We start from the raw sequence: 57671 nt of genomic DNA on the forward strand, positions 1-57671 counted from the left end.
TCGTTTTCGGTTTTCGAGGTGTTCCGAAGTGGGACGCTGGGGCCTTGGGCTGTGAGCGAAATGCGCCCTCACCCCAGCCCCTCGGGGTAGAGGGGTTGGGGGGAGGGCGCTCTCTGCGGCATTCGGTGACGGAAGCCAAGGACGTTCTCCGAGCGCATCCGCCCACAGACCTGCGCAAGCTCGGAAGCACGGCAGGACCGGAGCGCACGGATGCGCAATCAGGCCAAGCAGCAGGTCGCGCGTGCATTGCGACAGGACATGACCGATGCCGAGCGCCTGCTCTGGTATCACTTGCGCAACAGACTGCCGGCCGAGGTGGAATTCCGGCGGCAGGCACCCGTGGGTCCGTTCGTCGTGGATTTCCTCAGCGTCGACGCGCGCCTGGTCATCGAGATCGACGGCAGCCAGCACAGTGCGCAGCTCGACGCGGCCCGAACGCGCTTCCTGGAGCGCCGCGGCCTGCGCGTGTTGCGGGTCTGGAACCACGACGTACTGGTGCGAACGGAGCAGGTGCTGGAGGTGATCCACGCGGCGCTTCAGGACGGGCGCCCTCACCGCAGCCCCTCTACCCCGAGAGCGCCCGGTTCCGCCTGCGGGAGAGCGGCTTCCCAGGCCCCGCTGGATCTCTGACGAGGTGCGCGGCTCACGTCCTTCTCGCGCCTACGGGAGATGGGCTTGAGTGAGGGCGTTTTCCCAGTTTTCGACCGCCGGCGCCAGCGGTGAAGTGGTCGATGGTGGCGGACAGATCGCGCGCGGGCGCTTCCACACGGCACCTTGGTATTGCGGGAGCAGCCCACCGCTGCACCGCGCCCCGTTCTGGAATAATGCAGGCGCACGCCCGGTCGCCTGGCGTCGGATGTGCGCCCCCACCGCATCCTGCAAGGAACCGGCGACGCCGATGACCGATCCCACACGTTCCCTTCGCATCGCGCTCGCGCAGTTCGATTTCCCGGTCGGCGCGGTCGACTCGAACGCCGAGCGCATCGCCGCGATGATCGTCGAGGCGCGCGACGAATACGCCGCCGATATCGTCGTCTTCCCGGAACTGGCCATCAGTGGCTACCCGCCGGAGGACCTGTTGATGCGGCCGGCCTTCCTCATCGATTGTGAGACCGCGCTAATGCAGGTGGCCAAGGACGTGCGCGGCATCGTCGCGATCGTTGGCTGGCCGGAGTCCGCCGGCAGCGTGCTGTACAACTCGGCCAGCGTGCTGCGCGACGGCAAGGTCGAGCGCACCTACCGCAAGCGCGAGCTGCCGAACTACAACGTGTTCGACGAGCGCCGCTATTTCCATGTCGATCCCGACGGCGGCTCGTGCGTCTTCGACGTCAAGGGCGTGCCGGTCGGCCTGGTGATCTGCGAGGACCTGTGGTTTCCCGAGCCGCTGCACGACACCGCCCGGGAAGGCGCCGAGCTCGTCCTCGTGCCCAACGCGTCGCCCTACGAGCGCGGCAAGCACCGCCAGCGCGACGCGCTGCTGGCCGAGCGCACCCGCGAGAACAACGTCGCGCTGGCCTACGTCAACGTCGTCGGCGGGCAGGACGCGCTGGTGTTCGACGGCGCCTCGGTCGTCGCCGATGCCGACGGCACCGTGCACCCGGCCGCGGTCGCATTCGACGACCAGTGGCTGGTGGTCGACTACGACGTCGCGTCGCGCAGGTTCGCACCGCTGGTGTGGGTCGACGACGGCGACGAGAGCATGGACGCGCTGGCATGGCGGGCGGTCGTGCGCGGCGTACGCGACTACTGCCGCAAGAACGGCTTCAGCAAGACCTGGGTCGGCCTGTCGGGCGGTATCGACTCGTCCGTGGTACTGGCGATGGCGGTCGATGCGCTGGGCGCCGACAACGTCACCGCGGTGCGCATGCCTTCGCGCTACACCGCGGACCTCAGCAACGATCTCGCCGCCGTCCAGTGCGAATCCCTCGGGGTGCGCATGCTGACGATCCCGATCGAAGCGCCGTTCCAGGGCTTTCTCGACACGCTGGCCGAGGCCTTCGCGGGCACGGCGTCCGACACCGCCGAAGAGAACCTGCAGTCGCGCACCCGCGGCGCGATCATGATGGCGCTGTCGAACAAGCACGGTGGCCTGCTGCTGACGACCGGCAACAAGAGCGAGTACGCGGTCGGCTACGCGACGATCTACGGCGACATGTGCGGCGGCTACGCGCCGATCAAGGATCTCTACAAGACCGAGGTCTTCGGCCTGGCGAAGTGGCGCAACACCGTCGGCGGCGTGCCGCCGGGCGCCTCGGGCGGCGTGATCCCGCCGGCGGTCATCAGCCGACCGCCGTCGGCGGAACTGCGCGCGAACCAGCTCGACCAGGATTCGCTGCCGCCCTACGACGTGCTCGACGGCATCCTGCGGCGCTTCGTCGACCAGGAGGAATCGCGCGACGAGATCGTCGCGGCCGGATTCGATGCCCAGGTCGTCGACCGCATGCTGCGCCTGGTGCGGGTCAACGAATGGAAGCGCCACCAGGCCGCGCCCGGACCGAAGATCTCGCGGCGCGCGTTCGGTCGCGAACGGCGTTATCCGATCAGCAACCGCTATCCCGGCTGACGCCCCGGGACGCGTGGCGTCGCGGATCCGCGGCGCCCCGCGCCGACGCCGCGTTGGCTCGCCGCCGGCGCGACGGGTGTGCATGGCAGCCGCTTTCGGCATGATGGCCGCCGGTTGCTCACGAGATCAGGTACGACATGGCACGCAAAGCGAAATCTTCCCGGCAGCGCGCGGCCGCGGCTGCCGCCGGTCCACGCGACGGGCAGCCTGCGGCGCGTCGGGCGCCGCGCAGGCGCGGCCCGGCTGCACGCGTGCCCTTCGTGCTCGCGGTGCTCGGCATGCTGGTCACCGGCTATCTGACGCTGCTCGCGGGCACCCGCGGCGAAGCGGCGTTCTGCAGCGCGGGCAGCGGCTGCGACGTGGTCCAGGACAGCGCGTGGTCGCTGTTCCTCGGCGTACCGGTCGCGCTGTGGGGATTCGGCCTCTACGCGGTGCTGGCGTTCACCGCGTGGCGCAGCGGCACTGCGCTCGCGGGCTGGCGGCGGATGTGGCGCCTGTCGCTGCTCGGCGTGGCGGTCAGCGTCTATCTCACCCTGGCCGGCGCGCTGGCCCTGCAGGCGTGGTGCATCTGGTGCGTCGCGTCGCTGCTCATCATCAGTGCGCTGTTCGTGCTGCTGAGCCTGCGCCGGCCGACCAACGCGCCGGGCGTCGCGCGGCGGCCCTGGCACGTCGGCAACGCGCTGCTCGTCGTCGGCGTGGTCGCCGCGTTGCACGTCTCGGCCGCGGGCCTGCTGCAGCGGCCGGAGTCGCCGCGCGTCGTCGCTCTGGTCCAGCATCTCAACGACACCGGCGTGCAGTACTACGGCGCCTCGTGGTGCACCAACTGCCGGCGCCAGCTGCGTCTGTTCGGGCCGTCCGCCGACCGGCTGCCCTACATCGAATGCGCCCCGAACGGCCGCAACGGCGCGACCGCGTTCGAATGCTCCAGTGCCGGCATCAACGCGTATCCGACGTGGGTCATCAACGGCGAGCATTTCAGCGAGGTGCTGGAACCCGAGCGGATCGCCGAGCTCAGCGGGTTCGATTGGGACGCCACGGCGCGGTGAGGCGGACGCGGGTTGCCGATTCGACGCCGGAGAGATTGCGCACGCCGAAGATCCGCGACGCCACTGCGGGATGACGCGTCTCCCGCGCGAGAGTGTCGTTACCGCAACAGCTGTTCGAGACGCCCGGTCTTTTGCAACGAATGGCGGCGTGACGCACGGCGCTTTGAGATCCCCTGCAGGAGTGCGCTCGCGCGCGACCGCGGTGCCAGCGCACCACGGCCGTGTATCGCGGTAAGCCGGGCCGCAGCGAAGTTCCCGGAGGATTCTGGTGCGGGCCTGCGCGGCCCGTCGCGAGCGTGGCGCGCGCAGCGCCGGCTGTCGATTGCCTCTGGCCTATCTCGCCAGCATGGCGCGAGCGAGCACCGCGGCGGCGCTCGCTTCGCGTGTGCCGGGACGTCCTGTCGCGCGCGAGCGTGCTACTGCAAGGAAGTTTTTGCAGGCTGCCGGCGCGCAAGACGTGATCGCCTCCCACGTCGACGTTCTCCACGCACGATGCCGCAAACGAAAACGCCGCCCGGTGGGCGGCGTTTCCAGACGATCCGGGCCTGCGATCAGTCGGTATTGTCGATCGCGGTCCGCTCGGTCGCGAACGGGTTCAGGCGACGGACCATCCAGGGTTCGTTCGGCCAGTCGCCGGCGAGATACGGATGGTCGGGCTCGTTCTGCGCCAGCACCCGGCGGGCGTCGGTCGCGAGGGTCTCGTTGCCGAGCGCGGTATACGCCGAAGCGAGCAGGGCGACGGCGTCGTTCTGGTATTCGCTCTGCGGATACGTCTCCAGCAGGTAGGTCGCGCGCTCGGCGGCGGCGACGTAGGCCTCGCGCCGCAGGTAGTACAGGCCGGTCTCGATCTCGTGGCGCGCGAACATGTTGCGCAGCGCGACCATGCGCTGGCGCGCCTCGGCGGCGTAGCGGCTGTTCGGATAGCGGTCGGTCACGGTGCGGAAGTCGGAGTACGCCTGGTTCGGCGACGCCAGGTCGCGGCGGCTCGCGTCCAGGCTCCATACGCGCTGCAGGAACACCGTGTCGCGGCTGGAATTGGTCAGGCCGCGCAGGTAGTACATGTAGGGGATGTTGGCGTGGGTCGGATAGGTGCGGATGAAGCGGTCGATGCCGGAGATCGCTTCCTCGTTGTTGCCCATCTTGTAGTTGGCGTACGCGGTTTCGATCAGCGCCTGCTCGGTGTACGGACCGTACGGGTACTGGGCGACCAGGCGACGGAACGTGTTCGCAGCGTTGCTCCAGTTGCCCATCCGCATCGAGTCGTGGCCCTTGTCGTAGAGCTCGACGGCGGGCACGCCCTCGTTGGCGTCGTCCTTCGTCGCACCGCGCATGCGCGCACAACCGGAGGTCACCAGGGCGACCAGCAACAGCACGAGCAGGACGCGGCGCGGCAAGGAATGGCGATGGGTCATGGGGGCGGTGGGCGTTCTGGGCACGAAGGGCCGATAATACCAGTCCGGGCCAGCAACCCGCTTCCCACGCCTGAACCCGAGCCGTCCCGAATGACCCATGACCTGCCAGACCTCGCCGACAACCGCGTCGCGACCGTTCCGGACGCCTCCGCCGGGCGTCGTTTCGACGTCGTGCTGGCGGAACTCTTCCCCCAGTTCTCGCGCTCCAAGCTGACGTCCTGGATCAAATCCGGCGAGGTCCTGCTCGACGGGCGCCAGCCGCGTCCGCGCGATGCCGTGGTCGGTGGCGAGACCATCCAGCTCAACGTGGTGCTCGACACCCAGACCAGCGCCGAGCCACAGGACATCCCGCTGTCGGTGCTGTACGAGGACGAGGCGGTGTTCGTCATCGACAAGCCCGCCGGGCTGGTCGTGCATCCCGGCGCCGGCAATCCGGACGGCACCCTGGTCAATGCGCTGCTGTTCCGCGATCCCTCGCTGTCGACCCTGCCGCGCGCGGGCATCGTGCACCGGCTGGACAAGGACACGTCCGGCGTCATGGTCGTGGCCCGCACGCTCGAAGCGCACACCTCGCTGGTCGCGCAGCTGTCGGCGCGCGACGTGCATCGCCAGTACGTCGCGGTGGTGCTCGGCGCGCTGGTGTCCGGCGGTACCGCCGATGCGCCGATCGACCGCCATCCCCGTGACCGCCTGCGCATGACCGTGCGCGAGGATGGCCGCGACGCGGTCACCCATTACCGCCTGCGCGAGCGCTTCCGTGCGCACACCGCGCTGGAGTGCCGGCTCGAGACCGGCCGCACGCACCAGATCCGCGTGCACATGATGCATCTGCGGCATCCGATCCTCGGCGATCCGATGTACGGCGGTGCGCTGAAGCTGCCCAAGGGCGCATCGGACGAACTGATCGCGACGCTGCGTGGCTTCAAGCGCCAGGCGCTGCACGCCGAGACGCTCGAGTTCCGCCATCCGGTCACCGGTGAGCCGGTCCGCTGCACCGCCCCGCTGCCCGCCGACATGCAGGCGCTGCTCGGCACGCTGCGTCGCGACAGCGCCGAGCACGCGGACCACGCGCGCCGGTGAGCGCGCTGCTGCACGCCGACTGGCCCGCGCCGCCGGGCGTGCATGCGCTGACGACCCTGCGACACGGCGCCGGCGTGTCGCCGCCGCCGTTCGATCGTTTCAACTTCGGCAATACCGGTCCCGATGGCGATGCACCGGCGAACGTCGTGGCCAACCGGGCGGCGCTGGTCGAGATCGCCGCGCTGCCGGCGCCGGCGCACTGGCTCCGCCAGGTGCACGGCACCGGCGTACAGCGGTTCGCGGCGCCGGCACGGCCCGACGCCGTGCCGGTCGAAGCCGACGCGTCCGTGACCTCGGTGCCCGGCGTCGTGCTGGCGATCCTCACCGCGGACTGCCTGCCGGTCGTCTTCGCCGCGCGCGACGGGAGCGAGATCGCCGCCGCCCATGCAGGTTGGCGCGGCCTGGCCGCGGGCGTTCTGGAGCGCACGGTCGCGGGGATGACGGCGTCGAGCGATGCCCTGATCGCCTGGTTCGGTCCCGCGGCGGGGGCGCAGGCCTACGAGATCGGGCGCGAGGTCTTCGACGCGTGCACGGCCGACGATCCCGATGCCGTCGCGGCCTTCGCACCAACGCGGCCCGGCCATTGGCGGGTGGATCTCTACGCGCTGGCGCGACGCCGCCTGGCGGCGGCGGGCATGGACCCGACGGCGATCCACGGCGGCGAGCGCTGCACGATCCGCGAGCCCGAGGCGTTCTTCTCCCATCGTCGCGACGCGAGGACCGGCCGGCTCGCGACGCTGGCATGGATCGAGCGCTAGCCGGTACCGGTCAGCGCAACACCACCAGGATGGTCGCGGTCAGCGTCAGCACCTGGGCGATGCCGACCACCACGTCGCGCGGCAGATGCGCCACGCCGGGCCGCGCGGTTTCGAGGATCACGGCCGCCTCGTGGCCGGGGGCATCGCGCGCGGCGAGGCGCCACATCCAGAACGTGGTGAACAGGGCGGTGGCGGCGAACAGCACGCCGCCGACGATGCTGAAGTGGATGCCCAGACCGACGGTCTCGTAGAGCACGAACAGCAGCGCGCTCAGCCCGTGGCCGCAGGCCAGGCCGCGCAAAGCGGCCGAGGCGCCGAGGCGCGGCACCCACAGGCCCATCAGGAAGGTCGCGACCAGCGGCGAGGCCACGAACGCGAACACCTGCTGCAGATAGGCCCAGAGGCCGGAGAAGTGCTGGATCATCGGCGCCCACGCCGCGGCGAGCAGGGCGATGCAGACCGTGGCGACGCGCCCGGTCCAGGCCAGCTGTTGCGGCGTCCAGTGCGGGCGCGCGGGTTGCACGAAGTCGAGCGTCAGCAGCGTCGCCGAGGAATTGAGGGTCGAGGAGATCGTCGACATCAGCGCGGCGATCAGACCCGCGACGATCAGGCCGGCGAGGCCGATCGGCGCGAACGTGGTCACCATCGCCGGGAACGCCTGGTCGGGATGCGCCAGGTCCGGGAGCAGCACGGTCGCCATCGCGCCGGGAATCGTCATCAGGAAGATCGGCAGCAGCTTCAGCATGGCCGCGATCACCGCGCCGCGACTCGCGGCGTCGATGTCGCGCGCCGCCAGCACGCGCTGGATCACGTACTGGTTCATGGTCCAGTAGTAGAAACCGACGATCGGCACGCCGGTGATCAGGCCCAGCCACGGCAGGCCGGGATCGTCGAGCGGGCGGATCAGCGACAACTTGGCCGGATCGACCTGGGCGACGACATTGCCCCAGCTGTAGTCGAACTTGCCGAAGACGATGACCGTCAGCATCGCCGCGCCGGCGAGCAGCACGGCGGCCTGCAGCAGATCGGTGTAGACCGCGGCGCGCAGGCCGCCGCAGGCGGTGTAGAGCGCGGTGAACAGCGCGATGCCAAGGCACACCGACCACATTTCGAGGTCCGGCACGAAGGTCGTGACGATCAGGCCGCCGGCATAGAGCGTGCCCGCCGTGTCGAGCACCAGCGACAGGAACAGCGTGACGATCGACAGGTACTTGCGCATCCGCGAATCGAAGCGGCGCCCCATCAGTTCGGGCATCGTCGACACGCGCGTGCGCAGCAGCACGGGCAGCACGAAGATCGCGGTGAAGACCAGCACCAGGCCGGCCATCCATTCGTAGTTCGCCGCCGAAATGCCGGTGCTGTAGGCCGCGCCGGGCAGTCCGATCAGCGTATCGGACGAGATGTTGGACGCGAACAGCGACACGCCGATCGCGATCGGGCCGAGCGAGCGGCCGGCCAGGAACAGCTCGTCCGAACTCGCGCGGCGCCGGGTCGCGGAGAAGCCGATGATGGCCGTCAGCACGAAATACGCCGCGATGACGGCGTAATCGATCGTCGTGAGTTGCCCCATTGCCCCGCAGTGCGTGTTCCGGACGAAGCGCTACACGGAAACACAGGCATGCACGGCGATGCAAACGCGCGGCGCGGCGGCGGCGCTGCGATCGCCCGCTCGCGGCGCGCGCGTCCCGCACGGGAACGACGCTGCGGCTGCGATCCCGCCGCGCCGCATGCGCTCGTGTCCTGCAACGCCGGCGGCCGCATCGTTGTCGTGCGGTGCCGGCGTGCGCGCCGGATCAGAAGCGGTAACGCACCCGCGTGTAGTAGTACGCGCCGCTGCTGCCGATGCCCGACAGCACGTCGTAGGGCAGGTTGCCGTAGTAGTAGATGTCCTCGTTCGACAGGTCGGCGTATTCGTCGGTCAGGTTCAGTCCGCCGATCGCGAGCGACCACGCGGTACCCAGCTGCACTTCGGCTTCGGCGTCGAGCTGCCACTTCGCGCCATAGACCTGCTCGGGCTCGAAACCGCCGCCGAAGTTGAAGACACGCCTGGTGCTGCCGTGGCGGGTCACGCGGGCCAGCAGGTTCCAGCGGTCGTCGTTCCAGTTGCCGGTGAACGCGGAGCGCGTGCGCGGCGCAGCGTCGGTCAGGGTGTTGCTCTCCTCGACGCCGAACAGCACCGCGTCCGGCACCACCGCCGACAGCGCGGCCGGCGTCGCGACGACGCGCGTGATCTCGGTGTCGGCGTAGCTCCAGGTGCCGGTGAGCCGCAGCTCGCCGCCTGCCAGCGGATGGCGCCAGTTGGCGACGGCCTCGGCGCCGCGCGTGCGCGTGTCGGCGGCGTTGGTGAAGAAGCTGACGCTCTGCACGCCCGGCACGCCGAATTCGGCGTCGATGAAGTCGGTCAGCGCATCGCTGGTGATCGCTTCCGACAGCGCGACGCGGTCGTCGATGTCGATCTGGAACAGGTCCAGCGAGAAATCGAAGTTTTCGCCGACGCGGCTGGTGAAACCGAGGCTGGCGTTGATCGACTGTTCGGGCGTGAGGTCGGTCGCGCCGAGCGCGAGGGCGATCGGATTGTTGACCGACAGCAGGCGGCTCTGGATCAGCTGGCCGGCGGCGTTGTAGCCGGTGCCGGTGGATTCAAAGCCGATCTGGCCGAGCGACGGCGCGCGGAAATTCTTCGACAGCGCGCCGCGCAGCGCGAACGCCGGCACGAATTCGTAGCGCGCGGCGAGCTTGCCGGTGACTTCGCCGCCGAAGTCGTCGTAGTGCTCGTAGCGCACCGCGGCGTCGGTGCTGAGCTTCTCGCCGAAGCTGCTCGACACGCTGGCGTAGACGCTGGCGACATCGCGGTCGAGGTCGGCTTCGTCCTGCGGCGTCAGGCCACCGCCGGCCTGCGAACCGGTCGGGCGATCGGTGAACGGACCGGCCGCGTAGCTCGCCGGATCACCGGCGCCGGTCTCGTAGTGCTCGACGCGGAATTCCACGCCTGTGGCGAAGGTGTGCAGGTTGTCGCCACGCGCGAACAGGCGGCTGACGTCGACGTTGGCCAGCGTCTGGTCGAATGCGTAGTCGCCGGTCTTGAAGCGCGTCGGGCTGGACGGGCCGAGCGAGGCATTGATCGAATCGCGCAGGCGATAGGTGAATGCGTTGCGGCCGTGGTTGAGGCTCGCGTCGATATCCCAGTCGCCCCACTGCGTGCGCACACCGGCGACGCCGGCGACATCGAGGTTCTCGCCGATCGACACCGGACGGAACCCGTTCGGATACACCTCCAGCCAGTTCGCTTCCCCATCGGGATAGCGGAAGTAGTTCGCGCCTTCGGTGTCGCGCTGGTTGTACGTGCCCTGCCCCTGCAGTTCGAGATTGCGCGGGGTCTGGTCCCACGGCGGAATCCGGTCGAAGCCGGCGCGGTTGGTCGGCGACAGCGCCTTGTATTCCAGGCCGACGCGCAGGAAACCGTCGTCGCCGAGCGCGGTGCCGACCTTGGCTGCGAGCGACGCGCTCTGGCCGTCGGTGAGGGTGCGATCGATCGGCTCGAGTGTCGTGTGGTGCGCGCCGTAGCTCGCCTCGATCGCGCCGCCGTCGCCTTCGCTGTCGAGGATGATGTTGATGACGCCTGCCACCGCATCGGCGCCGTACTGCGCGCCCGCGCCGTCGCGCAGCACTTCGATGCGCTGGATCGCGCTGAGCGGGATCGCGTTGAAGTCGACCGGCGTCGTGCCGCGGCCGACCTTCGAGCCCGTGGTCACCAGCGACGACACGTGCCGGCGCTTGCCGTTGACCAGCACCAGCACCTGGTCCGGCGACAGGCCGCGCAGCTGCGCGGCACGGATGTGATCGGCGCCGCCGGAGTTCGACTGGCGCGGGAGATTGAACGAGGGCAGCAGCGCCTGCAGCGCACTGCCGAGTTCGCCGTTGACCGCGCCGGCCTTGCGCAGGTCGTCCTGGCTCAGCACGTCGATCGGCGACGTCGATTCGAGCACCGTGCGGTCGGTCGCGCGGGTCCCGGTGACGATCACCGCATCGAGACGGGTGGCGCCGTCGTCCGGCGCGGACTGCGCGAAGGCGGGCGCCCCCAGGGCGAGGGCGATGGCCGCGGCGAGCGGCGCGGTCGAATGGCGGAGTGCGGGCGGCATGGGGGTTCCTGTGCGGACGGAGAGTCGTCGCACGGCATCGGACTCCGCCGGCGGAACCGGGGGGAGGTGCGTGCGGAGTCCGATGCCGGCGACGCCCGGCCGCGCGGGCCGGCCGGCATTAGTCGCAGAACGTGATCGATGCGTCCATCCGCATAAAGCGATACAGTGTTGCGGCAGCGCAACAATTTCCGGCCCTGCGGCTCCCTACGATGGCGGGCCGATGTACTCCAGGAAGTCCCGATGGCCCTTCGTGTCGCCGATGTCCGCCTCCTGCCGCCGTTGCTGGCGACGCTGTGCCTGGCCGCGTGCGCGGGCACTCCGGTGGCGGGGGTGACGCCGACCGCGCCGGCCGCCACCGCCGCCTATCACGGCGATGCCGGACGCCCGGCCGAGGGCAAGGGCTGGGTGCGGACCGAGCTGTATTTCGCGACCGGCCAGTGGGACGCCTCGCCCGAAGACGCCGCCGCCGCCGAGCGACGCTGGCTCGACTTCCTCGACCGCGAGGTCACGCCGCGGTTTCCGGACGGCCTGAGCGTGCTCGATGTCTACGGCCAGTGGCTGCCGCCGGGCGCCACGGTGCCGTCACGGCTGCGCTCCAAGGAACTGGTGGTGCATCATCCCGATACGCCCGCGCAGGCCGCGGCGATCGAGGCGATCCGCGTCGCCTGGAAGCAGGAAACCGGGCATCTGTCGGTGCTGCGCTCGCAGTTGCACGCCGACGTGTCGTTCTGAACCAGCGCTCTTTCCCTTCTCCAGCCGTCGAGGGCCCGGCTGGATGCGGTCGAAGTCACCGCGCAGCGCCGGGTCGAGAACATCCAGGACGTGCCGGTGTCGATCACGGCGCTCGATGCCGAGAAGCTCGGCGTGCTCGGCAGCGGCGGCACCGACATCCGCTTCCTGTCGGCGCGCGTGCCCAGCCTCAACATCGAATCGAGCTACGGCCGCGCGTTCCCGCGGTTCTACATCCGCGGCCTCGGCAATACCGATTTCGATCTCAACGCCTCGCAGCCGGTGTCGCTGATCTATGACGACGTGGTGCTGGAGAACCCGCTGCTGAAGGGCTTCCCGGTGTTCGACATCGCCCGTGTCGAAGTGCTGCGCGGCCCGCAGGGCACGCTGTTCGGCCGCAATACGCCGGCGGGCGTGGTGAAGTTCGATTCGGTGCGCCCGAGCCAGGACTTCGAGGGCTACGGCCGGCTGGCCTACGGCAGCGACAACATGTGGAACTTCGAGGGCGCGGTCGGCGGCGCGCTCAGCGAACGCTGGTCGGCGCGCGTGTCGGCGCTGTACCAGCGTCGCGACGACTGGGTGCGCAACACCCTGGCCGATGCGCCCAACGACGGCTTCGAGGGCTACGACGAATCCGCCGCGCGCGTGCAGTTCCTCTACGAGGGCGACGCATTCGAAGGCCTGTTCAACCTGCACCGGCGCGACCTCAACGGCACCGCACGCCTGTTCCGCGCCAACATCGTCGAGCCGGGCAGCAACCGCTTCACGCCCGGGTTCGATCGCGACGCGGTGTCGCTCGACGGCGTCAACTTCTCCGACCTCGAAACCTGGGGCGGCAGCGCCCGCCTGCGCTGGGATTTCGGCGATCTCAGCCTGTACTCGATCACCGGCTACGAGACGCTGGAATCGTTGAACCGCGGCGACATCGACGGCGGCTACGGCGCGGTATTCCTGCCCGATTCCGGGCCGGGCCTGATCCCGTTCGCGTCCGAATCCGCCGACGGTATTCCCGAGCACAAGCAGATCACCCAGGAGCTGCGCCTGGAGTCGAACCTCGACGGCCCCTTCAACTGGCAGGCCGGCGCGTTCTGGTTCAAGGAAGACCTGACCGTCGACAGCCTCAACTACGACTCCCTCGCGCCCGGCAATCCGCAGACCGGCCACGCCGTGCAGCAGCAGCGCAACACCGCGTGGGCGGTGTTCGCCTCGGGCGAATACGACGTCGGTGATAGGCTCACGCTGCGCGGCGGCCTGCGCTACACCCAGGACGAGAAGGACTTCAGCGCCAGCGTGCTGCAGGCGGTGCCGTTCGGCACGCCGGTCGGCGGCCCGTTCTTCGAGACCACCGACGTCAACGACGTCAGCTGGGACGCGAGCGCGGTGTACGCGGTCAGCGACGACGTCAACGTCTACGGTCGCGTCGCCAAGGGCTTCCGCGCGCCGTCGATCCAGGGGCGCCTCGCCTTCGGCGGCATCTCGGTCGCGGATTCGGAAGAAGTGATTTCCTATGAGATCGGCGTCAAGGCCGACCTGTGGGACCGTCGCGCGCGCGTCGGCTTCAACGTGTTCCGCTACGACGTCGACGGCCAGCAGCTGATCGCCGTGGGCGGCGCGACCAACCAGGCGATCCTGCTCAATGCCGACGAATCCTTCGGCCAGGGCGCCGAGCTCGACCTGCAGGCCTGGGTCACGGATTCGCTGCTGGTGACGGTCGGTTCGAGCTACAACGACACCGAGATCCGCGATCCGAACCTCGCCGTCGCGATCTGCGGCGGCGGCTGCACGGTCACCGATCCGACGACGGTCATCAACGGCCAGACCTTCGCCCTGGTCGACGGCAATTCGCTGCCGCAGGCGCCGAAGTGGATCCACAACCTCACCGCGCGCTGGGGCGTGCCGGTCGGCGACGACGCCGAGTTCTACGTCTACACCGACTGGGCGTACCGCGGCCAGGTCAATTTCTTCCTGTACGAATCGCCTGAATTCCGCGGGCGCGCGTCGACCGAAGGCGGCCTGCGCATCGGCACCAACTGGAACCAGGGCAACTACGACCTCGCCGTGTTCGGCCGCAACATCACCGATTCCACGCGCATCGTCGGCGGCATCGACTTCAACAACCTGACCGGCTTCATCAACGAGCCGCGGACCTGGGGCGTGGAGTTCACCGCGAAGTTCTGAGGGGCATGCGCCGGTCGGCGTGATGGGGTCGCGGGAATGAGGCCGCGTCCTCCGCGCGGCGGCGCCCGCGGTCGCGGGGCCTTCGACACCAGGCCGTTCCGTTCCGGCGTAGACCGGAGGCAGGCGTCGACGGCACGGAGTGCCGGTCGTGCCGCGATGTCCGCACGCTCCCGCGGCGTGCCGTCGCATCGCGCTATCAGGGGCACCGGCGTCCGGCCTTGGCCGGCGTGACGGGCCAGGGTTCAACACGGTTCCAAGGATTCCGATGGCTTCGTCCCCGCAGCAGACCGTCAACGCCTCGCCCCGCTGGTTCGTCGCCGGCGACCTCAACGGCTTCTTCGGCCTCGTCGTCGACAACCTGTCGATTCTCGGCTTCATCGCCGCGGCGTTGATCGGCATCTTCGGTGTGCCGGCCGACATCGTCTTCGGGCGGATGTTCCCGGGCACCGCGTTCGGCGTGCTGCTCGGCAACCTCGCGTATACGGCGATGGCGCGGCGCCTGGCGCAGCGCACCGGCCGCGACGACGTCACCGCGATGCCGCTCGGCCTCGACGCGCCGACCAGCATCGGCATGGCGCTGCTGGTGCTGGGACCCGCGTTCGCGGGGTTCCGCCAGCAGGGCCTGGATCCGCAGGCGGCGGGCCTGGCGGTGTGGCAGCTGGGCATGGCCTCGCTGGTGGTCATGGGCCTGCTGAAGCTGGTGCTGTCCTTCGCCGGCGACTGGATCACGCGCGTGGTGCCGCGCGCGGCGCTGCTCGGCTCGATCGGCGGCGCGGCGCTGCTGCTGCTCGGCTTCCTGCCGCTGATCGAAACGCTGCGCTCGCCGGTCGTCGGCCTGGTGACGCTGGGCCTGCTGCTGTACGTGCTGGTCGCACGTGGCCGCGTGCCGTTCGGCCTGCCGGGCGTGCTGTTCGCGCTGCTGGTCGGCATCGCGCTGTATTACGGCCTCGGCCTGTCGGGCGCGCTGACCGGCTTCGCACTGCCGGTCGCCACGTGGCCGGCCCCGGCGTTCCCGTGGCCGACGCTGGGCTTCATCGACGGCCTGCCGGCCACGCTGCCGTACCTGTCGCTGCTGCTGCCGTTCGGCCTGTTGATGGTCGTGGGCGGCATCAACGTCAGCGAAAGCGCGCGCGCCGCGGGCGACGACTACCGCACGCGCGACGTGCTGCTGGTCGAGGCGGCATCGACGCTGGTGGCCGGCGTCTGCGGCGGCGTCGCCCAGACCACGCCCTATATCGGCCAGCCCGCGTACAAGCACATGGGCGCGCGCAGCGGTTACACGCTGCTGACGGGGGTGTTCATCGGCATCGGCGGCATGCTCGGCCTGGTCTCGGGGCTGGTGCAGTGGCTGCCGGTCGCGGTGCTGGCGCCGATCATCGTCTTCGTCGGTATCGACATCGCCGTACAGGCCTTCCACAGCACGAAGCGCGAGCATGCGATCGCGGTGGCGCTGGCGTTCCTGCCGGCGATCGCCTATCTGCTCAACATCAAGTTCGGCAATCCGGCGTGGATCGATCCGGCGCGTTTCGCGGCGCTCTACGCGCAGGTCGACGGCCGCGGCCTGCCGGAACTCGCGGCGATCGTCGTGCTCGGCAACGGCTTCATCATCACCGCGATGCTGTGGTCGACGGCGCTGGTCGCGCTGGTCGACCAGCAGCCGCGCAAGGCGGTGGCGACGCTGGTCATCGCCGCGGTGCTGACCCTGTTCGGCGTCATCCATTCGGTGCATCCGACCGGTGCGTTGCTCGTGCCCTGGCAGCTCGACGGATTGCGGCAGGCGATCGCGTTCCAGTTCGCCGGCGCCTACGCCGTGCTCGCGCTGGTGCTGGGCCTGCTGTCGCTGCAGCGCGACGCCTTCGGCGGACCGCCGTCGCACACGCCCGGATGACGAAGCGCTATGCTGCGCGCCGCTCCAGCGCGCTGCCGAAGTCCCGATGACGCCGACCCTGTTCCAGACCCTGCTGGGCGCCCCGTTCTTCCGGCTGCCCGATGCCGTGCGCGCCCTGCATTCGACCCGTGGCGAGGCCCGCTACGCCGGCCGCGTCACCGTCGTGCGCGGCACCGGCCTGCTGTCGCGGCTGTGCGGCCGGGTCGCCGGCCTGCCGCGTGCGATGGCGGACGCGCCGATCACTGTCGACATCGTCAGCGGCGCGACCGGCGAGGTCTGGTTGCGGACGTTCGGCACGCAGAAGATGCGCTCGCGCCTGCGCCATCACGACGGCGAGCTGCGCGAGCGCCTCGGGCCACTGCAGTTGCGCTTCGTGCTGCACACCTGGGACGGGCAGATCTTCTGGAACGTGGTCGGCGCGCGGCTGCTGGGCGTCGTGCCGCTGCCGAACGCGCTGTTCGCGCGGGTGCGCTGCCGCGAGCGCGAACACGACGAACGCTACGAGTTCCAGGTCGAGGCCGCGTTGCCGCTGATCGGTCCGCTGGTCCGCTACGAAGGCTGGCTGCGGCCCGGGTGATCTCCGCCGCGAGGCGGCGCATGCGCACGCATCACGCGGTCGGTCCGGCGGCGCCTGCGATAATCGCCGGCCCCCACATCTGCTGGAGTCTCCGATGACTGCATTGACCCGCGCCGAACTCGCTTCGGTCCCCGGGGTCGCCGCGCGCGACGCCGCGACCCGCGATTTCGTCTTCAACCACACGATGCTGCGGGTCAAGGATCCGACCGCGTCGCTGGACTTCTACACCCGCGTGCTCGGCTTCACCCTGGTGCGCAAGGTCGATTTCGAGCAGGCGAAGTTCTCGCTGCTGTTCCTCGTGCTGGTCGACGACGATGCCGTCATCCCGGACGACGATGCGACGCGCAAGGCGTGGCTGGCGCGCCAGCGCGGCGTGCTGGAGCTGACCCACAACCACGGCACCGAAACCGAGTCCGGCCCGGTCTATCACGACGGCAACAGCGATCCGCGCGGCTTCGGCCATCTGTGTGTCAGCGTGCCGGACGTGCAGGCCGCCTGCGCCCGGTTCGAAGCACTGGGCGTGCCGTTCCAGAAGCGCCTCAGCGAAGGCACGATGAAGTCGATCGCCTTCATCAAGGATCCGGACGGCTACTGGGTCGAGATCATCCAGCCCACGCCGTTGTGACGTCTACGGCCGGCGGCGAACGCCTGCGTCCCTCTCCCGCTCGCGGGAGAGGGGAGGCCCGCCTGCGGAGCAGATGATGGGGTGAGGGCGTCGCGCGCGGCCGCCTCAGGCGCCAGAAGTGATGCCTTCCGGGTTGTTCGCGAGGGAACGCGCGCCGGTGCGTGCCGCCCGGCTGTTCTTCAGTCCGCCTCGCGCCGCGGCACCGCACCCAGCTGGTCGAGGAAGTCGCGCCGCCAGGCATGGATGTCGTAGTCACGCAGCCGCGTGATCATCGACTGCCAGCGTTCGCGGCGCTCTTCGACCGGCATCTTCACCGCGGCCGCGATCGCATCGGCGACGCCGTCCCGGTCGAAGGGATTGATCAGCAGGGCCCCGTCGAGTTCGCGCGCCGCGCCGGCGAAGATCGACAGCACCAGCGCGCCCGGATCGTCGGGATCCTGCGCGGCCACGTATTCCTTGGCGACGAGGTTCATGCCGTCGCGCAACGGCGTCACCAGGCCGATGCGCGCCAGCCGGTAGAGCCCGGTCAGCGTCGCGTGCGGATACGTGCGGTTGACGTAGCGCACCGGGGTCCAGTCGGGATGCGCGTGGCCGCCGTTGATGTGGCCGGCGAACTGTTCGAGTTCGCGGCGCAACGCGCGGTAGCTGGCGACGCCGCCGCGCGACACCGGCGCGATCTGCAGGTAGGTCACCTTGTCCTGCAGGTCGGTGTGTTTTTCGAGAAAGCGCTCGAATCCGCGGAACCGCTCGGGCAGGCCTTTCGAGTAGTCCAGGCGGTCGACGCCGATCGCCAGCATGCGACCGTTGAGGCTCGCCTGCATGCGCTTGATCGACGGGATGCGCACCGCGCTCTGCGCCAGCGATTCCATCGATGCGGCATCGATACCGATCGGGAACGCCTCGGCGCGGACCTGGCGTCCGTCGTGGCTGCGCACTTCGCCGCGGCCCTTGACCTGGCCCCCGCCGAACAGGCGCATGTAGTCCTGGAACCGCTCGAGGTCGCGCTCGGTCTGGAAGCCGACGAGATCGTAGGCCGCCAGCGCGCCGAAGGTCTTCTCGTGGTTCGGCAGGCCGGCGACGATGTCCGCTGACGGAAACGGCACGTGCAGGAAGAAGCCGATGCGGGCGCGGACGCCGCGCTTGCGCAGCTCCTGCGCCAGCGGCAGCAGGTGGTAGTCGTGGACCCAGACGATGTCGTCGTCGCGCAGCCGCTTCGCCAGCTTCTCGGCGAACAGCGTGTTGACCCCGCGGTAGGCCGCCTGCGTGCCGGCGTTGTAGTCGACGAGGTCCAGGCGGAAGTGCAGCAGCGGCCACAGCGTGCGGTTGGAGAAGCCGTTGTAATAGCCCTCGTAGTCCTCGCGCGACAGGTCGACGGTGACGTAGTCGATGCCGTCGTGGTGCTGCTCGTGCACTTCGCCCGAGTGCGCGCGCGCGACCTTGCCGCTCCAGCCGAACCACAGGCCGCCGCTGTCGCGCAGCGCCGCATCGAGCGCGACCGCGAGGCCACCGTTCTGGTTCGAACCCGGCAGCGCGACCCGGTTCGAGACGACGACGAGCCGGCTCATCCGGCGTCCTGCCACGGACGCGACAGCCGCATCGCCGCCATGATCAGGCCGACGTGCGAATACGTCTGCGGGAAATTGCCCCAGGGCTCGCCGTCCTCGAAGGCGAGGTCTTCCGACAGCAGGCCCAGGTGGTTGCGGCGCGAGAGCAAGGTCTCGAACAGCTGGCGCGCTTCGTCGCCGCGGCCGATCGACGCCAGCGCGTCGATGTACCAGAACGTGCAGATCGTGAAGCTGGTCTCGGGCGTGCCGAAGTCATCCGGCGTGACGTAGCGGAACAGGCCGTCGCCATGCCGCAGCGCCTTGCCGATCGCCTCGACGGTGCCGACGAAGCGCGGGTCGTCCGGCGCCACGAAGCCGAGGTCGGCGAGCAGCAGCAGCGACGCATCGAGGCGGTCGCCGCCGAAGGCATCGGCGAAGGTGCCGAGTTCGTCGTTCCAGGCCTCGTCCATGATCCGCGCACGGATCGCGGTCGCGCGGTCGCGCCAGTAGGACGCGCGCGCCTCGAGGTCCAGTTGGGTGGCGATCTTGCCGAGCCGGTCGCAGGCCGCCCAGCACATCACGGCCGAATAGGTGTGCACGTGCGCCTTGCCGCGGAATTCCCACAGGCCCGCATCGGGCTGGTCGTGGAGCTTCCAGGCGAGTTCGCCCAGCGGTTCGAGCTTGGCGAATGTCGCGCGGTCGCCACGGTGCTCCAGGCGCCGGTCGAAGAACAGCTGCGTGGACGCGAGCACGACGCTGCCGTAGGTGTCGTGCTGGCGCTGCACCCAGGCGAGGTTGCCGCGACGCACCGGGCCCATGCCGCGATAGCCGTCGAGGGCGGGCATCGTTTCCTCGGTCAGTTCGTGCTCGAAGCCGATGCCGTACAGCGGCTGCATGTCGCCGTCGTCGCTGACCGTCAGGTTGAAGATGTAGCGGATGTATTCCTCCATCGTGCGCGTCGCGCCGAGGCGGTTGAGCGCGCGCACGACGAACGCGGAATCGCGCATCCAGCAGTAGCGGTAATCCCAGTTGCGCTCGGTGTCGGCGGCTTCCGGGATCGATGTCGTCATCGCGGCGATGATGCCGCCGCTCTCCTCGTACTGGCACAGCTTCAGCGTGATCGCGCTGCGGATCACCGCCTCCTGGAAGTCCAGCGGGATCGACAGGTAGCGCACCCATTCGCGCCAGTAACCCGTGGTCTGGTGCAGCGCCTCGCGGACGAAGGTGTCGATCGGCTGGGTCAGGGTTTCATCGGGGCCGAGGATGAAATGCAGGTCGCGATCCAGCACGAACGACAGGCCTTCGCGCAGTGCGCGCACCGGCATGTCGGTGGTCGTGGTTGCTGCCCCAGGTGGTCTCGGGCGCGCGTGCGCCCCAGTCGGCCAACGGGCGCAGCAGTACGCGGATGCGCGGGCTGCCCGACAGCAGCCGCACGCGGCGGGCCAGCATCACCGGCCGGTAGAAGCGGCCGTGCTGGCGCCAGCGCGGCGCGAAGTCGGTGATCTCGATCGCGCCGCCGTGGCGGTCGTGCAGCACGGTGCGCAGGATCGCGGTGTTCTCGAGGTAGTGCTGCTCGCTGCGGTCGAGGTCGTCGAGTTCGATCGCCCAGTCGCCGTGGCCTTGCTTCGGCGACAGCAGGGCGCAGAACGCGGGATCGCCGTCGAATGCCGGCAGGCAGGACCAAACCAGACGCGCCTGGGCATCGAACAGCGCACCGAAACTGCCGTTGCCGACGAGGCCGAGGTTCAGGCTGGGGGCGAGCGGCTGGGACATGCGGATCAGTCTCCTTGGGAAGTGGCGAGCCAGCGGCGCACCGCGGCGGGATCTCGCAGGCCGAAGCGGGCGGCGCTGCCGCCGCGGTCGCCGACGAGGATGCTCAGGCCGCCGTGGGCGTGGACGGCGGCGAAGCCGTGCTCGTCGGTGAGGTCGTCGCCGGCGAACACGGGCAGGCGACCCGCGAACGGGGCCTCGTCGAGGAAGGCGAGGATTGCCGTGCCCTTGTCGGCGTGGTGTGGACGCAGTTCGACGACGTGGTCGCCGGGCTGCAGCTGGTAACCCGGCAACTGCGGCAACGCCTGTTCGGCGAAAGCGCGCAGCGCGGTCTCGGCTGCGGGCGCGCTGCGCCAGTGCAGGCCCAGCGCCGCGCCCTTGTCCTCGACGACCGCGCCCGGGTAGCCGGCCGCCAGCCGCACGGCCTGCTCGCGCAGCGTGCCGAGCGCCGCCGGCGCGGCAGCGTCGTCGACCCGGCCACGCCGGCCGCGACGTTCGACGCCGTGCAGGCCGGCCGCGAGGAAGCGCTCCGGTGCGAACAAGGTGTCGAGCGTCGCGATGCCGCGACCGCTGACCAGCGCCAGGGCACCATCGAGGCGGTCGCGCTGGGCGCACAGCGTGGCGAGCAGGCCGTCGGGCACGACGACGGCATCGGGGCGGGCGGCGAATTCCAGCAGGCAGCCGTCGACGTCGAGGAACAGGGCCCAGTCGTCGGCCGGCGGGGGCGGCGCGGGGCGCGGCGACAGCGGCGGCGTGGCGGAAGATGCGTCGTGGGAATGGTGCATTGCAACGTATCCTGTCGACGGCCGACGTAAATCGACGTGAATCCGATCCCATGTCCAATGCCCTGCACACGCCACCTGCCGGACATGCCGTCATCGTCTTCGATGGCGTCTGCGTGCTGTGCAACGGCTGGGTGCGCTTCCTGCTGCGTCACGACGGCCGGCAGCAGTACCGCTTCGCCGCGATGCAGGACGCGCCCGGGCGCGCGCTGCTGGTCGCGCACGGGCTCGATCCGGACGATCCGGTCTCGTTCCTGATGGTGGACGGCGATGCGGCCTGGCACGACAGCGACGGCGTCATCGAGGTGCTGCGCCGGCTCGGTGGCCTCTGGCGCCTGGCCGTCGTGCTGCGCGTGCTGCCGCGTGGCCTGCGCGATGCGGGCTATCGCCTGCTCGCGCGCAGCCGCTATCGCCTGTTCGGACGCCGCGCGAGCTGCATGCTGCCGCCGCCTGCGGCGCGCGACCGGTTTCTCTGACGTCGCACGCCGGCACGCGCGTGCCGGTCGCATGCCGGGGGCGTTCGCATCCCGACGCGCCGACGGGACCCGCACCACGGCAGTGCGGTTTCGGTCGTCGTGTGTCCGGTTTGCAGGGGGCAGGATCGCCCGGCAGCCGTGCCCCTGACGCAGGCCGATCAGGCCGCGATCGCCGGCCCCGATGTCGCATCGCGGACCCGGGCGCCTTTTGGGAGAATGACGCTCCAACCGTCGCCACCGCGAGACTGCCTTGACCCTTCCCGCCCCGACCGACGCCCACGCCGAGCGCGATACCGAGCGCGTCAAACTGGCGCTGGCCGCCGGGGCGATCGTCGGCACGTGGTTCTGGGATGTGGCGCAGGACCGCGTGACGGTCGACGAAGCGCTCGCCCACGCGTTCGGCCTCGATCCCGCCGCGCCCCGGGACGGCTTGCCGCTGGACCGGATCCTGGCATCCGTCCACCCGGACGATGCGCCCGGCCTGACGGCGGCGATCGCCGACGCGGTCCAGCGCGGCGGTCGCTACGCGCACCAGTACCGCACCCGCGACGCCGACGGCCGCTATCGCTGGATCGAAGCGATCGGCCGCGTCGACCTGGACGCGCAGGGACATGCGGTCGACTTCGCCGGCGTGCTGATCGATGTCGACGACCGGCGACGGATCGAAGCGGAGCGCGACCAGGCGCAGACCCTGCTGCAGTCATTCGTGGATGCGGCGCCGGGCGTGGTCTACGCCAAGGACCGGCAGGGCCGGTTCCTGATCGGCAATCGCGGCACCAGCGAGCTGATCGGCCGGCCGCCGGAGGCCTACATCGGACGCACCGACGCCGACGTGCTCGGCGATGCCGCGCAGGCCGCCGCGGTGATGGCGACCGACGAACGCGTCATGGCCAGCGACCGGTCGGAGCAGGTCGAGGAGGCAGTGGATTTCCCCGACGGACGGCGCGCCTGGTGGCTGTCGACCAAGGCGCCGCTGCGCGATGCCGCGGGCACGGTCGTCGGCGTCGTCGGCACCTCGCTCGACATCACCGACCGCAAGGCGGCCGAAGCGCGGCATCTGGAGATCGAGGAGCGCTACAGGCTCGCGGCGAGCGCCACCAACGACGCGATCTGGGACTGGCGCATCGCCGACGGCCACGTCGTCTGGAACGAGGCGCTGGGCACGCTGTTCGGTCACGGCGAGACCGAGACCGATGCGGACTGGTGGCTCCAGCACATCCATCCCGACGACCGCGGCCGGATCGACGCCCGGATCCACGCGGTCATCGAGGGCGCGGGTTCGGTGTGGACCGGCGAATACCGCTTCCGTCGCGCCGACGGCAGTTACGCATCGGTGCTCGACCGCGGCACGGTGCTGCGCGACGCCGCCGGCGCACCGATCCGCATGATCGGCGCGATGCTCGACCTGTCGGCCAGCAAGGCCGCCGAGGCGGCGCTGGCGCAGAGCGAGGAGCGCCTGCGTCTGGCGACCGATGCCGGCGACATGGGCTTCTGGGACGTCGATCTGGTGCACGACGCGCTGATCTGGCCGCCGCGCACCAAGGCGATGTTCGGCATCTCGCCCGATGTCGAGGTGACGCTGCGTGATTTCTACGAGGGCCTGCACCCCGAGGATCGCGACGCCACCAGCGCCGCGTTCGCGGCGGCCGCCGATCCCATGCGCCGCGCGCTCTACGACGTGGAATACCGGACCATCGGCCGGGAAGACGGCGTGGTGCGCTGGGTCGCGGCCAAGGGCCGCGGCCTGTTCGAGGGCGACCGCTGCCTGCGCGTCGTCGGCGTGGTCGTCGACGTGACCGCGCGCAAGGCCGCCGATGCGCGGCTGCAGGAACTCAACGAGCAGCTGGAAAGCCGCGTGCTGGCCGAAGTCGCGGAGCGCACGCGGGTCGAGGACGCGCTGCGGCAGAGCCAGAAGATGGAAGCGGTGGGCCAGCTGACCGGCGGGATCGCCCACGACTTCAACAACATGCTGGCGGCGGTGATCGGCCCGCTGGACCTGCTGGCCTCGCGCCTCGGCGACAGCGCCGATCCGCGCACCCGGCGCTACATCGACACGGCGATCGACGGCGCCAGCCGGGCCGCCCAGCTCACCCAGCGCCTGCTCGCATTCTCGCGGCAGCAGCCGCTGCAGCCGGTCGCCGTGGATGCGAACCGGCTTGTCGCCGGCATGTCCGACCTGCTAGTGCATTCGCTCGGCGCCAGCGTGCGCCTGGACACGACGCTCGACCCGGCGCTGTGGTGCACGCACGTCGACGCCAACCAACTGGAAAACGTGATCCTCAACCTGGCGGTCAATGCGCGCGACGCGATGCCGGGCGGCGGCCGGCTGACCATCGCGACCGCCAACCGCGCGATCGGTCCGGAGGCTGTCGCGGCGGCGGGCGTGCCGGCCGGGGAGTACGTGCGGATCACGGTGTCCGATACCGGCTGCGGCATGTCGGCGGACGTCATGGCGCGGGCCTTCGATCCGTTTTTCACCACCAAGACCGTCGGCAAGGGCACCGGGCTCGGCCTGTCGCAGGTCTACGGGTTCGTCCGCCAGTCCACCGGCCACGTGCGGCTGCAGTCGGTGGAAGGGCAGGGCACGACGGTGCAGCTCTACCTGCCACGACTCGCCGCCGGCCTCGAGGTGCCTGCGCCAACGGAGGCCGCAGCGGCGCCACCGGTCCGCGGCGCGCAGCAGCTGGTGCTCGTCGTCGATGACGATCCGGCGGTGCGCCAGTTCTCCGGCGACGCGTTGGCCGAGCTCGGCTACCGGGTGCTGTCGGCCGATGGCGCGGCGACCGCCCTGCCGCTGCTGGACGCGCATCCGGAGACCGCGCTGCTGTTCACCGATGTCGTGATGCCCGACGTCAACGGCCGCCAGCTCGCCGACGAAGCACTGAAACGGCGCCCGGCACTGAAGGTGCTGTTCGCGACCGGCAACAGCCGCAATGCCCTGGTCCGCGACGGCGTGCTCGATCCCAGCGTCCAGCTGATTGGCAAGCCGTTCACCGTCGACGAACTGGCAGCGCGGGTCGGCGCGGTGCTGGCCGAGCCGCGCTGATCGCGCTACCGGGTGGCGTGCGGCGCATCAGGTGCTGTCGTCGCCGTCGAGTTCCGGGTAGTGACGGAAGATACCGTTGGTGTTGAACGCCAGTCGCCGTGGCGACGCCAGGTAGGCGGCGATGTTGGGGCGCGCCGCAATCCGGGTCTCCAGGGCGCGCAGGGCCGGCAGTTGCGGTGACAGCGCGGCCATTGCCCGCGGATACGCATAGTCGAGTCCGCGCACCAGCTGGAACAGCGACAGGTCGACGTACGAATGCCGGCCGAGCGCATGGCCCTCGCCGCCCGCGACGACCTGTTCGAAATAGCCGAGGAATTTCGGCAGCCGGTGCCGGCGCAGATCGGCCGCGCGCCGGCGCGCCGCGTCCTTCTGGTCCTCGTAGTACTCGGCGCTGGCGATCGGATGGTGGCTGTCGTGGATCTCGGTCACCAGGTCGGCGATGGTCAGCTGCAGCTGCAAGGCCTGCAGGCGCGCCGGTTCGTCGCCCGGCACGAGCTCCAGGGCCGGGCCCAGGAAGTGCAGGATGTTGGCGACCTGGGCGAGGACCAGATCGCCGGCCTGGAGGAACGGCGGCGCGAAGGGGCGGACGCCGTTCCGGTCGCCGTCGAGGAAGGGCTGCAGCACGTCGTCGCCGTCCTCGCGGGCCACGTCGACGTAGTCGGCGCCCGCGTCCTCGAGCGCCAGCCGCACGAATTCACCGCGCCCCTGGATGCCGGTCCAGTAGTACAGCTGGTAGGTCATGTGCCACTCCGGGAAGGGAAAGGCGCACCCTAGGCCGGCCCGTGCAAGCGACGGGTGACGGGCACGGCAGGATCCCGTCAAGGCGGCGCCGCTTGCAACACACCGCTTCGACCGCATCTGGAAGACATGGCCGGCGACGCCGGCCCCCAATTTCCCGAGGATTTTCCCGATGCGGATGGACAAGCTCACGTCGCGGTTCCAGCAGGCGCTGGCCGACGCGCAGTCGCTGGCCGTGGGCCGCGACCACAACATGATCGAACCGGTGCACCTGCTGCTGGCGCTCGTCGACCAGCAGGGCGGGGGCACGCGGCCGTTGCTGGCCCAGGCCGGCGTCAACGTGCCGGTGCTGCGCGAGCGTCTGACCGAAGCGCTGGACCGGCTGCCGAAGGTGTCCGGCCAGGCCGGCCAGCTGTCGATCGGCAACGACCTCTCGCGCCTGCTCAACGTCACCGACAAGCTGGCCCAGCAGAGGGGCGACGCGTTCATCGCGTCCGAGCTGTTCGTGCTGGCCGCGCTCGACGACACCGGCGATGCGGGCAAGGCATTGCAGGCGGCCGGGGCGCAGAAGACGCGTCTGGACGCGGCGATCGAGAAGATGCGCGGCGGTGAAAGCGTCAAGGACGAGAATGCCGAAGAAGCGCGCCAGGCGCTGGAGAAGTACACGATCGATCTGACCGCGCGTGCCGAGAGCGGCAAGCTCGATCCGGTGGTCGGCCGCGACGAGGAAATCCGCCGCACGATCCAGGTGCTGCAGCGCCGGACCAAGAACAATCCCGTGCTGATCGGCGAGCCGGGCGTCGGCAAGACCGCGATCGTCGAAGGCCTGGCCCAGCGCATCATCAACAACGAAGTGCCCGAGGGCCTGCGCGGCAAGCGCGTGCTGTCGCTCGACATGGGCGCGCTGATCGCCGGCGCGAAGTTCCGCGGCGAATTCGAGGAGCGGCTCAAGGCGGTGCTCAACGACCTGTCGAAGAACGAGGGCCAGATCATCCTCTTCATCGACGAGCTGCACACGATGGTCGGCGCCGGCAAGGCCGAAGGGTCGATGGACGCGGGCAACATGCTCAAGCCCGCGCTCGCCCGCGGCGAATTGCACTGCATCGGCGCGACCACGCTCGACGAGTACCGCAAGTACGTCGAGAAGGACGCCGCGCTGGAGCGCCGCTTCCAGAAGGTGTTCGTCGGCGAGCCGAGCGTCGAGGACACGATCGCGATCCTGCGCGGGCTGAAGGAACGCTACGCGGTGCACCACGGCGTCGAAATCACCGACCCGGCGATCGTCGCCGCGGCCACGCTGTCGCACCGCTACATCGCCGACCGCCAGTTGCCGGACAAGGCCATCGACCTGATGGACGAGGCCGCGTCGCGCATCCGCATGGAGATCGACTCCAAGCCCGAGGAGCTCGACCGCAAGGAGCGCCGGCTGATCCAGCTCAAGATCCAGCGCGAGGCGCTGAAGAAGGAGAAGGACGCGGAGTCGAAGCAGCGCCTGGCGGATCTCGAAGCCGAGATCGCGACGCTCGAACGCGACTACAACGATCTGGAAGAAGTCTGGAAGGCGGAGAAGGCGACGCTGCAGGGCGCGACGAAGATCAAGGAGCAGATCGAGGCCGCGAAGCTCGATCTCGAAGCCGCGCAGCGCACCCAGGATTACGCGCGCATGAGCGAGATCCAGTACGGCACCCTGCCGGCGCTGGAGAAGCAGCTGCACGCCGCGCAGGAGGCCGAGACCCAGGGCTTCACCCTGCTGCAGGACAAGGTCACCGCCGAGGAGATCGCCCAGGTCGTCGCGCGCTGGACCGGCATTCCGGTCAGCAAGATGCTGGAAGGCGAGCGCGAGAAGCTGCTGGCGATGGAATCGCAGCTGCACACGCGCGTCGTCGGCCAGGAAGAAGCGATCAAGGTCGTGTCGGATTCCGTGCGGCGTTCGCGCGCCGGGCTCAGCGATCCCGGTCGTCCGACCGGCTCGTTCCTGTTCCTCGGCCCGACCGGCGTCGGCAAGACCGAGCTGTGCAAGGCACTCGCCGAATTCCTGTTCGACAGCAGTGAAGCGATGGTGCGCATCGACATGAGCGAGTTCATGGAGAAGCACTCGGTCGCGCGCCTGATCGGCGCGCCCCCCGGCTATGTGGGCTATGAGGAAGGCGGGTATCTGACCGAGGCCGTGCGGCGTCGTCCGTACAGCGTGATCCTCCTCGACGAGGTCGAGAAGGCCCATCCGGACGTCTTCAACATCCTGCTGCAGGTGCTCGACGACGGCCGCCTGACCGATGGCCAAGGGCGTACGGTCGATTTCCGCAATGCGGTGATCGTCATGACCTCGAACCTCGGCTCGCACCAGATCCAGGCGCTCGACGGCGACGATTCGCCCGAGGCCTACACCCAGATGAAGGCGGCGGTGATGGGGGTGGTGCAGGCGCATTTCCGGCCGGAGTTCATCAACCGGCTCGACGACATCGTCGTGTTCCATCCGCTCGACAAGGCCCAGATCCGCGAAATCGCACGTATCCAGATGCGGGGTCTCGAGAAGCGCCTGGCCGAGCGCGGCATGAAGATCGTGGTCTCGGACGAGGCGTTCGCGCTGCTCGGCAACGTCGGCTTCGATCCCGTCTACGGCGCGCGCCCGCTGAAGCGCGCGATCCAGCAGCAGCTGGAGAATCCGCTGGCTTCGAAGATCCTGTCGAACGTCTTCGTCAGCGGCGATACGGTCCGCGTCGACGCGGCGGGCGGCGCGCTGGTGTTCGCCAAGGACTGAGTCCTGCAGCGCCGCGTCGGGTCCGATTCCCGATCGGCGACGCGGCGGTTTCCGATGGACACCGCCCGGGTCGCATGGCTAGGGTGGTTTCACGTCGCGCGGGGATACGGGCGCGACGTCTTGCAGGACAGGGAAGCCATCTGCAGCGGACGCGTCGAGGCGTCCGCACCGTGTGACGCCGTGCCCGGCGTCCCTGTCCCGGAAGCAACTCATCGTCGTCGCCTGTGCGGCGGTGTCTCCGTGTCGCCCGGATCAACGAAAAGGACGTCGCAATGAACAAGCTCGTGGTGGGTGGGGTAATGGCGTTGGTGTTTGCCGCGGCATCGGCCGGCGCCGACGCGCAGGAAATGCAGCTGCGCAGTGGCGTGGTCACGGCGATCACCGCGATCCAGCAGGCCGTGGCCGCGCAGCCCAGGCCTGCGTCCAATGGGGGCGGGGCGCTGGGACGTGCGTTCGGACGCGTCGCGGGTCGCGCCGTCGGCCGCATGACCAACGACGGAGTTCTCGCCAACGATGCATATCAGATCAGCAGCGGGCTGGGACAGGACCTGACGGCGGGACAGGGCGGTGCGCAGGCCACGGGGACGGCGTACCTGGTACTGGTCCGCTTCAACGACGGGACCGAGTCCGCGATCCAGACCGCATCCGCCAGCAACCTGGCCATCGGCCACCGGGTCCGCGTCATCGGCACCGGCAACAGCGCGCAGGTCGTCCCGGAATAAGCGCGTTACGCCCCCGTCGGTGAGGGGGCGGGTCGACCTGATCCGGCAGCCGGGGCGTCTTCGTCGGGCGCCGCCAGCAGCGCGCGCAGCTGCGTCGCGGAGGCGCGACGCATCGGTTTCTCATCGATGCTCGAAAGCGGTGCCTGCCGCAATGCGTCGTGCGGCAGCACCGTCAGGTCGAACACCAGACCATCGGCGCTGAACAGCCAGACGGGCGCGTCGGCGCTGCGCTCGCGATCCAGCCGCAACTGGCGGTCCCGAAGCTCTGCCGGGATGTCGTGATCGTCGAGGAAACGCGCGACCGCGTCCGCATCGTCGGAGTACACCTGCAACTGGATCGGCGCATTGGCGTCGGCGGTGCCGTCGAGGACGCTGCCGACGAGTCGCGGCGAGAACGGGGCGAAGAACGCCAGCGCCTGCAGCGCCGATTCCCGGCGCAGGCGCAGCGCAGCGCGCTGCGAGTCGCCCTGGAACAGCCGCTGGTATTCGCGCAGGGCGGCCTCGATCTCGCTGTTGCGCGGCAACGAGGCATCGTCGTGGATCCCCAGCCGGCTGGCCGCCTTCAACTTGGCCTGCTGGAAATCGCGGAAGCCGCCCTCGGCCATCAGCCGCGCGGCCTCGGTCGCGAGGCGCTGGCGACGTTCGCGGATGCGCGTGTCCGCGTGCTGGCGGGCGTGGTGCATGCCGCTCCCCCTGTGGGCCTGTCGCCGAGCTTACCGGCGCGGCGTGACGGCTCGACGCGACACCGCCACGCCGGTGATCAGAAGATGTCGAACGCTTCCTCGGCCGGCACGTCGTCGATGCGCAGGTCGATTTCCGACTCCATGCGCTCCAGATCCTCGGCCTTGACGTACTCGATGATGCCGCCGTCGGCGTCGGTCGGCAGCAGCCGCCCCCCCGCCGTCACCGCGACGCGCACCATGCCGTCGGGCGGCTCGTTCGCGGCGATCGGGACGTCCTGCAGCGCGATGCGCATGAAGTCGATCCAGATCGGCAATGCCGCCCGCCCGCCGTATTCGCGGCGACCCAGCGAACGGTTGTCGTCGCGCCCCACCCAGACCGAGGTCACGAGATTGCCGCCGACGCCGGAGAACCAGGCATCGCGATAATCGTTGGTCGAGCCCGTCTTGCCGCCGATGTCCTCGCGCTCCAGCACCCGGGCCGCGGTGCCCGTACCGCGCAGGACGACGTCGCGCATCATCGAAACGACCTGGTAGGCGACGCGCTCGTCGATCGCGCGCGGTGCCATCACCGGTGCGGCGCCGTCTTCGCGCGGTGCGGGCGGTTCGGGTTCCGGCGCGGGGGCGGTCGCTTCCGTGACGTCGGCGACCGGCGCGGCCGGGCCCAGATTGAAGCCGTCGACGACGTTCGCCCGCGGCGCCGGCTGGCCCGGCGCGCCACCGGTGCCGCAGCCGCGACACGCGGTCGCCGGGTTCTCCTTGAACACCAGCTGGCCCTCGCGGTCGCGCACTTCGTCGATGAACCACGGGGTGATACGGAAACCGCCGTTGGCGAACACCGCATAGCCGCGGGTCACGTCGAGCGGCGTCAGCGACGGCGTGCCCAGCGCGATCGACAGGTTCGGCGGCAGCTGCGCTTCGTCGAAGCCGAAGTGGCTGATGTAGCGCCGCGCGTAATCGACGCCGATCGCATCGAGCAGGCGCACGGCGACCAGATTGCGCGATTGCACCAGCGCTTCGCGCAGGCGCATCGGGCCGCGGAACTTGCCGTCGGAGTTCTGCGGACGCCAGTCCTGGCCGCGCCGCATGCGGAACAGCACCGGCGCATCGAGCACGATCGACGCGGGGTTGAAGCCTTTCTCGAACGAGGCCGCGAAAATGAAGGGCTTGAAGCTGGAACCGGGCTGGCGGCGCGACTGGGTCGCGCGGTTGAAGTTGCTGCCGGCGAAGCTGAAGCCGCCGATCAGGGCGCGTAGCGCGCCGTTGTCCGGTTCCATCGACACCAGGGTCGCCTGGCCGCGCGGCAGCTGGTCCAGCTGCCAGGTCACGGCCGGCGGCGGCGCGTCCGCACTGTCGGACGTCGCGGCGGTGGTCCCGGCTTCCGCCTCGACCCGACGCACGCGGGTCAGCTGGCCACGCGACAGGAGCGCACCGGGATTGCGGCCGGTCCAGCGGCTCGACGCCGCATCGAGCGTCACCGTCGTGCCGTCCGCCAGCACCACGTCGGCCGTGCCGTCGCCGGCGCGCACGACGATCGCCGGCAGCAGGCCGCCCTGGGCGGGAATCCCGCGCAGGCGCGCTGCGGTCGTGGCCGCGTCCTCGTCGCTGGCCAGCTCGAAACTCTGCTCGGGCTCGACCCAGCCGTAGCGATGGTCGTAGGCGGCCAGGCCGCTGCGCACCGACAGCTCGGCGGCGGCCTGCATCGTCGGGTCGATGGTCGTGGTGACGTGGTAGCCCTTGGTCAGGACGTCGCCGCCATACCGTGCGAGCATCTCCTGGCGGACCATCTCGGCGATGTAGGGCGCGTAGACCTCGATCTCGCGCTCGTGCGGGGTGGCGTGCATCTCCGTCGCGCGCGCGGCATCGGCCTCGCTGGCGGTGATGAAGCCCAGCTCCTGCATGCGGGCGAGCACGTAGATGTCACGGCGCTCCTTGGCCCGCTCGGGATTGCTGATCGGGTTGCCGCTGGACGGGAACTTCGGGATCGCGGCCAGCGACGCCATCTCGTCGAGCGCCAGTGCATCGAGCGGTTTGCCGTAGTAGAACTCGGCCGCGGCGGCGACGCCGTAGGCGCGGTTGCCGAAGAAACTCTTGTTGAGATAGAGCTCGAGGATCTCGTCCTTCGACAGGTTCTGCTCCATCTTGCGCGCCAGCAGCATCTCGGCGAACTTGCGCGTGAAGCTGTACTCGGAGCTGAGGAAGAACTGCCGCGCGACCTGCTGGGTGATCGTCGAGCCGCCGGGGACGCGCTTGTCGTTGGTCGTCGCCAGCAGCCACAGTGCACGGCCGACGCCGCGGTAGTCGATGCCGCCGTGCTCGTAGAAGCGGGCGTCCTCGGTCGCGATGAAGGCCTGCTTGAGGCGTTCGGGGACGTTCTCGATCTCGACAGGGTAGCGCCGGGTCTCGCCGAACAGGGCGATCAGCCGGCCGTCGCGCGCATAGACGTACATCGGCTCCTGCATCTCGACATCGCGCAGCGAGGCGACGTCGGGCAGCTTGGACGCGACCGCGGTGTACAGAATGCCGGCGGCGACGGCGCCCAGGATGGCGAGCACGAGCGCGGCGATCAGGCCCCAGCGCAGCACACGGCGGAATCGGGACATGCGGGGCGGCCTTCCTGCGTCGTTGGAGTCGGTTCTCATCGCCGCGCAGTATAGGGGAGCGGCCCCGCGCACCCCATCTGCCCGCCGGGACCGCGGCTGCCGCGGCACAGGAACGGGTCAGCCCGCGTCCGAAGTGTGCGGGCGCCTCCAGTTCGGAGCGATGCCCCGTACGACAACTGTTGCCTTCGGGTGAAAAGTCCGTTATCTAATGCGCCGGGACACGAGGCGTGCGCAAGCGCCCGTGGCAAATGGGGAATGTCCGTGGGGCTCATTACGAAAAGCCAGGTGCCGCTTATCGGCGTCGATATCAGCTCGACTGCCGTCAAGCTGCTGCAGCTCTCGCGTGCCGGCAACCGGTACCGCGTGGAGCACTATGCGGTCGAGCCGCTGCCGCCGAACGCGGTGGTGGAGAAGAACATCGTCGAGGTCGAGGCCGTCGGCGAGGCGATCCGCCGCGCCGTGGCCCGCTCCGGCAGCAAGGCCCGGCACGCCGCGGCCGCGGTCGCAGGCTCGGCGGTCATCACCAAGACGATCCCGATGCCGGCCGACCTCGACGAGGACGACATGGAGTCGCAGGTCGAACTCGAAGCCGTCAATTACATTCCGTACCCGATCGAGGAAGTGAACCTCGATTTCGAGGTGCTCGGCGCGATGCCCGGCAACACCGAGATGGTCCAGGTGCTGCTGGCGGCCTCGCGGTCGGAGAACGTGGAGCTGCGCGCCTCGGCGCTGGAGCTCGGTGGCCTGACCGCCAAGGTCGTCGACGTCGAGGCCTTCGCGGTCGAGAACGCCTTCGCCCTGATCGCCAGCACCCTCAGCGTGCCGGTCGACGGCGTCGTGGCGCTGGTCGACGTCGGTGCGACGATGACCACGCTCAACGTCCTGCGCCATGGCCGCAGCCTCTACTCGCGCGAGCAGGTTTTCGGCGGCAAGCAGCTGACCGACGAGGTCATGCGCCGCTACGGCCTCAGCTACGAGGAAGCGGGCCTGGCCAAGCGCCAGGGCGGCCTGCCGGAGAGCTACGAGGTCGAAGTGCTGGAGCCGTTCAAGGAGGCGATGGTCCAGCAGATCAGCCGCCTGCTGCAGTTCTTCTATGCCGGCAGCGACTTCAACCGCGTCGACCAGATCGTGCTCGCCGGCGGTTGCGCGTCGATCCCCGGCGTTGCCGACATGGTCGAAGAGCAGATCGGCGTGCAGACGGTGCTGGCCAATCCGCTGGCGCAGATGACGCTCGGGCCGCGCGTCCAGGCGCACGCGCTGGCCCAGGACGCCCCGGCGTTGATGATCGCCTGCGGCCTGGCGCTGAGGAGCTTCGACTGATGGCAAGGATCAATCTCCTCCCCTGGCGCGTCGAACGGCGCAAGCAGCGGCAGAAGGAATTCGGAATCATGCTGGGCCTGGCGGCGCTCGCCGGGCTGGTGCTGTGGTTCCTCGTCAACATGTATTACAACGGCCAGATCAGCGGCCAGCAGGAACGCAACGCGTACCTGACGCAGCAGATCGCCGAGGTCGACAAGCAGATCGCCGAGATCGACGAGCTCGACCGCCAGAAGGCGCGCCTGCTCGCACGCAAGGGCGTCATCGAACAGCTGCAGGGCAACCGCTCGCAGATGGTGCACCTGTTCGACTCGCTGGTACGTACGATTCCCGACGGCGTGCTGCTGACCTCGCTGAAGCAGGAAGGGCAGACGCTGACGCTCGAAGGCCGTTCGCAGTCGAACGCGCGCGTCAGTACCTACATGCGCAACCTGGAGAGCTCGGGCTGGATGACCAGTCCGCGGCTGTCGATCATCGAGGCGCGCGACGGCGTCGTCGGACTGCCCTACGCGTTCCAGCTCAGCGTGACGCTGGCGACACCGAACGCGCCGGTGGATGCGGACGGCGACGGCATTCCCGATCCGGTGACCCCGGACGATGCCGCTGGCGCCGCCGATGCGGCCGCGCCCGCCGCCACCGCGCCGACCCCGGCCGCGACCGTTGAAGGAGCCACGCCGTGAGCAAGAAGAAGGTGTCGCTGCGCGAGCTCGACTTCAACAACACCGGCGGCTGGCCGCGCGAGTACAAGATCGGGTTCTGCGTGCTGGTCGGGGCGCTGATCTTCGGCCTGCTGTGGTACGTGATCACCCGCGACAAGGGCACCGAACTCGAAGGCCTGGAGGCGCAGGAAGCCACGCTGCGCCAGGACTTCGAGACCAAGCAGGGCCGTGCCGCGAATCTGGAGCCGCTGAAGCAGCAGCTCGCGCAGATGGAGCAGCAGCTGCAGCAGATGCTGCGCCAGCTGCCCAGCAAGACCGAGATGCCGGACCTGATCGTCGACATCTCGCAGACGGCGATCGCGACGGGTATCCAGAACGACCTGTTCCAGCCTGGCGAGGAGACCCCGCGGGAGTTCTACGCCGAGCAGCCGATCGCGTTGCGCATGGTCGGGACCTATCACCAGTTCGGCGCCTTCGTCAGCGGCGTTGCGTCGCTGCCGCGCGTGGTCATCATGACGATGCACGACATCTCGCTGAAGCCGCGCGGCAGTGGCAGCGGCGACGACGCGCTCGCCGCGATCGGCCCGAACTCGAGCTTGGAGCTGGTCGGCACCGTGAAGACGTACCGTTACCTCGACGAGGAAGAGACCGCAGCGCAGGAACAGGCGGCGGCGACGGCCGATGCCACGGGAGGCGCGCGCTGATGACGACGATGTCCAAGACGGCAGGCGCCCTGTCGCTCGCCATGTCCGTCCTGCTGGTCGCCGGCTGCGGCCGTGGCGTGACCAGCGAACCGGGCGATGCCCCGAATCTCGAGGAATGGGTCGACGAGGTGCGCCAGCGCCCCGCGCCGCCGCTCGATCCGCTGCCGGTCATGCAGCAGTTCGAGACGTTCGAATATTCGGCGCAGGGAATCCGCGACCCCTTCAGCGACGCGTTCACCGACGCCGACAGCGGGAGCGGCCCGCGTCCCGATTCCAACCGTCGCAAGCAGACCCTCGAGCAGTACCCGCTCGACAGTCTCGACATGGTCGGCACGCTCAACACCGGATCGCGCATGGTCGCGCTGGTGCTGGCGCCGGACAAGGTGACGCATCGCGTCGGGCCCGGCCAGTACCTGGGACAGAATGATGGCCGGGTCACGTCGGTCAACGAAGGCCGGATCGAGTTGGTGGAACTCGTTCCCGACGGTGCCGGTGGCTGGCTCGAAAGGCCCGCTTCGATCGCGCTCGAAGACAAATGATTAGGGGAAGGATGATGATCGTTAGCAACGCGCGACGCCTGACGCCGTACCGCACCAAACTCCCGATGCGGGCCAGCCTGCTCGGGCTCGCCATCGGTTCGTTCGCTGCCTTCAGTGGCGTGCACGCGGCGCCGGCACCGATGTCGTCGGCCGGTTACGCGGCCACGATGCTGCAGGCGGGCTCGACCGCCGCGATGCCCGCGGTGTCGGTCACCGACATCGATTTCAAGCGTGGCGACGGCGGCTCCGGCAAGCTGATCCTGCGCTTCGACGGTGACGGCGCCGCGCCCGACCTGCGCACGCAGGGCGGCAACATCGTCGTCAATCTCGGCAGTGCGACCTTGCCCGCGTCGCTGCAGCGTCCGCTCAACGTGACCGATTTCGCCACGCCGGTGCAGCGCATCGATGCCCGCCAGGGCAACGCGGGTGCGCAGGTCGTGCTCAGCGCCCAGGGCGATTTCGAACCGCTGGCGTACCAGACCGGTCGCGACTACATCGTCGAGATCGTGCCGCGCGCCGCGGCACCCGCTCGCGCCGTGGGTGCGACGACCACAGCCGCGACGATGGGCCAGGTCGGCACGGCGGACATCGCGGGCGCGCGTGCCTACACCGGCAGCCCCGTTACGTTCAATTTCCAGGACATCCCGGTCCGGACGGTGCTGCAGCTGATCGCCGACGAGTCCGACCTCAACATCGTCGCCAGCGACAGCGTGCAAGGCAGCGCCACCCTGCGCCTGACCAATGTGCCGTGGGACCAGGCGCTCGACATCGTCTTGCAGGCCAAGGGCCTCGACAAGCGTCGCAGCGGCAACGTCATCTGGGTCGCGCCGCAGACCGAGATCGCCTCGTTCGAGCAGGCCAAGGAAGATGCCCGCATCGCGATCGAAGAGCGGACCGAAATGGTCACGCGCTACATCCCGATCAGCTACGGCAACGCCGAGGATGTCGCCAAGTTGCTGACCGATGAGAGCAAAACCGGCAGCGGCGGCGGTGGCGGTGGTGGCGCATCCCAGAATCGCGGCTTCCTGTCGTCGCGCGGCAGCCTGAGCTTCGATCGCCGCACCAATACCCTGCTGGTGATCGACATCGCGCCGCGTGTGGAGGAGATCGAGAAGCTGGTCACGCAGCTCGACAAGCCGGTCGACCAGGTCGTCATCGAAGCGCGCATCGTCATCGCCAACGAGTCGTTCGCGCGGGATCTCGGCGCGCGGTTCGGCGTCAGCAGCCGGGCGGACCGCAACATCGACGACCGTGTCGATCTGGGCGGCGGTTTTGTCTCCACCCAGAACAACACGCTCGGCCGTCCCGGGGCACTGAACGTCAACCTGCCGGCCCTCGGCGCGCCCGCACTGGGCTTCACGATTCTCGGCAACACCATCAACTGGGCCGTCGAACTGTCGGCGCTACAGCAGGAAGGGCGGGGCGAGGTGATCTCGAACCCGCGCATCGTCACCAGCAACCAGCGCGAAGCCACGATCAGCCAGGGCCAGGAGATCGGCTACATCACGGTGACCGGCGGTCAGAGCAACAGTGTGCCGACCGTGGAATTCAAGGATGTGCTGCTGGAGCTGAAGGTCACGCCGACGATCACCAACGACGGCCGCGTGTTCCTCGCGATGGACATCAAGAAGGACGAGGTCGAAGGTGAGATCGAGTACGAAGGGATCGGTTCGGTGCCGCTCATCAGCAAGCGCAGCGTCACGACAGCGGTGCTGATCGACGATGGCCAGACGGTCGCGATCGGCGGTGTCTACGAGTTCACGGATCGTGCGTCGCTGTCGAAGGTGCCTTTCCTTGGCGACCTGCCGATCCTCGGCAATCTGTTCAAGAGCCGTGGTCGCACCAAGGAAAAAGCGGAGTTGCTGATCTTCGTCACACCGAAGGTCATGCGGGTCGCGCAGCGCCCGATCGGCTGATCGGCGCGACGTCACGAAACGGGGCCTGCGGGCCCCGTTTTCGTTTGGCACTTTCTGGAATTCACCCCGCATTTGCCTGCGGTTGAACCAAGCCGGGCCAGACCGGTCAAACTGGCCCTGGCGCGACTGGCGCCGACGACGGGCCCACCATGGATCGCGAGACGCCGCATTCCTCCGAGCTGCACGCGCGCTTCATCGCGCTTCGCGATGCGCTGTCGGCCGAAATCATCGGCCAGTCGATGCTCGTCGACCGGCTGCTGGTCGCCCTGCTGGCGGACGGTCACCTTCTGGTCGAAGGCGCGCCGGGCCTGGCGAAGACCACGGCGATCCGCGCGCTGGCGGCGCGACTCGACGCCGAGTTCGCCCGCGTGCAGTTCACGCCGGACCTGCTGCCGGCCGACCTGACCGGGACCGAGATCTGGCGTCCGCAGGACGGCCGTTTCGAGTTCCAGGCCGGGCCGATCTTCCATCCGCTGTTGCTCGCCGACGAGATCAATCGCGCACCGGCCAAGGTGCAGTCAGCCTTGCTGGAAGCGATGGGCGAGCGCCAGGTCACGGTGGGACGCGAGACCTACCGCCTGCCGCAGCTGTTCCTGGTCATGGCGACCCAGAACCCGATCGAGCAGGAGGGCACGTTCCCGCTGCCCGAAGCGCAGCTCGACCGCTTCCTGATGTATGTGCGGGTCGGGTATCCGCAGGCGGACGCGGAGGCGCAGATCCTGAAACTGGCGCGTGATCGCGCGCTGGCGTTGCTGGATGCCGAGGCGCCCGTGCCCGAACGTCTGCCGCTGGACGTGCTGTTCGCCGCGCGCCGCGCGGTGCTCGAGGTGCATCTGGCGCCGCCGGTCGAGCGCTATCTGATCGAGCTGGTGCTCGCCTCGCGCGACGCCGGTCGCTACGACGCCGCGCTGGCGAAGCGCATCGCCTGGGGCGCGAGTCCGCGCGGTTCGATCGCGCTGGAGCGTTGCGCGCGTGCGCATGCCTGGCTCGCGGGGCGCGACTTCGTGACGCCGGACGACGTCCGCGCGATCGCGCCCGACGTGCTGCGGCATCGCGTGCTGCCCAGCTACGAAGCCACGGCGGAGGGCTGGGATGGCGATCGTCTGGTCGCGTCCCTGCTCGACGAGGTGCCGCTGCCGTGAGTGGCGCGTGGTGGCGACGGTCGCGACCTCGCATGCGCATGGCGTGCCCAGCACCGCGGGCGGGCCGGTCGAGGTGAACGACGCGGCGCCCACATCCGGACTCGTGCCGACGCTCGCCGAACTGGTGGGGCTGCGCGCCCTGGCGCGTGGTCGCTCCGGCGCGCGTCGCGCGACCGGCGGCGTACGCCAGCAGGCGCGGGCCCCGCAGCGCGGACACGGCATGGAATATGCCGAGTCGCGCGATTACGTCGCCGGCGACGACGCCCGCCACATCGACTGGCGCGTCACCGCGCGGACCGGACGCGCGCACACCAAGACGTTCCAGGCCGAGCGCGAGCGGCTGAGTCTGATCGTCGCCGATACCGCGCCGGCCCTGTATTTCGGCACGCGGCAGCGGTTCAAGTCGGTGCAGGCGGCGCGCGCCGGTGCGATCGCGGCGTGGTCGGCGATCGGGGAGGGCGACCGGATCGCCGCGCTGCGCGGCACGATCGCCGAGCCGCCGGTGCCGCCCGGCAGCGGCCCGCGCGGCGCGCTGCGCGTGCTCGATGCGCTGGTCCGCTGGTACACCGTGCCGCCGCGCGATGATGCGGGCCTCGATGTCGCACTGGATCACGCCAGGCGGCTGCTGCGTCCGGGCTCGCGCCTGCTGGTGCTGGCCGACGCGGCGTCTCGGTGACGCCGTGCAGCGGGCGCGTTGGCGGCAGGCGTTCGGCGCGCCCGTCGAGCAGGCGCTCGCGTTGTTGCAGGCGCGCGGGGTGCGCGCCGCGATGCTGTCGACCGACACGCCCGGCGACGACTGGCTGCCGTTGTTCGGCCGGCCGAAGGTGCGCTGACATGCAGGCCCCGGATCTCGTGCTGCGCGACATCCACCAGCCACCGCCGCCGGACTGGTGGCCGCCGGCGCCCGGCTGGTGGCTGGTGTTCGGCGGCATGCTGCTCGCGGCGATCGTTGCAGCGGTCGTCCTGCGCCGACGTCGTGCCGTGCGCCTGCGCTACATGCGCCTGTTCGACGACGAGGTCGCGGCGGCCACGACGCCGGTCGCGCGACTCGCCGCGATGTCGGCCCTGTTGCGGCGCGCCGCGCGCCGTATCGACCCGCACGCCGATCGCCTGACGGGCGACGACTGGATGCGCTTTCTCGACCGCGGTGCGCGGACGCCGGCGTTCTCCGGTGACGGCGTCGGCGCGCTGTTGCGCGATGGCGGGTTCCGGCGTGATCTGGCCGCAGCGGATGTCGACGCGGTGCAGACCCTGGCCCGGCAGCGGTTCGCGCGACTGATGGCGGCGCGTCGATGATGGATGCCTGGCCCGTGTCGCTCGGGGCATTGCCCGGGCTGTTCGCCTGGCCCTGGCTGCTGCTGGCGATCCCGCTGCCGTGGCTGGTCTGGCGCTTCGCGACGCCGGTGCCCCGCGGCGGGGCCGCATTGCGCATGCCGGACGACGCACGGCTCGCCGCGCTGGCGGCGCCGTCGCGTCGCGGCGGCGCGGCGCGCATGCCCTGGCTGCTGTGGCTGGCGTGGGCGTTGCTGTGCGTCGCCGCGGCGCGTCCGCAGACGCTGGGCGAGCCGGTCGCGCCGCCGCAGGCGGGGCGCGACCTGATGCTGGCGGTCGACCTGTCGGCGAGCATGGGCGAGGAAGACATGGTCATCGGGCGCCGGGTCGTCGACCGCCTGACCGCGGCCAAGGCCGTGATCGCCGATTTCCTCGATCGCCGCGCCGGCGATCGCATCGGCCTGATCGTGTTCGGCCAGCGCGCCTACGCGATGACGCCGATGACCCGCGACCGCGACAGCGTGCGCCAGCAGCTCGACGACACGGTGGTCGGCCTGGTCGGCCGCGAGACCGCGATCGGCGATGCGGTCGGCCTCGCGGTCAAGCGGCTGCAGGCGCAGCCGGCGGGGCAGCGCGTATTGATCCTGCTGACCGACGGGGTCAACAACGCCGGGCTGCTGTCGCCGCAGAAAGCGGCCGAGCTCGCGCGCGATGCCGACGTGCGCGTGCACACCATCGCCTTCGGCAGCGACGAGGGTGCGCTGTCGGTGTTCGGTTTCCGCATGCCGACCGGCGGCGAGCCGGCGATCGACGAAGCGGCGCTGCAGGACATCGCCGACACCACCGGCGGGCGTGCGTTCCGCGCACGCGACAGCGAAGCGCTGGCCGGCATCTATGGCGAGATCGACCGGCTCGAACCCATCGACGTGCCCGGCCCGCAACTGCGGCCGCGGATCGAGCGCTATCCGGCGCCGCTCGCACTGGCGCTCCTGGTCGCATTGCTGGCGCTGCTGCCGTGGCGGCGCGGCTGGCACCGGTTGCACGATACCCGGGCGTCCTCCGCATGACCCTGTTCGACACCGTGCATTTCCTGCGACCGCAGTGGCTGTGGCTGCTGCTGGCCTTGCCCCTGCTGGCCTGGGGCTGGCTGGCGCGTCGCCGCGCCGACGAGGCCTGGCGCGCGCACGTCGATGCGCACCTGCTGCCGCATCTGCTCGAGCGCGGGCCGGCGCGGCGTGCGGTCGTCGCGCCGCTCGCATGGGCGCTGGCGGTCGCGCTGGCGGTGCTGGCACTGGCGGGGCCCGCGTGGCGGCATGCCGAACAGCCGCTGCAGACTTCAAGCGCGCCGCTGGTGGTCGCGCTGGACCTGTCTTCGTCGATCCTCGCGCGCGATCTGCCGCCATCGCGCCTGCTGCAGGTGCGCGCCAAGCTGGCCGCGCTGCTGGCCCAGCGCGACGGGGGACAGGTCGCGCTGCTGGCCTACGCCGACGATGCGTTCACCGTCGCACCGCTGACCGAGGACGTCGGCAACGTGGCGCTGTATCTCGATGCGCTCTCGCCCGACATCATGCCGGTCGACGGCAGCCGCGCGGAGCGTGCGATCGCGCAGGCGCTGCGTCTGCTGACCCAGGCGGGCGCGGCGCGCGGCGACATCCTCGTCGTCAGCGACCACGTCGACGACGACGCGGTGCGCGCCGCCGCATCGGCATCCGTCGCGGGGTATCGGGTGTCGGCGCTGGGCCTCGGCACGCCGGTCGGCGTCACCGTGCCGGACCGCGATGGCGGCAGCGCCGTCGCGCGTCTGGACGCGGCGTCGCTGGGCGCGCTGGCAGCCGCGGGCGGCGGCGCGTTCGAGACGATGACGACCGGCCCCGGCGACCTGCAGGCGCTGGGCCTGCTGACACCCGACGCCGTCGCGCAGGACGCGCGCGCGTCCGCGTCCGGCACGACCGCCACGCGGGTCTGGCGCGACGAAGGCTACTGGCTGCTGCTGCCCCTGCTGCTGCTGTGCCTGGCGGCGTTCCGTCGCGGTGCCACGACGGCGGTGCTCGTGCTGGCCGTCGCTTGCTCGCTGCCGCCGGCGCATGCGCAGACGCCGGCGGACGCGTCGCCGCCGGGCACGCTGTGGAAGCGCGCGGACCAGGCCGAGCACGAGCGCGTCGAGGCAGGCGCTGCCGCCTATCGCGCCGAGCGCTACGAGGACGCGCTGCGGCGCTGGCAGGGCGTGCGCGGCGCGGACGCCGCCTACAACCGCGGCAACGCGCTGGCGAAGGCAGGCCGCTACGACGAAGCGATCCGCGCCTACGACGAAGCGCTGGCCGCGCAACCGGGCATGGCCGACGCCGAAGCGAACCGCCAGGCCGTGCTGGCCGCGCAGCAGCGCAAGCCGCCACCCGGCCCGGGCGATGATTCGCGCGGGCAGCCGCAGCCGCGCGATGACGCCTCGGCAGGTTCGCCGGGCGATGCCGGGCAGCCCTCGCCGTCGCAGGGCGGCCAAGCCGCACCGCCGGATCCCGGTTCCGATGGCGCGCCGCCGTCGGGCGACCCGACGCCGGGCGAGGGCGACATGCCGGAGCCGGCCGGGGATGCCGGCACGCCGGCCGACCAGCAGGCCGCCGACGCGGCGATGCGCGATGCGCTGCAACGTGCGCTCGACGCCGAACGCTCGGACCAGGGCGATGCCGACGCCGACGGCACCGCGGCCGAGCAGCAGGAGGCCGACACCCCGGCCGAGCGCGAGCGCCGCCAGGCCAACGACGCCTGGCTGCGGCGCCTGCCGGACGATCCCGGCGGTCTGCTGCGGGCCAAGTTCCTGCTCGAGCACGAGCGCCGGCAGGGCGGGGCGGCGACCCGATGACGCGCCGACTCGCCCGTCTCCTCGGCCTCGTCGTCGCGTTGTCGCTGTGCGGCCTCGTCTCCGCGCAGGACACGACGCGCGCCTGGCTCGATCGCGATCGCATCGCCCTCGGCGAGACGACGACGCTGAACATCGAGACGCAGCAGCCCGGCGTCGACGCGCCGGACTGGTCCGTGCTCGATCGCGAGTTCGAGGCGACGGGCCACACCAGCCGGCGTCAGGTGGAACTGCGCGACGGCCGCCGCGTCGACCGCACCCTGTTCGCCGTCGCGCTGCGTCCGCGCCGCGAGGGCGTGCTGACCGTGCCGGCGCTGCGCATCGGTGCGGAGACGACCGCGCCGCTCCCGCTCAGCGTCGGCCCGGCACGGATCGCGGGCTCGCGCGACGGCGCGCCCGCCTTCATCGAAGCCGAGGTCGACGTGCAGTCGCCCTACGTCCAGCAGTCGGTCGGCTACACGCTGCGGCTGTATTACGCGACGCAGCTGGTGTCCGGGCAGCTCGACCAGCCCGCACCCGACGGCGCCGCGCTGCAGCGGGTCGGCGACGATGTGCAGTACGCGCGCGAGATCGACGGGCGGCGCTACGCGGTCGTCGAGCGACGCTTCCAGATCGTCCCCGAGCGCAGCGGCACGCTGACGATTCCCGGCGCGCATTTCGAAGGGCGCGGCGTCGGCGGCAGCGGCATGTTCGACGACATCTTCAACCGCGGACCGCGTCTGCTGCAGGCCAACGGGCCGCCGAGCGTACTGACGGTGCGCCCGGTGCCCGCTGGCGCGCCGCAGCCGTGGCTGCCGTTGTACGCGGTCGAGGCGCGCTGGCTGGACGCGCCGCGCGATGCGCGCGCTGGCGAGGCGACGACGCTGGTGGCCGAGGTGCGCTACGACGGCAGCGTCGCCGCGCAGCTCCCCGAGTTGCGGGCGCCGGCCGTTCCGGGCGCGCAGGTCTTCGCCGAGCCGCCGCAGATCGAGGAACACTTCGACGGCGGCCGTCCGCAGGTCGTGCTGGTGCGGCGGTTCTCGATCGTGCCCGATGCGCCCGGCACGCTGCAGGTGCCGGGACCGGGGATCGCCTGGTGGGACGCGCGCGCCGGTACCGCGCGCACGACCGCGCTGCCGCCGGTCACCCTGCAGGTGGCGCCGGGCAGCGGTCCCGCGGTGTCGGCGCCGTCGAACGAGGCGCGGACGCCCTCGACCGGTTCCGCACCCGATGCACCCGTGTGGCGCTGGCCCGTTCTTGCCGGCCTCGCGGGTGCCGCATTGCTGCTCGCGGCGCTGGCGTGGCGTCGCCGGCGCATCACCGGCCAGGTCCCACCCGCCATGTCCGCGGCCGTCGCCGCGCCGCGCACGACGCCGCTGCAGCTGCGGCAGCTGTTGCAGAGCGGCGGCCAGGACGACGTCTCCGCCGCGCTGTGCGCGCTGGTGACGCCGCCGGCCGCCTCGCTGGATGCGTTGCGGACGCGACTGCGCGATCCGGCGCAGCGCGACGCGCTCGACCAGTGGCAACGCGCGCGCTGGGCGCAGGGCGATGTGGCCGCGGCGCGTGCCGCGTTGCAGGCGGCATTCCGCGATGGTGCCGATACGATCGTGGATCCCGGTCCGGCCCCCGCGACCCGCGACACGCTGCCGCCCCTGTACCCGCCGCGCTGAGGCGACGCGCGGGTGCGTTCCCGGCGCGCCGGCGTCCTGCTAGCCTCGCGCGATTCCCTCCGAGCCCGCACGATGGCCGCATCGCCCGCACGTCCCCGCCTGCCGCTGCACTGGAAGATCGCCATCGGCTTCATCGCCGGCCTGCTGCTCGGTCTGATCGCGCACTACAGCGGCCTGACCGCGTGGACGCTGGCCGATCCCGGCAGTGCCGCGTGCCTCGGCGATGCGCCCGGCTGGCGCTGTCGCCCGGTCATCGAGAGCGTCGTCGCCTACGTCACCGAGCCGGCCGGCACCCTGTTCCTCAGCCTGATCTTCATGCTGATCGTGCCGCTGCTGTTCTCGGCGCTGGTCGTGGGCGTGTCGGAAATGGGCGACGTCGCCTCGCTCGGCCGCATCGGCTGGCGCACGCTGGGCTGGACCGTCGTGCTCTCCGGCGCCGCCGTGGTGCTGGGCCTGGTGATGGTCAACCTGTTCCGGCCCGGCGACGGCGTCGATCCGGCGCTCGCGCAGCAGTTGCTGGCCGAGGGCGCGCAGCGGACCGAAGCGATCGTCCGCGACAGCGAGGGCAGCGCGACCGGCATGGAGATGCTGCTGTCGATCGTGCCGCAGAACGTGGTCGGCGCCGCCGCGGACAACGCCAACATCCTCGCGCTGATGTTCTTCGCGCTGATGTTCGGCATCGGCCTGGTGCTGACGAAATCCGAGTCGACCGCCGTCCTCAAGCGCGGCATCGAGGGTCTGTTCGAAGTCTCGATGACGCTGATCGGCCTGGTGATCCGGCTCGCGCCGATCGCGGTGTTCTGCTTCATGTTCAATCTCGCGGTGCTGTTCGGCTGGGACCTGCTGCTGCGGCTCGGCGCCTACGTGCTGGTCGTCGTCGGCGCGCTGGCGCTGCACATGCTGGTGACGTATTCGATCGCGCTGCGCCTGGTCGCCGGCCGCTCGCCGCTGCAGTTCTTCGGCAGCGTGCAGGAAGCGATGCTGATGGCGTTCTCGACCGCGTCGAGCAACGCTACGCTGCCGACCGCGCTGCGCATCGCCGACGAGAAACTCGGGCTGCCGCGCAAGGTCTCGCGCTTCGTGCTGACCATCGGGGCGACCGCGAACCAGAACGGCACCGCCCTGTTCGAAGGCGTCACGGTGCTGTTCCTCGCGCAGTTCTTCGGCGTGGAACTCGGCATCGGCCAGCAGATCCTGGTGATGCTGGTCTGCATCCTCGGCGGCATCGGCACGGCCGGCGTCCCGTCCGGTTCGCTGCCCGTGGTCGCGCTGATCTGCACGATGGTCGGCGTGCCGGCCGAGGGCATCGGCCTGGTGCTCGGCGTCAACCATTTCCTCGACATGTGCCGCACGACGGTCAACGTCACCGGCGATCTGGGCATCGCCGCGCTGGTGGCCACGGGCGAGGACGCACCGGCCGGCGAGATCGGCGGCGATGGCGACGAGGCGGCGACGGCGCGCAGCGCGCCCGGCTGACGCCCGGCGGCACGCACGTCGCTGCGCATCGCAGGAATGTCCGCGTGTGCCGTCGCCCGCGCGACGCGGCCGCCCATGCGGCGGGTGCCATGGCGCGCTTTGCTAAGCTGCGGGCGATCTGGACGGACGACCCCTGCGCATGACTGAAGCGAATTCCGGTGGCGGCATGCCGCTGCACACCAAGATGCTGATCGGCTTTTCGATCGGCACCCTCGCCGGCATCGCGGCCAACATGTTCATCGGGGACGCGGGCTGGCTGGACCTGCTGATCACCTACGTGACGGATCCGGTCGGCCAGATCTTCCTGCGGCTGCTGTTCATGCTGGTGATCCCGCTGGTGTTCTCGGCGCTGATCCTCGGCGTCGTCGAGATCGGCGATCCCGCATCGCTGGGCCGCATCGGCATCAAGACGCTGCTGTGGGTGCTGCTGGTCACCTCGCTCGCGGTGACCATCGGGCTGGTCATGGTCAACGTGCTGCGCCCGGGCATCGGTCTCGATCCGGGACTCGTCGCCGGGTTGATGGCGGAGTCGTCGGCGCGTGCGACGGAAATCTCGGCCGCGCGCGAAGGCGTCTCCGGTCTCGACGTGCTGCTCAACATCGTGCCGCGCAACCCGGTGCAGGCCGCGGCCAATGGCGACCTGATCGCGGTGATGTTCTTTGCGCTGATGTTCGGCATCGCCGCGACCGTGCTGCGCAACGACGCCACCCGCAGCTTCGTCTCGACGGTGCAGGGCGTGTACGACATCTGCCTGAAGCTGATCGGCTGGATCATCGCGCTGGCACCCTACGCGGTCGCCGCGCTGCTTTTCTCGATCACCGCCAAGCTCGGCCTGCCGATGCTGTGGATGCTGGCCAAGTTCGTCGGCACCGCGCTGGGTGCGCTGGGCATCCATTTCTTCATCGTGTTCCCGGTCCTGCTGTGGACGCTGGGGCGGATGTCGCCGCTGGCGTTCTTCCGCGGCGCGCAGCCGGCGCTGTTGACCGCCTTCTCGACCTCGTCGTCGAGCGCGTCGCTGCCGACCACGCTCAAGGTCACCGAGGAGAACCTCGGCGTACCGCGCCGGGTCGCGCGCTTCGTGTGCACGCTCGGCGCTACCGCCAACATGAACGGCACCGCGCTGTTCGAGGGCGTGGTGGTGCTGTTCCTGGCGCAGCTGTTCGGCGTGGACCTCACGCTCGGCCAGCAGGTGATGATCCTGGTGCTGTGCATCTTCGGCTCGATCGGCGCCGCCGGCGTGCCCGGCGGCTCGCTGCCGGTGATCGCGATGATCCTGGCGATGTTCGGCATCCCGCCCGAGGGCATCGGCATCATCCTCGGCGTCGACCGCCTGCTCGACATGTGCCGCACCGTGGTCAACGTCGGCGGCGACATGGTCGGTTCGGTCGTGATCGGGCGCAGCGAGCAACGGCGCGACGAGGCGGCGCCGGTGATCGAGGGCGGCCCCGTGGCGTCCGGCGACGCCTCCACCTGAGTCCGGCTGCGGCAGCGATCCGGCGGGCATGGGACAATGCGCGACTCCCGCCATCGCCGCCGACTCCAGTCCAGTCCATGACCCAGCCGACCCGTCGCGAACTCGCCAACGCCATCCGTTTCCTCGCCATCGACGCCGTCGATGCCGCCAACTCCGGCCATCCGGGCATGCCGATGGGCATGGCCGACATCGCCGAGGTGCTGTGGAACGACCACCACAGCCACAACCCGGGCAATCCGCACTGGATCAACCGCGACCGCTTCGTGCTGTCGAACGGCCACGGCTCGATGCTGCAGTACGCGCTGCTGCACCTGTCGGGCTACGACCTGCCGCTCGACGAGCTGAAGAACTTCCGCCAGCTGCACAGCCGTACCGCCGGCCATCCCGAACGGCACGAAACGCCCGGCGTCGAGACCACGACCGGCCCGCTGGGCCAGGGCTTCGCCAACGCCGTCGGCTTCGCGCTGGCCGAGAAGCTGCTCGCGCAGCGCTTCAACCGCCCCGGCTTCGATGTCGTCGATCACCACACCTGGGTGTTCCTCGGCGACGGCTGCCTGATGGAAGGCGTCTCGCATGAGGCCGCGTCGCTGGCGGGCACGCTGGGCCTGGGCAAGCTCGTCGCGTTCTGGGACGACAACCGCATCCCGATCGACGGCAACACCGCCGGCTGGTTCACCGACGACACCCCGGCGCGCTTCGAGGCCTACGGCTGGCGCGTGATCCGCGACGTCGACGGCCACGACGCCGATGCGATCTCTCGCGCGATCGACGCCGCCAAGGCCCACGACGGCCGGCCGGTGCTGGTCTGCTGCCGCACGACGATCGGCTTCGGCTCGCCGAACCGCGCCGGCAAGGAATCCGCGCACGGCGCCGCGCTGGGCCAGGCCGAATCCGACGCGACCCGCGTGGCGCTCGCTTGGCCGCACGGCCGCTTCGAGGTCCCGCAGCCGATCCGCGACGCGTGGCTGGCCACCGATGCCGGCGCCAGGCGCGAGGCGACGTGGCAGGCGCTGTTCGACGCCTACGCCGCGGCGCACCCGGAACTCTCGGCCGAACTGCTGCGCCGCACGCGCGGCGAACTGCCGGCCGACTTCGCGCAGGACGCCGATGCGTTCATCGCCAAGCTGCAGGCGGAAGGCCCGACGATCGCGTCGCGCAAGGCCTCGCAGCTGTCGATCGAAGCCTTCGCGCCGTTGCTGCCGGAGCTGATCGGCGGCTCGGCCGACCTCGCGCATTCCAACCTGACCCTGTGGAAGGGCAGCACGTCGGCCGCGACCACGGACCGCGATCGCCAACGGCCTTGCGCTGCACGGCGGCTTCATCCCGTTCGATGCGACCTTCGTGGTCTTCAGCGACTACGCGCGCAACGCCGTGCGCATGGGCGCGCTGATCCCCGCGCACGCGATCCACGTCTACACCCACGATTCGATCGGCCTCGGCGAAGACGGCCCGACCCACCAGCCGGTCGAGCATCTCGCATCGCTGCGCTACATCCCGAACAACGACGTGTGGCGTCCCTGCGATGCGGTCGAGTCGGCGGTCGCGTGGAAGTCGGCGATCACCCGCCAGGACGGCCCGAGCTGCCTGGTGTTCTCGCGCCAGAACCTCGCGCACCAGGCCCGCGACACGGCCCAGGTCGCCGACATCGCGCGCGGCGGTTACGTGTTGAAGGACTCGGCAGGCACGCCCGAAATCATCCTGATTGCGACCGGCTCGGAAGTCGGGCTGGCGATGCAGGCGGCCGAGCAGCTCGGCGACACCGTGCGCGTGGTGTCGATGCCGTCGACGGACGTGTTCGACCGCCAGGACGCGGCCTATCGCGAGTCCGTGCTGCCGGACGGCGTGCGCAAGCGCGTTGCAATCGAAGCCGGCGTTACCCCGTTCTGGCGTGCGTACGTCGGCCTGGACGGCGCCGTCATCGGCATCGACAGCTTCGGTGCGTCGGCGCCGGCGGACAAGCTGTATGCCCATTTCGGCATCACCGTCGACAAGGTCGTCGAGGCAGGGAAGGCACTCTGATCGCCGCGCGCGTTTCGCGTTCCGATCAAGCAGGAGGCCCGCGCAAGCGGGCCTTCTGTCTTGTGCTGCTCGTGACCGCGTCTCTGCCGATTGCGGCGGTCCGATCCTGCAACGGCATGCCTGCGCGCGAGAAGTTTTCCTGATCACCCGTCGTCCCGCGCAAGCGCGCTCCTACATTCGACGGAATTCTCTCGACACCGGCCATGAAGCGTTTCGCTGCGCTCGGATCGCGGGGGTCATGGCCGGCGCGACGGCGACCAGACCGGTACTCGCCGATCAGTGCGCAGGATCGTGCTTGCTGCCACCGCGGCAATGCGGGGAATCGGGCACCAGGACTTCGGCGGCCCACTCGTCCGGCGTGAACGTGTGCAGCGCCAGCGCGTGGATCTGCTGCATCTGCGTGCCGAGCGCGCGGTACACCGCCTGGTGTCGCTGCAGGGCACGCTTGCCGTCGAATGCCGCACTGACGACGACCGCCTTGTAATGCGTTTCCAGGCCGCGGCTGTGCAGATGGCTCTCGTCCTGCACGTCGAGATGGCTGGGCTGCAGCGCGGCCAGCGCGTCGCGGATCTGGTCGGCTCGGGTGGACATCGGTGGCTCCGGAAAACGGCAACGGATGGCAGGCAGATGGCGGCAGCACACGGGGATTGCAAGTTCCGGCGCCGGGCACCAAGCGGGACGCGTGCGGATCCGCGCAAGTCTCCGCCGTGCTGCGCGTGCGCTCCCATGTTGCGCCGATTGCGTGCTCACGAGGGCGACGACGCGGTTGCGGCGTCAGCCCGCAGGGGGCGGAACCGTGGCCGGCGCCGTGCGCCGCAGCCCCAGCGCGAGCAACCGCGCCAGCAGATGCTCGCCCGGTCCGGTCGGCGCGTCGAGCGCCATCCGCTGCAACGCGGCGGTGTCGTCGCTGCTGCCCTCGCGCAATGCGGCGACTACCGTGCGCAGCTTGTCGCCGCGCGTGGCGGTGTGGGACTTCAGCCAGGTCAGCGCCTTGAGCACGCGCTGCTCGACGGCGTCGAAATCGCTGCCGAGCGGATAGTCGGGCAGGGTACCGTCGCGCCGCAGCGGCGCCAGCGCCTCGCGCAGTCGCGTCGCGGTGTTGCGGGCCCAGGCCTGCGGCGCGACGAAGTGCGGATCGAGCTTGCGCGCCGCGCGCGCCTGTTCGAGCAGCCGCAGCTGGTGGGCCGCGTCGGCGATTCGCGTCATCGCGACCACGCAGTCCTCGTCGGTCGCGCCGCGCACGTCGGCGATGCCGTATTCGGTGATGTAGAGATCGCGCAGGTGCCGGGGAATCGTCGTGTGGCCGTAGTTCCAGCGGATATTGGCCTCGTGCCGGCCGCCCGACTCGCGGGTCGCGCGCAGCAGCAGCGCCGAGCGCGCATCCGGTAGCGCATGCGCCATCGCGACGAAGTTGTACTGGCCGCCGACGCCCGACACCACGCGGCCGTCGTCGAGACCGTCGGAGACCGCCGCGCCGAGCGCGGTCGCCATCATGCAGCTGTTGAAGAAGCGCGCATCGCGGCGCTGCAGGCGCTTCAGTCCCTCGTCGAGCCCGTAGAGTTCGTTGACCTCGCCGACCCGTTTCATGCCGATGCCGCGCCGGGTCGCGTCGTCGAGGCCGTGCAGCCAGGCGTAGAAATCCGGCGAGCCGAGGTAGAACGCGCCGTGCAGGAATTCGCCGTCGCGTTCGATCAGCTCCTGGTCGAGCGCGCTGAGGCTGCCGTCGTTGGCGCGGCGCATCAGCGCGGCCTTGTCGACGACCTTGCGGCGGATCACGCCGACCTCGACCAATCGCTTGAAGCCCTCGTTGAGCATTTCGCTGCAGCCGTAGAGGCCGATCTCGAACGGCCCGAGCCCGCCGCTGGCGACCACGGCGGGATGCGTCGCCAGCCCGGGATCGAGCGCATGCAGCACGCGCCGGTAGGCCGCATTGTCGGTCTGGCGCAGCGCCAGCGCATGGCTCAGCGCATCGGCCAGCGCGCCGATGCCGATCTGCAGCGTGCCGCCGTCGCGGACCAGTGCGCTGGCATGGAAGCCGATCGCATAGTCGGCGTCGGAAACCGGCTGCCGCGGCAGGCCGAACAGCGCGGGATAGGGTGGTGGCGGCGCGACGACGAGGTCGAAGAACGCGGCATCGACGGCCGCGGTGCCGTCGAGCCACGGCAGGTGCGGATCGATCTCGCCGACGACCAGGGGCCGTGGCTGTCCGGCGGCGACGATCGCGTCGATCGCGTCGAAGGTCAGGTCGGTGTTCGACGACAGCGAAAAGCGGCTGCCGTCCTCGTTCGCCGCGACCTTCTGCACCAGCACGTTCACCCCGCGGTCGGCGAGCGCGCGCGCGACGTGCGTGTAGTTGAGGCTGGCGTAGCGGCGCTGCGCCTGCGACGAGCCCAGCATCGCGCCGGACTGCATGTAGAACTCCTCGACCGCGATGTGCGGCGGCAGCGCATCGCGGCGCAACGCGTCGACATACTTGAGGCGGACGAAATCCTCGCCGAAATGGCGCGCCGCGAACGGGCCGATGAACCGGCCTTCGAGATCGCGGCCGGCGACCGGCGGATCCAGCGACAGTGCGGTGTAGAGGGTGACGGGGCGCGTCGGATCGGCGGCCGCGCGGTCGTACAGCGCATTGAGCAGCCGGTGCGGTTTGCCGAGCCCGAGCGGCGCGCCGACATGCAGCGGGCCGTCCACGTGCGCGAGGATGCGGTCGGTCGCATCTTCCAGTGAATCGACGTAATCGGTCATGCGCGGAGCATACGCACGACGACGTGAATAGGCGCGAGCGTGCGCGTCGCCACGGGCGTGCGCGTCGCCACGGCCGGCGATGGCAGCGCGTGCGGCCGGACACGGCATCGCCGCTGCGTCTGTTCCTGGCGCGACGGCCGGAGTGCGGGCCTTCGGGTCACTCCGGGACGGGGTGCATTGCATCACGGCTGCACGCGCGTGCTCGACGCCCGTCCGGTCATGGCGCCCGGACTCAGGCCTCGAGCATCTCCGGCGTGAACAGCGCCCGCCGCGAGCGCTCGTCGCCACTGACCATGAACCGGCCATCGCCGCGGTAGTGCAGGGTGCGCGGCCATTTCGGTCGCGTCGCCGCGTGCGCCGCGACCACGCGCCAGACGAACAGCGGGTAATCGGCGGTGATCCGGGTCTCCTGCAGGCGGCACTCGAAACGCGCATGGCATTCGCCGATGCCGGGCGCCGCGACCGCGTGACTTTCGAGGGCGGTGAGGCCGAAGCGGTCGAACTTGTCGCCCTCGGCGCTGCTGCAGTTGCCGATGCGCACCACGGTGTCGAGCAGGTCCGCCGTCGGCAGGTTGATGACACATTCGCGGCCGGCGCGCGCCAGTGCGTGGCTGCGGTTGCCGGGATCGATGTAGGTGCCGACGAGGTCGTAGCCCAGCATCATGTGCCAGCCCAGCGTCATGATGCCGCGCTCGCCCTTCGCTGCGGTCGACAGCAGCACCACCGGGCCGGGTTCGAGAAAACGGCGGGTCTGGTCGGGCGGAATCGCGCGGGTGCGTGGCATGCGGATGACCGGAGGACGGGGCTGCGATTGCCGCAGGTCGGCGGTGAACGTCGCGTCGCGCGCTCAGTCCAGCGTGTGCACCGCATCCGCGATGCGGCGCACGTCGTCGGCGGTGTGGCTGACGTAGAGCATCGGCAGCGTGGTCTCGTCGCGCACGCGCTGCAGGTAGGGAATCAGCTCTTCGCGCCGGGCCTGGTCGAGCGACGACAAGGGTTCGTCGAGCAGCAGCAGCGCGGGCCGCGCGAGCAGGGCGCGGCCGATCGCGACGCGTTGCGCCTCGCCGCCCGACAGGTTGGCCGGACGCCGTGCCAGCAATGCCTCGATGCCGAGCAGCGCGATCACGTGGTCGAACGCGAACGCGCCATCATCATCGTCGGACGCGCCCACGTGGCGGCCGTAGCGCAGGTTGCGGCGCACGTCGAGATGCGGGAACAGCCGCGCATCCTGGAACACGTAGCCGACGCGCCGCCGGTGCGCGGGCACGTCGATGCGCGCGGCACTGTCGAACAGCACGCGGCCGTCGATCTCGATACGCCCCGCCCGCGGCCGCGTCAGCCCGGCGATCGCATGCAGCACGCTGGTCTTGCCGGCGCCCGACGGCCCGGTCAACGCGAGCACGCGTTGCGGCGCGTCGATGCGGACGGTTCGCCGGCATCTGCCGCGCTGCAGGGTGATGTCGATCACCAGCATCAGTCGTGCGCCTCGGGCCGGGTGCGCCGCACCAGCCATTCGGACGCCAGCAGCGCCGCCAGCGAGATCGCCACTGCGACCGCGGCCAGCCGCCAGATGCCGGCATCGCCGCCGGGCACCTGCATCAGCCCGTAGATCGCCGACGACACGGTCTGGGTTTCGCCGGGAATGTTGGAGACGAAGGTGATCGTCGCGCCGAATTCGCCCAGTGCCTTGGCGAATGCGAGCACCGCGCCGGCGACGAGGCCCGGCCACGCCAGTGGCAGGGTGATCGTGCAGAACACCCGCAGCGGACTGGCGCCGAGCGTCGCCGCGGCCTGCTCCAGGCGCCGGTCGACATTCTCGATCGACAGGCGGATCGTCCGCACCATCAGCGGGAAGCCCATGATCGCGCTCGCCAGCGCGGCGCCGGTCCAGCGGAAGGCGACGGAGATGCCGAAGGTCGTGTCCAGCCATGCGCCGATCGTGCCGTTGCCGCCCAGCAGCACCAGCAGCGCATAGCCGACGACGACCGGCGGCAGCACCAGGGGCAGGTGGACCAGGGCGTCGAGCAGCGACTTGCCGACGAAGCGCCTGCGCGCCAGCAGCCAGGCGATGGCGACGCCGAACGGCAGGCTGGCGAGCGCGGCGACGGCGGCGACCCGCAGGCTCAGGCGGATCGCGACGAGCTCGTCGTGCGTGAACGCGGACAGCAGGGGCAGCGCGGACGCGGACATGCGCGGTCAGCGGATCGTGAAGCCGTGCGCGCGGAAGATCGCCGAGGCGGCATCGCCATCGAGCCAGCGCACGAAGGCGGCGGCCTGCGGATGCCGGCTCGCGGCGACCCGCGCGACCGGATAGACGATCGCCGGGTGGCTGTCTTCCGGGAACGTCGCCAGCACCTTGACCCGCGGCTCGGCGCGCGCATCGCTGCCGTAGACCACGCCCAGCGGCGCTTCGCCGCGCGCGACCAGCACCAGCGCCGAACGCACGCTGTCGGATTCGGCGATGCGCGGCTGCAGGGCGGTCCAGCTGCCGAACGACACGAAGGCCGCCTTCGCGTACTTGCCTGCCGGCACGCTGGCCGTCAGTGCCAGCGACAGGCGCCCGCGCGGACCGAGCAGCGGCAACAGGTCGCTGCGTGCATCGAGCCGGAACGGCTGCGCGCGACTGCGCGCCGGGGCGACCAGCACCAGGGTGTTGCCGAGCAGATCGCGGCGCGACGCCGGATCGATGAGCCGGCGCTGCTGCAGCCAGTCCATCCAGTCTGCCGGGCCAGCGCGGAACTCGCCGCGTACGACACCCGCAACGGCTGGCCGGTGTCCTGGCGGTAGCGCGCGGCGGCCGCGTCCATCGATTCCTTGAGGCTGGCGGCGGCGAACACGGTCAGCGGGGCGGCGGCGTCGGCGGCGCGGACGGGCAGAACGCGCGCCGTCGCCACCAGCAGCGCGGCCAACGCCAGCAGGCGCAGCGCGGCGCGCGTGAGCGCGCGGGCTCGCGGCGTCGGCATGACGGTCGGGCTGCGCATGCGTCAGGGCGCCACGATGACGGTGATGGCGACGACCTGGGACACGCCGCGTGCGGCGCGGCTGTCGTCCGCGACCACCAGGCGCGGCGCGCCGGCTGCGGCGTCCGAGGGCCCCCCCTCGCAGCGGTCGACCAGATACACGCGGCGGTGGCCGAGCGTGGGATCGAGTTCGCCCAGCGAGAACACCACGCGGTCGCCGTCGCGTCCCGTGACCAGCACGTAGCGCGTCAAGTGCGCGCCGGCCAGCGGCGCCCCCGGCACGACGCCGCTGGCGCGCAGCAGGGCGAACAGCGACGTGCCGGCGCAGTCGAGCGTCGCGCCGCGCACCGTCGCCTGCACCGGCTCGCGCGAAAGGCGCGCCCGCGTGTCCGGATCCAGCGGCACGACGACAGGCGATGCGAGCACCGGTGCGCGCGGCGCCGATGCGCGCAGTGTCGGGTCGCGGTCGAGCGTCGATGCCACCGGCGCGGGAGCGGGTGCCGGCACCGGCACGGTCGCGCAGCCGGCCAGCGCCAGCAGCAGCGCGAGGGCCGGCACGCGAGCGGGCGCGTGGCAATGGATTGGCATCAGGGGACGCGGATCGCAGGCATGCGACGCAGCCTAAACGCGCGCCGCGCACGACGCACGTGAACCGCGGCCGGTCCGGCGCAGGATCGGGGCTGCGTCAGGGGACGGCCGGCGGATCGAGCGTCGCGTTCAACAGCTGCGCCAGGCGCGCACCGGCGTCGCGCAACTGCTGTTCGGCCAGCGGCAGATGGGTGTCGACATAGTCGTCGCCGATGCGGGCGCGGCGCGGATAGACGCCCGGCCGCACCGCGATCGCGCAGGCGGCTTCCGCCCAGGCGCCCGCCTGCGGCGGCAGTGGTCCGGCAACGGCGGGCGCCGGCGTCAACGCCTGCAGCCGCGTCACCCAGGCCGATTCCGGCAGCGACTGCGTATTGAGCATGCCGCTGTCCCAGAACGCGTGCAGGTTGGTGCCGCGCTTGCGGTAGTTGATCTGGCGATCGTTGCCGCCCTTGTCGTGGCCGTAGCCCGCGTGCATCGGCTGGTGCACGTCGCCGACGAAGTGCACGACGAATTTCAGCGCCTGCAGGCGATCGGCCTTCGAGCGCGTGCGGTCGCCGAGGATCGCGCTCTGGGTGCGGATCGCCTCGACCACGCAGTCGCCGCCGGGGCAGTCGCGTGCGGCGTCGTAACGGCACGCGGGCGCGATGTTGACGTAGTGCCACGGCGCCGAGCGTCGGCCGAGGTCGGGATCGTTGGCGCGCAGCGCGTCCGCCCAGGTCGCGATGCCGGTCAGCGTCGGCTCGGGTTCGCCGGCCAGCAGCGCATCGACCTGCGCGCGGGTCGACGGCGTGAGGTCGGGCGTCGCCAGCCCGGCGACGAGCCGGTGGCCCATGCCGCCCCACGCGGCGGCGGAGGTGGAGACGGCGGCGGAAACGAACAGGACGGTGACACACAGGAATCGGCGCATGCGGCGATTCTACCGGCCGCCTGTGCCGGGCCGTGATGCACGCTGTGCTCAGAACGTCCGGACGTAGGCCGCGCCGTACACCAGCGGATCGAGGTGCGCGGTGCCGAGAGGGACGCCATCGACGCGCACGTCGGTGTCGATGTCGATCCAGCGGGCATCGAGGCGGAGCCGGCTGCCGGCGCCGAGCCGGATGTCGAGGCCGGCATGCGCGGCCAGGCCCCAGGCATCGCGGAGCTGCAGTCGCGTCCCGGCGAGCGCGCCGGTCGTGTCTTCGCCGAAGAACGTCGTGGAGTTCACGCCGATGCCGAACAGTGGCGACACCGTACCGCCGCGGTGGCCGTGGTACTGCAGCGACAGGGTCGGCGGCAGGTGCCGCGTGCTGCCGACCCTGCCGAGCCCGTCGACGGCGATGTCGTGCCGGAACGGCAGCGCCGCGAGCAGCTCGAGGCCCAGACCGTCGCGGACGAAGTATTCCGCTGCGATCGTCGGCCGGGTGCTGCCGCCGATCGACAGCGGCAGGCTGCCGCCGGCGAGGCGCCCGTTGCCCGACCTGGGATCGACATGGTGGGCGCCGACGGCGAGGGTCCAGTCGCCGGCGGACTGGGCGTGGACCGGCAGGCAGGCGCCGGTGGTCGTGGCGGCGAGAAACGCGAGGGACAGCAGGCGCATGGAGAGGATCCGTCGGAGAGTGGCCGCAGTGTCGGCATCCCGGCGCGCGGGCGCCTTGATCGGAATCAATGCGCGCCGGCCGCCGTGCGCGCCTGCGGCCAGCGTCGGGCGCCGTCAGGACGCGCCTGCTAAAATGCGCGGGTTGCCGGGACCGGCGCCGCGCGTCGAGCCTGGCGTGATGCGCGCGCTCCCAACGTTTCTTCCCAACTAGCCCGCGCACCGCGCGGATGCAGGAGTCCGGATTCATGGCGATCAAGGTAGGCATCAACGGCTTCGGCCGCATCGGCCGCAACGTGCTGCGCTCGGCGGTGGAGAACTTCGACGGCGACATCGAGATCGTCGCGATCAACGATCTGCTCGAACCCGATTACCTGGCCTACATGCTGTCCTACGACTCGGTGCACGGCCGCTTCAAGGGCGACGTGTCGGTCGAGGGCAACACGCTGGTCGTCAACGGCAAGAAGATCCGCCTGACCCAGGAGCGCGACCCGGCCAACCTGAAGTGGGACGAAGTGGGCGCCGACGTCGTCATCGAGTCGACCGGCCTGTTCCTGACCAAGGACACCGCGCAGAAGCACATCGACGCCGGCGCGAAGAAGGTGATCCTGTCGGCGCCGTCGAAGGACGACACGCCGATGTTCGTGTTCGGCGTCAACGACAAGACCTA

The 57671-nt window shown here is 70.5% G+C and carries 42 protein-coding genes and 5 pseudogenes (1 of these 47 running past the window's edge); 29 read left to right on the forward strand and 18 right to left on the reverse strand.

Annotation, left to right across the window (positions count from 1 at the left end):
• Nucleotides 1–210 precede the first annotated feature (210 nt).
• From CJ022_RS02335 to CJ022_RS02345, 3 genes are all read left to right on the forward strand, one after another.
• Nucleotides 211–630, forward strand: coding sequence for an endonuclease domain-containing protein (locus tag CJ022_RS02335; RefSeq protein ID WP_101925099.1), 420 nt, complete (start codon nt 211–213; stop codon nt 628–630).
• Nucleotides 631–898: 268 nt separating this feature from the next.
• A complete protein-coding gene (locus CJ022_RS02340; RefSeq protein ID WP_101925100.1) occupies nt 899–2563 on the forward strand; it encodes an NAD+ synthase in 1665 nt (554 codons plus the stop codon).
• Between the two features lie 251 nt (nt 2564–2814).
• The gene (locus tag CJ022_RS02345) at nt 2815–3609 is read left to right on the forward strand and encodes a vitamin K epoxide reductase family protein (protein WP_199171413.1); all 795 of its coding nucleotides are present in this window, start codon (nt 2815–2817) and stop codon (nt 3607–3609) included.
• Nucleotides 3610–4160: 551 nt separating this feature from the next.
• Here the strand turns inward: CJ022_RS02345 and CJ022_RS02350 are convergent.
• Complete coding sequence (locus CJ022_RS02350) at nt 4161–5021, reverse strand: outer membrane protein assembly factor BamD (RefSeq protein WP_101925102.1); 861 nt, start codon at nt 5019–5021, stop codon at nt 4161–4163.
• Nucleotides 5022–5111: 90 nt separating this feature from the next.
• On the opposite strand from CJ022_RS02350, the gene rluD reads away from it, so the two are divergent.
• On the forward strand, nt 5112–6101 hold the full coding sequence (gene rluD / locus CJ022_RS02355; RefSeq protein WP_101925103.1) for a 23S rRNA pseudouridine(1911/1915/1917) synthase RluD: 990 nt from the start codon (nt 5112–5114) through the stop codon (nt 6099–6101).
• Nucleotides 6098–6859 carry a peptidoglycan editing factor PgeF gene (pgeF, locus tag CJ022_RS02360; protein ID WP_101925104.1) on the forward strand — a complete coding sequence of 254 codons (762 nt, stop codon included), beginning with the start codon at nt 6098–6100 and terminating at the stop codon, nt 6857–6859. Before rluD ends, pgeF begins: the two co-directional genes overlap by 4 nt.
• A 10-nt stretch (nt 6860–6869) precedes the next feature.
• On the opposite strand, the gene CJ022_RS02365 is transcribed toward pgeF, so the two are convergent.
• Both CJ022_RS02365 and CJ022_RS02370 read right to left on the reverse strand, forming a co-directional pair.
• On the reverse strand, nt 6870–8429 hold the full coding sequence (locus tag CJ022_RS02365; protein WP_101925105.1) for a sodium:solute symporter family transporter: 1560 nt from the start codon (nt 8427–8429) through the stop codon (nt 6870–6872).
• A gap of 223 nt (nt 8430–8652) precedes the next feature.
• Complete coding sequence (locus CJ022_RS02370) at nt 8653–10998, reverse strand: TonB-dependent receptor plug domain-containing protein (protein WP_101925106.1); 2346 nt, start codon at nt 10996–10998, stop codon at nt 8653–8655.
• A 240-nt stretch (nt 10999–11238) separates the two neighbouring features.
• Here CJ022_RS02370 and CJ022_RS02375 point away from each other — a divergent pair, with 240 nt between their 5' ends.
• The 5 genes from CJ022_RS02375 to gloA all read left to right on the forward strand — a co-directional run bounded on the left by CJ022_RS02375 (nt 11239) and on the right by gloA (nt 16995).
• Complete coding sequence (locus tag CJ022_RS02375; protein ID WP_101925107.1) at nt 11239–11730, forward strand: DUF3574 domain-containing protein; 492 nt, start codon at nt 11239–11241, stop codon at nt 11728–11730.
• 39 nt (nt 11731–11769) lie between these two features.
• On the forward strand, nt 11770–13905 hold the full coding sequence (locus tag CJ022_RS02380; protein WP_101925108.1) for a TonB-dependent receptor: 2136 nt from the start codon (nt 11770–11772) through the stop codon (nt 13903–13905).
• Between the two features lie 265 nt (nt 13906–14170).
• Nucleotides 14171–15793: a SulP family inorganic anion transporter gene (locus CJ022_RS02385; protein ID WP_101925109.1), complete on the forward strand. Its 1623-nt coding sequence runs from the start codon at nt 14171–14173 to the stop codon at nt 15791–15793.
• Nucleotides 15794–15839: 46 nt separating this feature from the next.
• Nucleotides 15840–16370 carry a DUF4166 domain-containing protein gene (locus CJ022_RS02390; RefSeq protein ID WP_101925110.1) on the forward strand — a complete coding sequence of 177 codons (531 nt, stop codon included), beginning with the start codon at nt 15840–15842 and terminating at the stop codon, nt 16368–16370.
• A gap of 94 nt (nt 16371–16464) precedes the next feature.
• Complete coding sequence (gloA, locus tag CJ022_RS02395) at nt 16465–16995, forward strand: lactoylglutathione lyase (protein ID WP_101925111.1); 531 nt, start codon at nt 16465–16467, stop codon at nt 16993–16995.
• Between the two features lie 179 nt (nt 16996–17174).
• Here the strand turns inward: gloA and otsA are convergent, their stop codons facing one another.
• From otsA to otsB, 3 genes and pseudogenes are all read right to left on the reverse strand, one after another.
• Nucleotides 17175–18560: an alpha,alpha-trehalose-phosphate synthase (UDP-forming) gene (gene otsA, locus CJ022_RS02400; RefSeq protein ID WP_101925112.1), complete on the reverse strand. Its 1386-nt coding sequence runs from the start codon at nt 18558–18560 to the stop codon at nt 17175–17177.
• Nucleotides 18557–20312, reverse strand: a pseudogene (locus CJ022_RS02405) (glycoside hydrolase family 15 protein). The gene otsA and the pseudogene CJ022_RS02405 overlap by 4 nt, the downstream one beginning before the upstream one ends.
• 5 nt (nt 20313–20317) lie before the next feature.
• Nucleotides 20318–21094 carry a trehalose-phosphatase gene (otsB, locus tag CJ022_RS02410; RefSeq protein ID WP_101925113.1) on the reverse strand — a complete coding sequence of 259 codons (777 nt, stop codon included), beginning with the start codon at nt 21092–21094 and terminating at the stop codon, nt 20318–20320.
• 50 nt (nt 21095–21144) lie between these two features.
• On the opposite strand from otsB, the gene CJ022_RS02415 reads away from it, so the two are divergent.
• Together CJ022_RS02415 and CJ022_RS02420 are read left to right on the forward strand one after the other, a co-directional pair.
• Complete coding sequence (locus tag CJ022_RS02415; protein WP_199171414.1) at nt 21145–21567, forward strand: thiol-disulfide oxidoreductase DCC family protein; 423 nt, start codon at nt 21145–21147, stop codon at nt 21565–21567.
• A 250-nt stretch (nt 21568–21817) separates the two neighbouring features.
• Nucleotides 21818–24613 (forward strand): PAS domain-containing protein, encoded by a 2796-nt coding sequence (locus tag CJ022_RS02420; RefSeq protein WP_233198566.1) that lies wholly within the window; start codon nt 21818–21820, stop codon nt 24611–24613.
• A gap of 27 nt (nt 24614–24640) precedes the next feature.
• Here the strand turns inward: CJ022_RS02420 and CJ022_RS02425 are convergent, their stop codons facing one another.
• Complete coding sequence (locus CJ022_RS02425) at nt 24641–25354, reverse strand: glutathione S-transferase (protein WP_101925114.1); 714 nt, start codon at nt 25352–25354, stop codon at nt 24641–24643.
• A 169-nt stretch (nt 25355–25523) separates the two neighbouring features.
• On the opposite strand from CJ022_RS02425, the gene clpB reads away from it, so the two are divergent.
• Both clpB and CJ022_RS02435 read left to right on the forward strand, forming a co-directional pair.
• The gene (gene clpB, locus CJ022_RS02430) at nt 25524–28109 is read left to right on the forward strand and encodes an ATP-dependent chaperone ClpB (RefSeq protein ID WP_101925115.1); all 2586 of its coding nucleotides are present in this window, start codon (nt 25524–25526) and stop codon (nt 28107–28109) included.
• A 272-nt stretch (nt 28110–28381) separates the two neighbouring features.
• Nucleotides 28382–28831: a hypothetical protein gene (locus tag CJ022_RS02435; RefSeq protein ID WP_143703859.1), complete on the forward strand. Its 450-nt coding sequence runs from the start codon at nt 28382–28384 to the stop codon at nt 28829–28831.
• A 5-nt stretch (nt 28832–28836) separates the two neighbouring features.
• Here CJ022_RS02435 and CJ022_RS02440 read toward each other — a convergent pair whose 3' ends face one another.
• Both CJ022_RS02440 and CJ022_RS02445 read right to left on the reverse strand, forming a co-directional pair.
• Nucleotides 28837–29514 carry a hypothetical protein gene (locus CJ022_RS02440; protein ID WP_101925117.1) on the reverse strand — a complete coding sequence of 226 codons (678 nt, stop codon included), beginning with the start codon at nt 29512–29514 and terminating at the stop codon, nt 28837–28839.
• A 77-nt stretch (nt 29515–29591) separates the two neighbouring features.
• The gene (locus CJ022_RS02445) at nt 29592–32114 is read right to left on the reverse strand and encodes a penicillin-binding protein 1A (protein ID WP_101925118.1); all 2523 of its coding nucleotides are present in this window, start codon (nt 32112–32114) and stop codon (nt 29592–29594) included.
• 261 nt (nt 32115–32375) lie between these two features.
• Here CJ022_RS02445 and CJ022_RS02450 point away from each other — a divergent pair, with 261 nt between their 5' ends.
• The 14 genes and pseudogenes from CJ022_RS02450 to tkt all read left to right on the forward strand — a co-directional run bounded on the left by CJ022_RS02450 (nt 32376) and on the right by tkt (nt 49135).
• Nucleotides 32376–33434, forward strand: coding sequence for a pilus assembly protein PilM (locus CJ022_RS02450; protein ID WP_101925247.1), 1059 nt, complete (start codon nt 32376–32378; stop codon nt 33432–33434).
• Nucleotides 33434–34111: a PilN domain-containing protein gene (locus CJ022_RS02455; protein ID WP_101925119.1), complete on the forward strand. Its 678-nt coding sequence runs from the start codon at nt 33434–33436 to the stop codon at nt 34109–34111. Before CJ022_RS02450 ends, CJ022_RS02455 begins: the two co-directional genes overlap by 1 nt.
• A complete protein-coding gene (locus CJ022_RS02460; RefSeq protein WP_101925120.1) occupies nt 34108–34794 on the forward strand; it encodes a type 4a pilus biogenesis protein PilO in 687 nt (228 codons plus the stop codon). Before CJ022_RS02455 ends, CJ022_RS02460 begins: the two co-directional genes overlap by 4 nt.
• An 8-nt stretch (nt 34795–34802) precedes the next feature.
• Nucleotides 34803–35333 carry a pilus assembly protein PilP gene (locus tag CJ022_RS02465; protein ID WP_101925248.1) on the forward strand — a complete coding sequence of 177 codons (531 nt, stop codon included), beginning with the start codon at nt 34803–34805 and terminating at the stop codon, nt 35331–35333.
• A 14-nt stretch (nt 35334–35347) separates the two neighbouring features.
• Nucleotides 35348–37249, forward strand: coding sequence for a type IV pilus secretin PilQ (locus CJ022_RS02470; RefSeq protein ID WP_101925249.1), 1902 nt, complete (start codon nt 35348–35350; stop codon nt 37247–37249).
• A gap of 149 nt (nt 37250–37398) precedes the next feature.
• Entirely contained in the window at nt 37399–38391 is a 993-nt protein-coding gene (locus tag CJ022_RS02475; protein ID WP_101925121.1) for an AAA family ATPase, read from the forward strand.
• Between the two features lie 43 nt (nt 38392–38434).
• Nucleotides 38435–39224 (forward strand): annotated as a pseudogene (locus CJ022_RS02480) (DUF58 domain-containing protein).
• Between the two features lies 1 nt (nt 39225).
• On the forward strand, nt 39226–39687 hold the full coding sequence (locus tag CJ022_RS02485) for a DUF4381 family protein (RefSeq protein WP_101925122.1): 462 nt from the start codon (nt 39226–39228) through the stop codon (nt 39685–39687).
• Complete coding sequence (locus CJ022_RS02490) at nt 39687–40730, forward strand: vWA domain-containing protein (RefSeq protein WP_101925123.1); 1044 nt, start codon at nt 39687–39689, stop codon at nt 40728–40730. Before CJ022_RS02485 ends, CJ022_RS02490 begins: the two co-directional genes overlap by 1 nt.
• Nucleotides 40727–42520, forward strand: coding sequence for a VWA domain-containing protein (locus CJ022_RS02495; RefSeq protein WP_101925124.1), 1794 nt, complete (start codon nt 40727–40729; stop codon nt 42518–42520). Before CJ022_RS02490 ends, CJ022_RS02495 begins: the two co-directional genes overlap by 4 nt.
• Nucleotides 42517–44166 (forward strand): BatD family protein, encoded by a 1650-nt coding sequence (locus CJ022_RS02500; RefSeq protein ID WP_101925125.1) that lies wholly within the window; start codon nt 42517–42519, stop codon nt 44164–44166. Before CJ022_RS02495 ends, CJ022_RS02500 begins: the two co-directional genes overlap by 4 nt.
• A gap of 72 nt (nt 44167–44238) precedes the next feature.
• On the forward strand, nt 44239–45642 hold the full coding sequence (locus tag CJ022_RS02505; protein WP_101925126.1) for a dicarboxylate/amino acid:cation symporter: 1404 nt from the start codon (nt 44239–44241) through the stop codon (nt 45640–45642).
• Between the two features lie 139 nt (nt 45643–45781).
• Nucleotides 45782–47116, forward strand: a complete 1335-nt coding sequence (locus tag CJ022_RS02510) for a dicarboxylate/amino acid:cation symporter (RefSeq protein ID WP_199171418.1) — start codon at nt 45782–45784, stop codon at nt 47114–47116.
• Nucleotides 47117–47193: 77 nt separating this feature from the next.
• Nucleotides 47194–49135, forward strand: a pseudogene (tkt, locus tag CJ022_RS02515) (transketolase).
• A gap of 276 nt (nt 49136–49411) precedes the next feature.
• Here the strand turns inward: tkt and CJ022_RS02520 are convergent.
• The 9 genes and pseudogenes from CJ022_RS02520 to CJ022_RS02560 form a co-directional block, all read right to left on the reverse strand.
• Complete coding sequence (locus tag CJ022_RS02520; RefSeq protein ID WP_101925128.1) at nt 49412–49726, reverse strand: BolA family protein; 315 nt, start codon at nt 49724–49726, stop codon at nt 49412–49414.
• A gap of 183 nt (nt 49727–49909) precedes the next feature.
• The gene (locus CJ022_RS02525; RefSeq protein ID WP_101925129.1) at nt 49910–51880 is read right to left on the reverse strand and encodes an acetyl-CoA hydrolase/transferase C-terminal domain-containing protein; all 1971 of its coding nucleotides are present in this window, start codon (nt 51878–51880) and stop codon (nt 49910–49912) included.
• 232 nt (nt 51881–52112) lie between these two features.
• Nucleotides 52113–52670, reverse strand: coding sequence for a flavin reductase family protein (locus CJ022_RS02530; RefSeq protein WP_425490832.1), 558 nt, complete (start codon nt 52668–52670; stop codon nt 52113–52115).
• Nucleotides 52671–52727: 57 nt separating this feature from the next.
• Nucleotides 52728–53354: an ATP-binding cassette domain-containing protein gene (locus CJ022_RS02535; protein WP_101925131.1), complete on the reverse strand. Its 627-nt coding sequence runs from the start codon at nt 53352–53354 to the stop codon at nt 52728–52730.
• On the reverse strand, nt 53354–54046 hold the full coding sequence (gene modB, locus CJ022_RS02540; RefSeq protein WP_101925250.1) for a molybdate ABC transporter permease subunit: 693 nt from the start codon (nt 54044–54046) through the stop codon (nt 53354–53356). The genes CJ022_RS02535 and modB overlap by 1 nt, the downstream gene beginning before the upstream one ends.
• Nucleotides 54047–54076: 30 nt before the next feature.
• Nucleotides 54077–54843, reverse strand: a pseudogene (gene modA / locus CJ022_RS02545) (molybdate ABC transporter substrate-binding protein).
• Nucleotides 54844–54864: 21 nt separating this feature from the next.
• The gene (locus CJ022_RS02550) at nt 54865–55428 is read right to left on the reverse strand and encodes a hypothetical protein (protein WP_143703860.1); all 564 of its coding nucleotides are present in this window, start codon (nt 55426–55428) and stop codon (nt 54865–54867) included.
• Between the two features lie 97 nt (nt 55429–55525).
• Entirely contained in the window at nt 55526–56335 is an 810-nt protein-coding gene (locus CJ022_RS02555) for a S1/P1 nuclease (protein WP_101925133.1), read from the reverse strand.
• A gap of 48 nt (nt 56336–56383) precedes the next feature.
• A complete protein-coding gene (locus tag CJ022_RS02560) occupies nt 56384–57004 on the reverse strand; it encodes an OmpW/AlkL family protein (RefSeq protein ID WP_101925134.1) in 621 nt (206 codons plus the stop codon).
• A 245-nt stretch (nt 57005–57249) separates the two neighbouring features.
• Here CJ022_RS02560 and CJ022_RS02565 point away from each other — a divergent pair.
• Nucleotides 57250–57671 (forward strand): annotated as a pseudogene (locus tag CJ022_RS02565) (type I glyceraldehyde-3-phosphate dehydrogenase) (it continues 450 nt past the right edge of the window).

Source organism: Luteimonas rhizosphaerae (assembly GCF_002849595.1).
In the GTDB taxonomy this organism is placed as follows: domain Bacteria; phylum Pseudomonadota; class Gammaproteobacteria; order Xanthomonadales; family Xanthomonadaceae; genus Luteimonas; species Luteimonas cellulosilyticus.

Coding starts and splice junctions, on each gene's coding strand:
- CJ022_RS02465 (WP_101925248.1), top strand. CDS start 34,803: ATGTCCAAGACGGCAGGCGCCCTGTCGCTCGCCATGTCCGTCCTGCTG.
- CJ022_RS02485 (WP_101925122.1), top strand. CDS start 39,226: ATGCAGGCCCCGGATCTCGTGCTGCGCGACATCCACCAGCCACCGCCG.
- CJ022_RS02510 (WP_199171418.1), top strand. CDS start 45,782: ATGACTGAAGCGAATTCCGGTGGCGGCATGCCGCTGCACACCAAGATG.
- otsB (WP_101925113.1), bottom strand. CDS start 21,094: ATGCACCATTCCCACGACGCATCTTCCGCCACGCCGCCGCTGTCGCCG.
- CJ022_RS02455 (WP_101925119.1), top strand. CDS start 33,434: ATGGCAAGGATCAATCTCCTCCCCTGGCGCGTCGAACGGCGCAAGCAG.
- CJ022_RS02335 (WP_101925099.1), top strand. CDS start 211: ATGCGCAATCAGGCCAAGCAGCAGGTCGCGCGTGCATTGCGACAGGAC.
- CJ022_RS02475 (WP_101925121.1), top strand. CDS start 37,399: ATGGATCGCGAGACGCCGCATTCCTCCGAGCTGCACGCGCGCTTCATC.
- CJ022_RS02370 (WP_101925106.1), bottom strand. CDS start 10,998: ATGCCGCCCGCACTCCGCCATTCGACCGCGCCGCTCGCCGCGGCCATC.
- CJ022_RS02550 (WP_143703860.1), bottom strand. CDS start 55,428: ATGCCAATCCATTGCCACGCGCCCGCTCGCGTGCCGGCCCTCGCGCTG.
- CJ022_RS02375 (WP_101925107.1), top strand. CDS start 11,239: ATGGCCCTTCGTGTCGCCGATGTCCGCCTCCTGCCGCCGTTGCTGGCG.
- CJ022_RS02350 (WP_101925102.1), bottom strand. CDS start 5,021: ATGACCCATCGCCATTCCTTGCCGCGCCGCGTCCTGCTCGTGCTGTTG.
- CJ022_RS02340 (WP_101925100.1), top strand. CDS start 899: ATGACCGATCCCACACGTTCCCTTCGCATCGCGCTCGCGCAGTTCGAT.
- CJ022_RS02385 (WP_101925109.1), top strand. CDS start 14,171: ATGGCTTCGTCCCCGCAGCAGACCGTCAACGCCTCGCCCCGCTGGTTC.
- CJ022_RS02435 (WP_143703859.1), top strand. CDS start 28,382: ATGAACAAGCTCGTGGTGGGTGGGGTAATGGCGTTGGTGTTTGCCGCG.
- CJ022_RS02505 (WP_101925126.1), top strand. CDS start 44,239: ATGGCCGCATCGCCCGCACGTCCCCGCCTGCCGCTGCACTGGAAGATC.
- CJ022_RS02425 (WP_101925114.1), bottom strand. CDS start 25,354: ATGACCTACCAGCTGTACTACTGGACCGGCATCCAGGGGCGCGGTGAA.
- CJ022_RS02555 (WP_101925133.1), bottom strand. CDS start 56,335: ATGCGCCGATTCCTGTGTGTCACCGTCCTGTTCGTTTCCGCCGCCGTC.
- CJ022_RS02415 (WP_199171414.1), top strand. CDS start 21,145: ATGTCCAATGCCCTGCACACGCCACCTGCCGGACATGCCGTCATCGTC.
- CJ022_RS02560 (WP_101925134.1), bottom strand. CDS start 57,004: ATGCGCCTGCTGTCCCTCGCGTTTCTCGCCGCCACGACCACCGGCGCC.
- CJ022_RS02500 (WP_101925125.1), top strand. CDS start 42,517: ATGACGCGCCGACTCGCCCGTCTCCTCGGCCTCGTCGTCGCGTTGTCG.
- CJ022_RS02365 (WP_101925105.1), bottom strand. CDS start 8,429: ATGGGGCAACTCACGACGATCGATTACGCCGTCATCGCGGCGTATTTC.
- CJ022_RS02440 (WP_101925117.1), bottom strand. CDS start 29,514: ATGCACCACGCCCGCCAGCACGCGGACACGCGCATCCGCGAACGTCGC.
- CJ022_RS02490 (WP_101925123.1), top strand. CDS start 39,687: ATGGATGCCTGGCCCGTGTCGCTCGGGGCATTGCCCGGGCTGTTCGCC.
- gloA (WP_101925111.1), top strand. CDS start 16,465: ATGACTGCATTGACCCGCGCCGAACTCGCTTCGGTCCCCGGGGTCGCC.
- CJ022_RS02525 (WP_101925129.1), bottom strand. CDS start 51,880: ATGACCGATTACGTCGATTCACTGGAAGATGCGACCGACCGCATCCTC.
- rluD (WP_101925103.1), top strand. CDS start 5,112: ATGACCCATGACCTGCCAGACCTCGCCGACAACCGCGTCGCGACCGTT.
- CJ022_RS02390 (WP_101925110.1), top strand. CDS start 15,840: ATGACGCCGACCCTGTTCCAGACCCTGCTGGGCGCCCCGTTCTTCCGG.
- CJ022_RS02470 (WP_101925249.1), top strand. CDS start 35,348: ATGATCGTTAGCAACGCGCGACGCCTGACGCCGTACCGCACCAAACTC.
- clpB (WP_101925115.1), top strand. CDS start 25,524: ATGCGGATGGACAAGCTCACGTCGCGGTTCCAGCAGGCGCTGGCCGAC.
- CJ022_RS02535 (WP_101925131.1), bottom strand. CDS start 53,354: ATGCTGGTGATCGACATCACCCTGCAGCGCGGCAGATGCCGGCGAACC.
- CJ022_RS02520 (WP_101925128.1), bottom strand. CDS start 49,726: ATGTCCACCCGAGCCGACCAGATCCGCGACGCGCTGGCCGCGCTGCAG.
- otsA (WP_101925112.1), bottom strand. CDS start 18,560: ATGAGCCGGCTCGTCGTCGTCTCGAACCGGGTCGCGCTGCCGGGTTCG.
- CJ022_RS02445 (WP_101925118.1), bottom strand. CDS start 32,114: ATGTCCCGATTCCGCCGTGTGCTGCGCTGGGGCCTGATCGCCGCGCTC.
- CJ022_RS02495 (WP_101925124.1), top strand. CDS start 40,727: ATGACCCTGTTCGACACCGTGCATTTCCTGCGACCGCAGTGGCTGTGG.